Origin of the sequence: Escherichia sp. WS2035 (genome assembly GCF_046487065.1) — a bacterium.
GTDB classification, from domain to species: Bacteria; Pseudomonadota; Gammaproteobacteria; order Enterobacterales; family Enterobacteriaceae; genus Escherichia; species Escherichia coli.
In genome coordinates, this window is record NZ_JBJQKD010000008.1 from 1 (window position 1) to 57671 (window position 57671).

The following is a 57671-nucleotide window of genomic DNA, read 5'->3' on the forward strand; positions in this document are numbered from 1 at the left end:
GATGTCGGTAGGAAGTACTCATCATTTGGAAATGGTTTTTGTGTGGAAACAAAATTATATTCTAGTTGATGAGTACTTCTTTTTTTGTTGCACTTGGATTGTAAATTCAGCGAGTAATAATGCTCACAAACAGAACGTGGCTCTTCACTTTCACTGGCTAAATCAGCAATGACTAATCCGGAACGACGTAATTGTAATAAGGTAAGGTCCTCCGCAGAGGCGCTGGATATTATTTCATATTCAGGGAAGTGAGTCCTCATGACCTCTTTTAACCCTGCTTGCATAACAGGTATTTTACTGATAACAATTCCATTTTTGCAGCATCCTGGCAACATATTTCCTCCACATCCACTGTCTAAAAATCATGATGGCTTATTCAAGGTATTCATTCCTTAAATATTTCCAGCAAATTAATAGATTAAGCGAATAAATTATCCTTAGCATTCACTTTCATATCAGCATACTCCTGCTGCACAACAACTCCACTGCATGTGTCAGAAGGTTAGCATCAAATGATAACCTGGTGAAATAGCCTGGAGACATTTAAAATATCTACATTAAGTTGTTAGAAATACTTAATGAAAAACAGAAATCTCATTCATTTAATTTATAATTAAATGATATCTCTTCCCGCAGAGTGCGGGAATCACACAATCAATATTTATTCAATAAAATCTGATGGTTTTAACTTGTTAACATTAAAAAACGCGCCCAGCTATCTATTATCCTGACTCGTAAAGGCCAAATAACAAATTCATTATAGTGATAATATTCATGCGATAGTTTGTTTACGGCGAGAGATAATTCGCTTTTTATCACCGAGCATCTCCCGATAACCAGGATTAATCAGCGCAATTTTGATCTTAACCTACCGCAAAACAACCGTGCTTCATGATACAAATGGATTCTCATTATCTGAACAATACGCAGCACGTCTATGACAAAGGGCGAGTTATGCAAACTGAGCAACAGCGAGCCGTAACACGGCTTTGTATCCAGTGTGGATTATTTCTTTTGCAACATGGTGCGGAAAGCGCGTTGGTTGATGAGCTTTCCTCACGACTGGGTCGGGCGTTGGGAATGGACAGCGTCGAAAGTTCTATCTCTTCGAACGCCATAGTGCTGACAACCATTAAAGATGGGCAATGCCTGACATCGACACGTAAAAATCACGATCGCGGCATTAATATGCATGTGGTGACTGAAGTCCAGCACATTGTAATTCTGGCGGAGCATCATCTGCTGGATTACAAAGGCGTAGAGAAACGATTTAGCCAAATTCAGCCATTACGTTACCCAAGATGGCTGGTAGCCTTAATGGTTGGCCTTTCCTGCGCCTGTTTCTGTAAACTCAATAAAGGTGGCTGGGATGGTGCCGTCATCACCTTCCTGGCCAGTACGGCCGCGATGTATATCCGCCAGCTACTGGCACAACGTCATCTTCATCCACAGATCAACTTTTGCCTCACCGCTTTCGCCGCCACCACCATTTCCGGATTGCTTTTGCAACTTCCCACTTTCAGCAATACCCCCACCATTGCGATGGCCGCCAGCGTTCTGCTGCTGGTGCCGGGCTTTCCGTTGATAAATGCTGTCGCCGATATGTTTAAAGGCCACATCAATACCGGACTGGCACGCTGGGCAATCGCCAGTCTGCTGACACTGGCTACCTGTGTCGGCGTAGTAATGGCACTGACGATTTGGGGGCTACGCGGATGGGTGTGATCGAATTTCTGTTAGCGTTGGCGCAGGATATGATCCTCGCCGCCATTCCTGCGGTCGGCTTTGCGATGGTGTTCAACGTTCCCGTTCGAGCGTTACGCTGGTGTGCGCTGCTTGGTGCGATAGGTCATGGTTCCCGAATGATCTTAATGACCAGCGGGCTGAATATTGAATGGTCAACCTTTATGGCCTCTATGCTGGTCGGCACCATTGGTATTCAATGGTCGCGCTGGTATCTGGCGCATCCGAAAGTGTTTACCGTGGCGGCTGTTATCCCTATGTTCCCTGGCATATCAGCTTATACCGCAATGATTTCGGCGGTAAAAATCAGCCAGCTAGGTTACAGCGAACCGTTGATGATTACCCTGTTAACCAACTTTCTTACAGCTTCATCGATTGTTGGTGCGTTATCCATCGGTCTTTCCATTCCTGGATTATGGTTGTACCGCAAGCGCCCTCGCGTATAAAATTGCCTCACTTAAAGCACGCGGATGAGAGACAGCCTCCTCTCCTCCGTGTGTTACTATAAAAGTTATCTCCCTTCTCGTTCATCGTTCCATATTTGAGAAACAGTATGTCTTCCAGAGTTTTGACCCCGGACGTCGTTGGTATTGACGCCCTGGTACACGATCACCAAACCGTTCTGGCAAAAGCTGAAGGCGGTGTGGTTGCCGTATTTGCTAACAATGCCCCGGCGTTTTATGCCATCACTCCTGCACGCCTGGCTGAACTGCTGGCGCTGGAAGAAAAGCTGGCGCGTCCGGGAAGTGACGTGGCCCTGGACGATCAACTCTATCAGGAACCGCAAACCGCTCCCGTTGCCGTACCCATGGGGAAATTTGCCATGTATCCGGACTGGCAACCCGATGCCGACTTTATCCGCCTGGCGGCGCTATGGGGCGTGGCACTAAGAGAGCCGGTGACCGCCGAAGAACTGGCGTCATTCATTGCCTACTGGCAGGCGGAAGGCAAAGTCTTTCACCATGTGCAGTGGCAACAAAAACTGGCGCGCAGCCTGCAAATCGGTCGTGCCAGCAACGGCGGACTGCCGAAACGAGATGTGAATACGGTCAGTGAACCTGACAGCCAAATTCCACCAGGATTCAGAGGGTAACGATGAAAAACGTTGGCGACCTGATGCAACGCCTGCAAAAAATGATGCCTGCCCATATCAAACCTGCTTTCAAAACGGGTGAAGAACTACTGGCCTGGCAGAAAGAACAAGGGGCGATCCGCTCCGCCGCTCTCGAACGTGAAAATCGGGCGATGAAAATGCAGCGCACCTTTAACCGCTCCGGTATTCGTCCACTGCATCAGAACTGCTCCTTTGAGAACTATCGCGTTGAGTGTGAAGGGCAAATGAATGCGTTAAGCAAAGCGCGCCAGTATGTCGAAGAGTTTGACGGCAACATCGCCAGCTTCATCTTTTCTGGTAAGCCAGGAACCGGCAAAAACCATCTGGCGGCGGCAATCTGCAACGAGCTGCTGCTACGCGGTAAATCCGTATTGATCATCACCGTGGCCGATATTATGTCGGCGATGAAAGATACCTTCAGGAATAGCGGTACCAGCGAAGAACAACTGCTTAACGATCTGAGTAACGTTGATCTGCTGGTGATCGATGAGATTGGCGTGCAGACCGAATCGAAATACGAAAAAGTGATCATCAACCAGATCGTCGATCGCCGCTCTTCTTCCAAACGCCCAACCGGGATGCTGACCAACAGTAATATGGAAGAGATGACCAAGTTGCTGGGCGAACGCGTGATGGACCGTATGCGCCTGGGTAACAGTTTGTGGGTGATCTTCAACTGGGATAGCTACCGTAGCCGTGTAACAGGTAAAGAGTATTAATCCCCGTTTCTGGCGGTATACTGCGACACAATTCAACCTTGAGTAATGATGATGAAAACTATTAAACATCTTCTGTGCTGTGCCATTGCCGCCAGCGCATTAATTTCCACCGGGGTGCATGCTGCGTCCTGGAAAGATGCGCTCTCCAGCGCCGCCAGCGAACTTGGCAACCAAAACAACACGACACAGGAAGGCGGTTGGTCGCTCGCGTCATTAACTAACTTGCTTAGCAGCGGGAACCAGGCCTTAAGCGCAGATAACATGAACAACGCCGCAGGCATTCTGCAATACTGCGCGAAGCAAAAGCTGGCTTCGGTAACCGATGCCGAAAACATCAAGAATCAGGTACTGGAAAAACTGGGCCTGAACAGTGAAGAGCAAAAAGAAGACACCAACTATCTGGATGGCATTCAGGGTTTGCTGAAAACCAAAGATGGTCAGCAACTCAATCTGGATAATATTGGAACGACTCCGCTGGCAGAAAAGGTGAAAACCAAAGCCTGCGATCTGGTGTTAAAGCAGGGGCTGAACTTCATTTCCTGAACCGCGAAACGCCGCGTTTTAGCTGTTACCCGGCTGACGCGGCTCTCTCCTGCCCTTTTCCCTGCTCCTGGACGGTTTTACCCCTGTTACACGGGAAGCGATCGCGATCAAAAAAGTCTGTTTATAAACTAATTCCTAACAACATCGCATTTTTTTGACACTAGAATTGCAGCAATATGGCGACGCCATTACATTGTGCTTCTCAAAAAGCTTAAACGTTGGCTAAACGGCCCGGTTTAGTGAGGATCGCCCGTTGTCAGAACTACTCTCTTTCGCCCTTTTTCTCGCCTCTGTGCTGATTTACGCATGGAAAGCGGGACGTAACACCTGGTGGTTTGCAGCCACGTTAACGGTGCTGGGGCTATTTGTCGTTTTAAATATCACCCTGTTTGCCAGCGACTATTTTACTGGCGATGGTATTAACGACGCGGTTCTCTATACCTTAACCAACAGCCTGACCGGTGCTGGTGTCAGCAAATACATCCTGCCTGGTATCGGCATTGTGCTGGGGCTGACGGCGGTGTTCGTTGCGCTGGGCTGGATCCTGCGCCGTCGTCGTCATCATCCGCACCATTTTGGTTACAGCCTGCTGGCACTCTTACTGGCGCTGGGTTCAGTGGATGCCAGCCCGGCATTTCGTCAGATAACGGAACTGGTGAAATCCCAGTCACGCGACGGCGACCCGGACTTTGCGGCTTATTATAAAGAGCCGTCGAGAACTATCCCTGACCCGAAACTCAACCTGGTTTATATCTACGGCGAAAGTCTCGAGCGGACCTATTTTGATAACGAGGCTTTCCCGGATCTCACGCCTGAACTGGGCGCGTTGAAAAATGAAGGCCTGGATTTCAGCCACACGCAGCAGTTGCCGGGAACGGATTACACGATTGCGGGCATGGTGGCTTCTCAGTGCGGCATACCGCTGTTTGCCCCATTTGAAGGCAACGCCTCCGCTTCTGTTTCCAGCTTCTTCCCGCAGAACATCTGTCTGGGCGATATTCTGAAAAACTCGGGTTATCAGAACTATTTCGTGCAGGGCGCGAATCTGCGTTTTGCCGGTAAAGATGTGTTCCTGAAATCGCACGGCTTCGACCACTTATACGGCTCAGAAGAGCTGAAAAGCGTGGTGGCCGACCCGCACTATCGCAACGACTGGGGATTCTACGACGATACCGTTCTCGATGAAGCGTGGAAAAAATTTGAAGAGCTTTCCCGCTCAGGTCAGCGATTCTCACTGTTTACCCTGACAGTCGATACCCATCACCCGGATGGTTTTATCTCGCGCACCTGTAACCGCAAAAAATATGATTTTGACGGTAAGCCGAATCAGTCATTCAGCGCGGTAAGTTGCAGCCAGGAGAATATCGCGACGTTTATCAACAAAATCAAAGCGTCACCGTGGTTTAAAGATACCGTCATCGTCGTCTCTTCTGACCATTTAGCGATGAACAATACGGCGTGGAAATACCTTAATAAGCAGGATCGCAATAACCTGTTTTTTGTCATCCGTGGCGACAAGCCGCAGCAAGAGACGCTGGCAGTGAAGCGTAATACGATGGATAACGGCGCGACGGTGCTGGACATTCTCGGTGGCGATAACTATCTCGGACTTGGCCGTAGCAGTTTATCCGGGCAGTCGATGTCGGAAATCTTCCTCAATATCAAAGAGAAAACATTGGCGTGGAAGCCGGATATCATCCGCCTGTGGAAATTCCCTAAAGAGATGAAAGAGTTCACCATCGACCAGCAGAAAAACATGATTGCCTTCTCAGGTAGCCATTTCCGTTTGCCGCTGCTGTTGCGGGTTTCAGACAAACGCGTGGAACCGCTGCCGGAAAGCGAATACTCAGCACCGCTGCGTTTCCAGCTGGCAGATTTCGCTCCACGCGACAATTTCGTCTGGGTTGACCGTTGCTACAAGATGGCACAACTCTGGGCTCCGGAACTGGCACTCTCCACCGACTGGTGTGTCTCGCAAGGGCAGCTTGGCGGTCAGCAAATTGTTCAGCATGTTGACAAAGCAATATGGAAGGGCAAAACGGCATTTAAAGATACGGTCATCGACATGGCGCGTTACAAAGGCAATGTCGATACGCTAAAGATTGTTGATAACGATATTCGCTACAAAGCCGACAGTTTCATCTTTAACGTCGCTGGTGCGCCAGAAGAGGTGAAACAGTTTAGCGGGATTTCTCGTCCAGAGTCGTGGGGCCGCTGGTCCAACGCACAGCTGGGCGCTGAAGTAAAAATCGAGTACAAGCATCCGCTGCCGAAGAAATTTGACCTTGTGATTACCGCCAAAGCATACGGCAATAACGCCAGCCGTCCTATTCCGGTACGCATAGGCAATGAAGAACAAACCCTTGTGCTGGGCAATGAAGTGACCACCACCACACTGCATTTCGATAACCCAACCGATGCCGACACACTGGTAATTGTGCCGCCGGAACCTGTCTCAACCAACGAAGGGAATATCCTCGGACACTCACCGCGTAAGCTCGGGATCGGCATGGTGGAAATTAAAGTGGTAGAACGTGAAGGGTAATTCCTGACTGATGTGTAGGTCGCATAAGGTGCGACCTACACGCCTTCTCCGGCTTACAACACATTATTAAGAAACAAAAAAACAGCGCCCAACACTTCCCTGGACGCTACATGGCAACTTGAATAATCTCGCCTTATCAGAAAGTAATTACGCCCTTAATCAACTCACGATTGTTAATCACATCGCGCTCGTAGGTTTCTGCCAGTGTGGCGAACGGATAGCGGTGGGTTAACATCATGTCGGCAGTGATTTTCCCTTCCGCCATCAATAGACCGACTTTAGCGAAATCTTCCGGCGTGGCGTTGCGGCTGCCCATCATCGTCGTTTCTTTTTTATGGAATTCCGGATCGGAGAACTGCAACTCACCTTTAAACAGGCCGACAAATACCACCGTGCCACCGTGACGAATCAGATTTACGGTGTTATTCATCGCATGTTGATTACCTGTCGCGTCGATCACTTTCTGCGCCAGCGAACCACCAAACTGCGCCCGCAGCTGCGCGTCAAAATCTTCGGCTGACGGGTCCAGAACAGGTAATTCCAGACGCGTTGCCACATGTTCACGGCGCGCCGGACTGGTATCCGCCACCACCACCTGCGCGCCATCGGCTTTAGCGATTGCCGCCGCGCCCAGACCGATTGGCCCCGCCCCGACCACCAGCACCTGCTCGCCGGGAGCAATGGCTGCGCGACGCACCGCATGAGCGCTAATAGCGAAAGGTTCAATCAATGCTGCCGCCTGCGGGTCAATACCGTCTGCGGGCAAAATGTTCGCCACCGGCACGCTCAAATACTCACTAAAACCGCCATCCTGATGCACGCCAATGACTGAAATTTTTTCACAGCAATTGGTACGACCGCTTTTACACGCCGGGCATTGCTGACAAGAAATATACGGAATTACCGCAACTTGCTGTCCGATATTAAAATTGTGAATGTTTTTTCCTGATTCAATAATCTCCCCACATATTTCATGGCCTAAAACGCGTGGATAACTAAAAAATGGCTGATTACCCGCCCAGGCATGAATATCTGTACCGCAAATCCCGACAGTTTTAATTTTAATTAATACTTCATTATCGCCTGGCACCGGTCTTTCCCGGACTTCCCATACTAAATTCTTTATTTCCTGACAAATTAATACTTTCATTGTGGACATGATTCACCGCTCCTTTTATTTTATGACTTTCAGATATCGTCGAATTTATAAGAGCGCCTGAATTTACCCATAAAATATGCGGATGATCGCGCATAAAAATGTTTTAAATCGGCTTTTAATGCCGGACTGGAGGGAAGAATGAGTCGTTCGCAGAATTTACGTCATAGCGTCATAAATCAGGTGATTGAAGATATGGCGAGGGGCAATATTCCTTCTCCGCTGCCTTCACAAAGCGGACTGGCAGAAATGTATAACATCAGTCGCACTACGGTACGCCACATACTCCAGCATTTAAGCGCATGTGGCGTGCTCACCCTGGTGGGGAAAAATTATGTTATCGCCCGCAAACCCGAACAGAACGATGGATTTGATTGCATCACGGCCTCGCTGAAAGAGCAAAACCGTCTTTTCGAGCAGGCATTTTTCACCATGATTAACCTGCGCCAGTTACGCGCCGGAGAAAGCTTTTCCGAACTTCAGCTGGCGCGAGCGGCAAGCGTCAGTCCGGTAGTGGTACGAGAATATCTTTTGAAATTCGGTCGTTATAATCTTATTCAAAGCGAAAAGCGCGGCCAATGGAGCATGAAGCAGTTCGATCAATCCTACGCCGAGCAGCTGTTTGAGCTACGCGAAATGCTCGAAACACATTCCCTGCAACACTTTCTCAACCTTCCCGATGATGACCCTCGCTGGCTGCAAGCAAAAACCATGCTCGAACGCCACCGGACGCTGCGCGACAGCATTGGCAGCAACTTTCGAATGTTTTCTCAATTAGACCGTGATTTTCATGCCATGCTGTTATCCGCTGCTGACAACATCTTTTTTAATCAATCACTTGAAATTATATCGGTGATCTTTCATTTTCACTATCAATGGGATGAAAGCGATCTCAAACAGCGCAATATCATTGCTGTTGATGAACATATGACCATTCTCAGCGCCCTGATTTGCCGTAGCGATTTAGATGCAATAACGGCGTTGCGAAACCATCTGGATACCGCCAAACAATCAATGATTCGTTCCATCAGGCAACATCACCGATAAATTAAGTACAGATTAAAAACATTGATTCTTGGTTTATATCACTATGTTGTATTAATGCAGTATTAATCCAGGCGATTGTTCTGCCCATAAGGAAATACATAGGGAATAAACGATGCTGAAAGTATTACTCTCAGCCATCATTTAATTCCCTATTACTGGCAGCGATAAAATTATCGGCTATCCATGATTAACGTTTCCAGCACATCTAATTCACTGACTATTTTTGCCAGTGTTTCATCACTGACTTCTTGCCTTGCGCGCATCTGGTAAATAGCCGCGCGTTTGGCATTTAACGCCGCCAGATTAAATGTTCTTTCCAGCTTCGCACGCTGCATATGCAGGGAATTATCATTAGGCGACATATCCTCTTCACTATGTCGCATATAACCGATAACTCTGGCCCCCGTTTCCATAATCAACTCGTTATCGAGGTTTTCTGTTCTGGCGCGCAGCAAACGTTGCTCGGTCTTTTGCACACTCAGTATGGCCATTTTAGCCATAAACAGATCGGCAGCTTCCTCTTCTTTTTGTCGGTTATCGCTGAAAATCCCCACATTTTTCCCTAGTAATAACGGCAGAATAATAATGCCGCAAACCAGCGAAAAGAGGATCACACCTGTAGCGAGAAATACCAGCAAGTAACGCCCGGGAAAAGGTGTGCCATCCGGCAGCAATAACGGGATAGAAAGCACCCCCGCAAGCGTGATAGCTCCGCGCACCCCCGCAAAGGTCGCCAGCAGCATATGACGCGTTTTATATCCAGCAAACAGCATCGGATGTTTGCCGGGTCGTTTACGGCTATACAGACGCATCAGCCAAAGCCAGCCCAGGCGCACAACCATTAACGCCAGGTAGATCCAAATGACATCAAGGAGCAGCGATCCGGTGTCCACCAGTGGATCGTTTTCTGCACGGATCAGTGATTCCGAAATAATGCCCGGCAGTTCTAAGCCTAAAATCAGAAACACCATGCCGTTAAAGACATATTCAAGCATCGACCAGCTACTTTTAGCTTTAATTCTCAGGCGAATAGGCGCGTGGTGGACTACGCCAATGCGACTGGTTGTTAACCCCGCGGCGACAGCGGCAAGAATGCCCGATAAGCCAAAATGTTCCGCAACCAGATAAACAATAAACGGCAACAGAAGCATCAATACAATCTGAATGGAAGGTTCATCGTGAGCATATCGGCTGATCAACAGCAGCCCTTTACCATATAACCAGGTAACAGCGATCCCCACGGCAATACCGCCCAACGCAACGACAAAAAACGCAATGGTTGCGCCATGAACGCTGAATTCCATCGTTCCCATCGTCACTGCAACAGCAAATTTCAACGCCACCAGGCCGGAAGCATCATTCATCAACGCTTCGCCTTCGAGCACTTCCTGGATGTTTTTGCTGATACGCCCTTTCCCGACAATCCCCAGCAACGCCACGGCATCGGTAGGCGACAACACGGCGGCTAATGCGAAAGCAGCGATGAGCGGCACATTCGGTAAGAGTAAATGAATCACATAGCCGACACCAAAAATAGTGATTAGTACCAACACAAGTGCCAGGCTGATAATTTCCCGGCTGTGCTTGATCAATTCTTTAGGTTGTATTTTTGAACTTTCAGCAAACAACAGGGGTGGTATAAACAATAAGAGAAAAAGTTCAGGATTGAATTCCACATGCAGACCAAATATAGGCTGGGCCAGTACTGCGCCAGCGGCAATCTGGATTAAAGGAAGTGGTATCTGGACAGGAGACAGACGTGTAAGCACGCTGGTTAATGATACTACCAACGTAAGAATTAAAATTGTTAAAAGTATTTCCATATAATAAACAGGCTTCCTCATTCATAAATAATGGATATTATTAATTTAATTTCATAAAAAGCGCTCTGGTTAGCACTTAACGTTAATCATTAATCACTGCGTTCACTCACATGATCAGAAGGAACCCAGTAAAATGAGTTTTCAAGTTGATAACAAATTCACCATGTGAATATTTACTACCTTTCCCCGTTGTAACGAATCATCCGTTACTCTCTGATTTCCTTGCCGAACAAGTTATTTAGTGAATGACGGCTTTCTTTTAATATCAGCATGAATCATACGTTCAGCAAATGTATTAAATCAGCACTAAATAAATTTAATGGATACCACCATTCTGCGTCAACACTTAGTTTTTATCTGTATTGACAATTTAAAATGGCCGCAGCCAAATTAATGATTTTATTTTTAATAAATCATCAACAGAATAAGAGATCTTATCAGCGGTAACTAAACTCATCAGAGGGTGTTCCTTGTAACGTCATGCATTACATAACTTTAAGATATACAATCAAAAAATGCATTAAAAACCGATTAAAAGCAGCAAAGTATTACCCGGTGCACGAATTTATGATACATCTGCAGCCATTCTGCTATTCGCTGACTACTTTTCAGTAATGACTGCTTTTTCATAAGGTTTCACTCCCGACAACAATGTTGGAGTTTTATTTCCTTAGCATGGAGTAAGTAAAGATGAGCAAAATAATAGCGATGCTAATTACTGTCAGTACCCTTTTTTTACCGTCAATAATCCAGGCAAAACCTATTTCAATAAAAGTTGCCTATGAAAATAACCCTGGAGAACCCCTGGATGTGGTCATGCGTTACTGGGCAGACCTATTAAATAAAAAAAGTAATGGCGAAATAACACTTGCGCTCTATCCCAGCTCCCAATTGGGATCAAAACAGGATGTCACCGAGCAAGCCATGATGGGCATGAATGTCATAACCTTGAGTGATGTGGCTTTTCTTGCCGATTATGAACCCGATTTGGGGATTTTGTTTGGACCGTATCTGACTGACGATCCGCAAAAACTGTTCAAAATATATGAAAGCGACTGGTTTAAACAAAAAAATGAAAGTCTGAAGAAAAAGGGAATTCATGTGGTAATGAATAATTATCTCTATGGCACTCGACAGATTATTTCGAAAAAACCCATTCGCACCGTTGACGATCTCGCAGGTTTAAAAATTCGCGTTCCTAATAACGTCATGCAAATAAAAGCCATTCAGGCGATGGGGGCAACACCAACTCCCATGCCATTAGGCGAAGTTTATCCCGCATTAACCCAGGGCGTTATCGACGGCGTAGAAAACCCAATTTCAGTGCTGCAAGGGCAAAAACTGTATGAGCAGGCAAGATATCTGACAATGGTTAACTACCTGACAAATACCTCAGTGTGGATAGGTGGTGAAGCCTTCTTTGGCCCCCTTTCACCAGAACAACTGGAGATGATCCACCAGACCGGCTATGAAGCGGGTGTCTATAGCCAGAAACTCACTCTTGAGCGTGATGCCGAAATGTTGAAAACCATGCAGGCAGCCGGCGTCGAAGTGATCTATCCCGATACTGGACCATTCCAGAAGAAAGCACGCGAAGTTTACTCTCAATTCCCGGAATGGACACCAGGTCTGTACGAAACCATTCAACAGCAACTGCAATAAGCATTAATGCTCAGCGTCCTGCCTCATCTCTCTTAGGCAGGACACGCACTAACAGGAGGTTTCATGCGTCTTTTTGGCAAAGTGGCAGAATTTAGTGCTGCCTTTGCGCTATTCGTTCTGGTTGTGGTGACAATTGGAGCGGTATTTATGCGTTATTTCATCGGCCAACCGCTTCAATGGACAGAAGAAATGTCGGGAATGCTGATGATTTGGGTGGTGATGTTAGGTGGAGTGGTGGCGGAACGTGACAGGGCGCACCTGACCATTCCCTTCCTGATGGAGATGCTTCCAGGCAAACTCAGGCGTGTTATTGCAGTACTGGTCGCCGTTCTCTCCATCGCACTGCTGCTTTATATGGCCTGGCTGGGCTACCGACTAGCCGAAATGGCGCAGTTTAAAGTGACACAAATTCTGAAGGTTTCATGGTTCTGGATCGATCTGGCGGTCCCTGTCGGCGCACTGGCAACGGCTATTTATACCCTCTACTGGTTAATAAACGATACAAAACAATCCGATAGCGGAGACAAAATGCAATGAGTTGGTTATTGATTATTCCGCTAATGATCGTCTGTTTGTTTCTCAACATTCGGGTCTATCTGGCGATGTTTATTGGTATCATCGCTTACTTTTTATTCTTCTCCAGCGTACCGATTGAAATTGCCGTGCAAAGACTAATCGCGCCAACGCAAAGCCCATCATTGCTGGCAATTCCGTTTTTTATCTTGCTAGGCACACTAATGAGCTACACCGGCATTGCCGAACGCATCCTGCACATTGCCAACGTTCTGGTGGGGAAAATGCGCGGCGGACTGGGCGTGGCAAACATTCTCGTCAGCACCATGATGGGCGGCGTCAGCGCCTCTAACCTTGCTGACGCGGCGATGCTGTCGCGCATGATGGTGCCGGAGATGGAGCGTAAAGGCTACAATCGCGCGTTTGCCGCCGCCATTACCGCTGGTGGCTCGTTAGTCACCCCGATCATACCGCCTGGAATAGCTCTGATTATTTACGGTCTGGTTGCCGACGTCTCTATCGGAAAAATGTTTATCGCCGGACTGGTACCTGGTTTGCTATGCGCAGTCGTACTGATGTTTACCGTCTACCTTGTCGCCCGCAAAACTAACGCTAAACCCTCGCGTGAAAGCTGGCCTACGGGCAAAGAGGTGGTGTTCTCGCTGGGACAGGCCTGGCCTGCGCTGTTCCTCATTTTTGCTGTGGTGGGTGGTATTCGCGCTAACATTTTCACCCCAACAGAAGCAGGTGCAGTAGCGGTGCTAATCGTGCTGGCGATTGGCTTTTTTATCTATCGTGAAATGCGGATTTCTCATGTCGTCAAAGCATTGGGCGAAACGGCACGCGCAACCGCATCGGTGATGCTGGTAATCATGGCCAGCGCCGCATTGGGATGGATTTTCTCAATGGAACATGCTGGTGTCGCAGTGGCGAATTTTGTGACTTCGCTGACCGAAAACAAATACATGTTCCTGTTGATTATCAACATATTGCTACTGACGCTGGGGATGTTTCTGGAAGGAAACGCCATTTTGCTGATCCTGGTACCACTATTAAAACCGGTGGTCGAACACTTTGGCATCGATCCGGTGCATTTTGGCATCATCATGATCTTCAACCTGTCGATTGGCGCATTCACGCCACCGGTAGGTACCGTGATGCTGCTGGTATGTAATATCACGCAAGTTTCGGTGGGAAATTTCTTTAAACAATCCCTGCCCCTACTGGCGGCTCTACTGTTAATGCTAATGCTGGTGACATATATCCCGGCGATTTCACTGTTCCTGGTTTAATAATAAAAACGCCGGATGAAATACTCATCCGGCATCATTACGTTAAAACGTTTCCCAGTTCTCCTCGCTATCTGCCACGGCCATTTTGCGCGGCGTAGCTGGCGTCACGGTATTTACCACAGCCGATGCTTCACGCTGCTGTTGCTGCTGTTGCTGAATCCGGAACACTGCCACTGCTTCGGTCAGGCGACTGGCCTGCTCTTCCAGCGCGGCGGCGGCGGCGGCAGATTCTTCCACCAGCGCGGCGTTCTGTTGAGTTACCCGGTCCATCTCAGCAACCGCTAAGCCAACCTGATCGATACCACGGCTCTGCTCATCAGAAGCAGAAGCAATTTCGCCCATAATGTCCGTCACGCGGGTCACGGCACTGACAATCTCCGCCATTGTTTCCCCGGCGCTTTCGACCAGCGTAGAGCCAACATCCACTTTCCCCACCGAGTCTTCAATCAGGCTTTTAATTTCACGAGCCGCCTGAGCGCTACGCTGGGCCAGATTACGCACTTCTCCCGCGACCACCGCAAAACCGCGTCCTTGCTCACCCGCACGCGCAGCCTCAACCGCCGCGTTCAAAGCCAGAATATTGGTCTGGAAGGCAATGCCGTCAATTACGCTGATAATATCGGCGATTTTCTGCGAACTGGTGGAGATATCGCGCATAGTCTGCACCACGTTATCCACCACTTTGCCGCCGCGTTGCGCCGTTTCGGAAGCACTTAACGCCAGATGGCTGGCCTGGCGCGCATTTTCGGCGTTCTGTTTCACCGTTGCGGTCAGTTGCTCCATGCTGGCTGCCGTCTCTTCCAGCGAAGCGGCCTGTTGCTCGGTGCGCGAAGAGAGATCGTTATTGCCGGTGGCGATTTCGCTGGCACCGCTATAAATGGCATTGGCCCCGTTGCGCACATCACCGACGGTACGCATCAGCTCTCCCTGCATATGGCGCAAACTCTCTGCCAGTTGCCCCATCTCATTAGAGCCATCCACCTCAATCGGTTTCACCAGATCGCCGCCTGCAATATGACGAATGCTGTCAATCAGGCGATTCATTGGCGCGACCAACGAGGCTTTAATACCGAACCAGACGGCGAAGATGACCGCCAGTACGACGATCATCACGCCTACCAGAATCCACATCGCCTGGCTGTAGGAGGCATTGTTATCGCTGACGGCGATATCATAGAGCCGATCGTTTTGCTCCATGTAAGCCACATACTGCTTCTCGAAACCGTCCTGATATCCCTGGGTCGGCTGATCAAAGAACTCGTTGATTTTGCCTGCACCTAACAGTTGTATCAGCTCCGCCAGCGCATTGTGATAAATATCGTAATTACGTTTGATCTCTGCCGCTGCGGCGGTGCTCTGACGCGGGTCACGCGGCAACGCTTCGTAATCCGCCCAGTTTTTTTCCGCCTGTTTCAGCGAAATACTGGCACTCTGCATCAGCTCAGCAACGGTTGAACCGCTACCAATATTGTTCTGATCCATCATGTAGCGGATACCCGCGCGGTTGAGGGTGTTACGCGTCTGCAACAACGCGACCCAGCTGCCATTCAGCGTGGATTGCTGCTGGCGAATGGTTTGTAAAACAGTGAAATTTTCTTTGTCGTTCTTTAAGGCATTAAAGAACAGACCGCCTGACGTCAGTTGTAAAAGGCCAAAAACGGCCAAAACCAGCAGTAGGCTGGTCACAATTTTGATACGTTTTAACATGGTTTCTCTTTCCTGTGGACCGATGCAAGATTTTCGGCCAGGAAAGGAAAAACTTTATGAATATCCCGCGGAGATGACGCCGAGTAATTTTATTCACCCCCTGAATTTAAAAAGCCATTATTTACATAAATTATTCGCAATATAAATATGTGATATAAATCACATATTTATGGTCACTTAAACGACGCCTTTGCCACTCACCGCCATTCCTGACCGCTTACATCCCTAAAATAACCACTCAGTTATTTACCTTACTTTACGCGCGCGTAACTCTGGCAACATCACTGCAGGATAGCGGTCAATTTACCTCCTCAAACGCAACGCAAACCTAGAACGGCTTCGGCCAACTATTAATCAATACATGCCAGGTTTTACTATGGATACTAAAAAGATATTCAAGCACATACCCTGGGTGATTCTCGGAATCATCGGTGCATTCTGCCTCGCGGTAGTTGCATTACGTCGGGGGGAGCACGTCAGCGCCCTGTGGATCGTGGTCGCCTCTGTGTCGGTGTATCTGGTGGCTTATCGCTACTACAGTCTGTACATCGCCCAGAAGGTGATGAAACTCGACCCCACGCGCGCGACGCCTGCGGTTATTAACAACGACGGTCTGAACTACGTTCCGACCAACCGTTACGTGTTGTTTGGTCACCACTTCGCCGCTATCGCCGGTGCCGGTCCGCTGGTGGGTCCGGTTCTCGCCGCGCAGATGGGTTACCTGCCTGGCACACTGTGGCTGCTGGCGGGGGTAGTGCTGGCCGGTGCGGTACAGGACTTTATGGTGCTGTTTATCTCCTCTCGCCGTAACGGTGCATCTCTCGGTGAGATGATCAAAGAAGAGATGGGGCCAGTACCGGGGACTATCGCGCTGTTTGGCTGTTTCTTAATCATGATCATCATCCTCGCCGTTCTGGCGCTGATTGTGGTTAAAGCCCTGGCCGAAAGTCCGTGGGGTGTCTTCACCGTTTGCTCAACCGTACCGATTGCGCTGTTTATGGGTATCTACATGCGCTTTATTCGTCCGGGGCGTGTGGGTGAAGTCTCTGTCATTGGTATCGTGCTGCTGGTTGCCTCTATCTACTTCGGTGGCGTGATTGCTCACGATCCGTACTGGGGTCCGGCACTGACCTTTAAAGACACCACCATTACTTTCGCGCTGATTGGCTATGCGTTTATTTCCGCACTGCTGCCAGTGTGGCTGATCCTCGCACCGCGCGACTATCTGGCAACCTTCCTGAAAATCGGCGTTATCGTCGGCCTGGCGCTGGGTATCGTGGTGCTGAACCCGGAACTGAAAATGCCTGCGATGACCCAGTACATTGACGGTACTGGCCCGCTGTGGAAAGGCGCTCTGTTCCCGTTCCTGTTCATCACCATCGCCTGTGGTGCGGTATCCGGCTTCCACGCGCTGATCTCTTCCGGTACGACGCCGAAACTGCTGGCTAACGAAACCGACGCGCGTTTCATCGGCTACGGCGCAATGCTGATGGAGTCCTTCGTGGCGATTATGGCGCTGGTTGCTGCGTCCATCATCGAACCGGGTCTTTACTTCGCGATGAACACCCCGCCTGCTGGCCTCGGCATCACCATGCCTAACCTGCATGAAATGGGTGGCGAGAACGCGCCGATCATCATGGCACAGCTGAAAGACGTTACCGCACACGCGGCAGCGACCGTCAGCTCCTGGGGCTTCGTGATTTCGCCAGAGCAGATCCTGCAAACCGCGAAAGACATTGGTGAGCCTTCTGTCCTGAACCGTGCAGGTGGTGCACCAACGCTGGCGGTAGGTATCGCTCACGTGTTCCACAAAGTGCTGCCGATGGCTGACATGGGCTTCTGGTATCACTTCGGTATTCTGTTCGAAGCCCTGTTCATCCTGACCGCGCTGGATGCGGGTACCCGTTCTGGCCGCTTTATGCTGCAAGACCTGCTGGGTAACTTCATCCCGTTCCTGAAAAAAACCGACTCTCTGGTTGCCGGTATCATCGGTACTGCGGGCTGTGTGGGTCTGTGGGGCTACCTGCTGTATCAGGGCGTGGTCGATCCGCTGGGCGGCGTTAAGAGCCTGTGGCCGCTGTTCGGTATCTCCAACCAGATGCTGGCAGCCGTAGCGCTGGTACTGGGCACCGTTGTGCTGATTAAGATGAAGCGCACCCAATACATCTGGGTAACTGTTGTTCCGGCTGTATGGCTGCTTATCTGCACCACCTGGGCGCTGGGCCTGAAACTGTTCAGCACCAACCCGCAGATGGAAGGCTTCTTCTACATGGCAAGCCAGTACAAAGAGAAGATTGCTAACGGTACTGACCTGACGGCGCAGCAGATTGCCAACATGAACCACATCGTTGTGAACAACTACACCAACGCAGGCCTGAGTATTCTGTTCCTGATTGTGGTGTACAGCATCATCTTCTACGGTTTCAAAACCTGGCTGAAGGTGCGTAACAGCGACAAACGTACTGACAAAGAAACACCGTACGTTCCAATCCCGGAAGGCGGCGTGAAGATCTCTTCGCACCACTAACCGGTTGCCTTATCCGGCTTACAAAATGTCTATCGTAGGCCGGATAAGGCGTTTACGCCGCATCCGGCAAATCCCCAGCCCGGACCTTCCGGGCTTTACGCATATCTGGAAGGCAAAATGTTTGGTAACTTAGGACAGGCAAAAAAATATCTCGGCCAGGCGGCGAAGATGTTGATTGGCATTCCAGACTACGACAACTACGTCGAGCATATGAAGACCAACCATCCCGACAAGCCGTACATGAGCTATGAAGAATTCTTCCGCGAACGCCAGAACGCGCGCTACGGCGGCGATGGTAAAGGCGGTATGCGCTGTTGTTAATGGAGAGAGCATGAACCCGATTGCAGTTACCCTACTCACCGGTTTTTTAGGCGCAGGAAAAACCACCCTGCTGCGCCATATTCTTAACGAACAACACGGCTACAAGATTGCCGTGATTGAAAACGAATTCGGCGAAGTCTCCGTTGATGATCAATTGATTGGCGATCGCGCCACGCAGATCAAAACGCTGACCAACGGCTGCATCTGCTGTTCGCGCTCCAACGAGCTGGAAGACGCCCTACTCGACCTGCTGGATAATCTCGACAAGGGCAATATTCAGTTCGACCGTCTGGTGATTGAATGCACCGGCATGGCCGATCCCGGCCCGATTATTCAGACCTTTTTCTCCCATGAGATTTTATGCCAGCGTTACCTGCTGGACGGCGTGATTGCGCTGGTGGATGCGGTACATGCCGATGAGCAGATGAACCAGTTCACCATCGCCCAGTCACAGGTTGGCTACGCCGACCGTATTCTGCTGACGAAAACCGACGTCGCAGGCGAAGCAGAAAAACTGCGTGAACGCCTGGCGCGCATCAACGCCCGTGCACCGGTCTACACCGTCACCCACGGCGACATCGACCTGGGCCTGCTGTTCAACACCAACGGTTTTATGCTGGAAGAAAACGTCGTCAGCACCAAACCGCGTTTCCATTTTATCGCGGATAAACAAAACGATATTTCGTCGATTGTGGTGGAACTGGATTACCCGGTAGATATCAGCGAAGTTTCCCGCGTGATGGAAAACCTGCTGCTGGAGTCGGCGGATAAACTACTGCGTTACAAAGGGATGCTATGGATTGACGGCGAACCTAACCGCCTGCTGTTCCAGGGCGTCCAACGCCTCTACAGCGCCGACTGGGACCGCCCGTGGGGCGATGAAAAACCGCATAGTACGATGGTGTTTATCGGGATTCAGTTGCCGGAAGATGAGATTCGGGCAGCGTTTGCGGGGTTGAGGAAGTAATTTTGGATGATGGCCGCCATGTGGCGGCCTGAATTATTTTTTGTTCTGATCGCGCAGCATCGCTTCACGTAAAATTGCGTTCAGGCGAGTTTGATAACCTTTACCTGGTCGCTTCAGCCATTCCATCACATCAGCATCAATACGCACCGAAGCCTGAGTTTTCAATGGCCGATAAAACTTACCGCGTTCTGCGTTAGACCATTGCTCATCGCTGGAAGGTGGGATGTCGCTGTAATCAATATCCTCGTCGGATTTGTTCGCCAGCGCCTTCAGTTCGGCCTCATGCTGCACATCGAGTGTAGAGGGTGTCCCTCGTTTATGTTTAACCATGCTCATAGCGGCTCCTCTCTTTACGATCTGCTTTTCGTGCACTGATGATTCGAATGTTGGAAATAGCATCACGTTTTAGGAAAAGATAGGGAAGTTGATATGAAGGGGCTGGATGGCAGCATTGGGACACCATCCAGCACTTATTCAAACCTGATAGCAATCCACCAAAAATGCCATCATTTCACTGGCATCTTTGCTGTGATAAAAGCGCACCATTTTGCTGTTGAACTCCAGCGCACGAGCTGCGGGTACACTAATGGGATTGTAACCGTGGCGCATTAACCAGCCGTTCATCATATGGCGACTGGTACGCTTGTTGCCATCAAAGAAAAACTGAAAATAAGCACCAAATAAAAACATTGCCAGCGCCCCTTCGAACGGTGGCATCTCTTTTATTTGTGCCACACCTGCGGCGAATATTCGATTCAGTTCAGGTGCACCTGCTTCAGTGGCTGGTGGAAAATGAGTGCCCAGTTCACCGAGATGAACGCGCGCATTGTAATGTAACTCTTCACCTTCGCCGCGAAAAACGCCCCACTCCAGCGCCTCATTACGCGCAATAATGCCGTTAAGTAACGTGAACGTTTTCTTATCAAGGTCGAAACGCCCGAATTGCACAAGTTCAATCAGTTTTTTTGCGCTATCTGCCAGGTTCAACACCTGCTCAGTATCACTGACCTTATGCCCGCCAACAGTGACACCATCAAGCAACGTTTTAACTTCAACAAAGGTATAGGGGTTATTTTCCAGTTGCGCGGCATCCCAGACAAACCCTGCCATATGCGTTTTGAAGGTAAACAAGGCTGCGCGCGTACCGACAATTTGCATCGCCGGGATGGCATTTGCATTCCAGCTCAGGTCCAGTAGTTTGGTTGTCATTAGAGGATCCTTGATTGCATGGTAAAGAGGATATTATTCCATATTAAGCCATCGCGTTATCCATCTGCTTTTCAAATGCCTGACGAATTAATCCCATCACATAAGGAAGCTCAGAAAGATCGCTGAAACCTACTTCAACATCGCCATTGCCCCAACGGCCTATATCTGTGACATCTTTAGCCATACATTTTGGGTCAACCAGTTCATAGAATGGCATATTTAGTGATAAACGTAAGCGACTTTTTTGCGGCACCACATCAACAAAATTCGTCTCCGCTTTGAAGGCAACATAGAGCTTCAATATTTCTCGCGTAACCCCAGCGTCCAGCGTCATAACGGCATCAGAAAGGCTGTCAAAAAGTACGCGGATGTGCGTACCTTCTTCAAGTTGCGGGAAATCAGTAAGGACATATCCCGTTCCTCGTTCAACGACGGTGCGATAACGAGCCAACACGTCTTCCGAAAGTTTGGGGATCGCCCAGACGTCTATTGCCAGCTCGGCCAGACGTTCCGCTCTCTTTTGTATCGCTGCACGATCCCATATTTCACATTGCCCTAACCCCGTGTTCAGGCGTAATGGACTTTCCTTAAAGCCACCTTTTATATCTCGCTTCTTCGCAAATGGACGGTCGCTGTAGCTTGAGTTATAGCCAGTTAACGTTAAATTACCCAACGTATGGAGCCACTTTTTATGGATACGCTTCCATTCCGGACCAAGGTCATCGCGCCACTTCGCCGATAAATTAGGGTTCTGCGGCATGATATGTTCAATCGTATAAGTGTCAACATAGACCCGTTCTTTACGATCGTGGTTTTCAAATCTGCGTAGCCAATAGCTGCGATTACGGAAGTTGTAGAGATCGCGAGTTTTCAGTTCACGTTGAAATTCATCATCATCCGGGAAACGACGGTAGGAAGGCAGTTCCAGCAAATGCGCCGCAATGCTCTCCAGATAACGCTCTTTATCCAGCACTTTGTAAAACGTGGCGAAAGTTTTAGTAAATGAGTTGGTGGGAATGGCACAGACTGCGCGCCGGAAGATATACGACTCAATTAAACGCGTGGCACTTAAAAAATCCGCGGCAGAAAGAATTCCTTGTTTATAGTCGTGATAAAGCACCAACAGGAACGGCCAGGCGGCATCGACTTTCAGCTCACGTAGATCCTGAAACGCCATCTTTAATATTTTGTCTTTTTCGCTATCCAGCGCCATCGCACAAAAATAATCCGCATAGGTACGAATATCCGCAACCAGCGCCTCCATCCCGCTATCCATCACTCCTGGTTTTCGCGCATAGCGTTTAAAGGCTTCATAGACATCACCAATTCGCGGAATCTCACCTGTTTTTACCGTCAGGTAATTACGCATAAAACTGTCGAAATAGTCAGTGTATCCCTTCTGACCAAATGCCAGCTCCATGGGCCGCCAGTAATCATCGTACAGTTGGCTTTGATGTTCTGGCTCCAGCCCCATCAGAACATAGTTGCGAACCAGATCCGCCTGACTCAGCGCTTTTCCTGTTGAGTTCATGCTTTCAAAGATTAGTTGCGGATTATCCTGACCGCGATTCAAGGCGACATCCACAATCAGCAGTTTGGAAAGGCCCTGACATAACGCGGTGAAATTGCCGTGGAGTTTGCCTATTTGCTCATGGAAAAACTCAAAATTCTCTTTCACGCGTAGAGAGCAATTTTCTGCCAGCGGTTTTTGTCTAATCAATGCCAGCAGGCTCTCTCTGTCCGTTTGCGTAAGCAGTAACTTAAAACCACGCTCGCCCGATTCATACGGATTGAGCAGATAATAGTTTCGTAATTTCATGGCGGAGAAACCATCCATCACCTCGTCATCGTCAAGGTGTCTGGACAACGCTTCCAGCAATAACATCGCCGTTGTCAGGCGTTGCTGACCGTCAATCACCAGTAAGGGAGAGATCCCCGAAACCTGATATAGGCCCTGTTCGATATACACCACCGAGCCGATAAAATGCGCCGGGATATCATCACGCTGCCCGGCACGTATTACATCGTCCCAGAGCTGGCGGCACTGTTCCTCTGACCATGAATAAGTACGCTGATAAATGGGAATAACGAATTGCTGAGAGCGTTTTAGAAAATCGAGTAATCGGGCTTCGGTGGCTTTCATGAATGACTCCTGTCAAATTGTGCTGGCAAACGACGTCATTATGCTGCGAATAAAAAATAAAAGTTAGCGTCTTTGTTTCTGCAAAAATACCATTCCAGGATAAATCAAAATATATTAAGAAACACCTCAGAACGCATTCATTAGAACAATTAACACTTCCAATGTATATTTATAACGCATTGAAAATGATCATGTTTTTGATCATCACAACGATAGTTTGATATAACAAAGCATTCACTTCACATTGAATATCTCCCTCTTTTTCAGGGCAAGGAATGCTTTTTATGTCATCAACTAATTTCAGTCAGATCGCTGCCTTCCTGTGGTCTGTCGCCGACCTGTTACGCGGCGATTTTAAACAATCACAATATGGACGAATTATTCTTCCTTTTACCCTTTTGCGTCGTCTGGAATGCGTACTCGAAACAACGAAAGACGCGGTGATTACCGAGGCGAAAAAAGTAAAAGCCATGAAACTGCCGGAGGAAGCCCAGGAGAAAATGATCCTGCGGGCGACTAATGGCCTCACGTTCTTCAATGCCTCAGCGATGGATCTCAGCAAAATGGGGCAAAATGGCATACAGGACAACCTGGAAAACTACATCCAGTCGTTCTCTTCGGATGCCCGCGAAATTTTCGAACACTTCAAGTTCAGCGAGTTTGTCGGGCAACTGGCTGATGCGAACTTGCTGTTCAAAGTGGTGCAAATATTCGCTAAAGCAGATTTATACCCAGAGCACGTTACCAACCACGATATGGGGCTGGTATTTGAGGAGCTGATCCGACGTTTTGCCGAGAGTTCTAACGAAACCGCCGGGGAGCACTTTACCCCGCGTGATATCGTCAATCTGACCACCTCGCTGGTGTTTTTCGATGATGATGACGCGCTCAATAAAGACGGCATCATCCGCACCATTTACGACCCAACAGCGGGAACCGGCGGCTTTCTCTCCTCCGGCATGGAGTTCGTCCACCAACAAAACCCCAATGCCGTGATGCGCGCGTTTGGTCAGGAGTTAAACCCGGAATCCTACGCCATCTGCAAAGCCGACATGCTGATTAAGGGCCAGGATGTCAGCCTTATCAAACTCGGGAACACCCTGTCCAACGATCAGCTCCCCGCAGAAAAATTCGATTACATGCTTTCTAATCCACCTTTCGGCGTGGACTGGAAAAAGATAGAAACCGACATCAACGACGAGCACAAACTCAAAGGTGCTGATGGTCGCTTTGGCCCCGGCCTACCCCGCGTCTCCGACGGCTCGTTGCTGTTTCTGCTGCACCTGATCAGCAAAATGCGCGATGCCAAAAGCGGTGGCGGGCGGATCGGCATCATTCTTAATGGTTCGCCGTTATTCACCGGCGGTGCAGGAAGCGGTGAAAGCGAGATCCGCCGCTACATTCTGGAAGCGGATTTGCTGGAAGGCATCATCGCCCTGCCCACCGACATGTTTTACAACACCGGTATCGCTACCTATGTGTGGATTTTGTCGAATAAAAAAGCGCCAGAACGCAAAGGCAAAGTCCAGCTTATCGACGGCAGCAACCTGTGCGGCAAGATGCGTAAATCGCTGGGGTCAAAACGTAATATTCTCGGGGAGGAGGATATTGGTTTAATCACCCGCACGTTTGGCGATTTCGAACCCGTTGCCACCACTACGCTTGCGGCGTTAGGCCTGGAGAAAGCACCCGAACAAAAATCCAGCCGGGGACGCCAGCCCGCAACAACCAAAACCGAGGCGGCAAAAACTTTTGCCAGCAAAGTCTTCCACAGCACCGACTTTGGCTATCGTCGCATCACCGTTGAGCGCCCGTTGCGCCTGTCGGCTCAGATAAGTGATGACGCCATTGCCACATTGCGCTTTGCGCCGAAGCCGTTTAACGCTCCGATGGCGCAACTATATGACGCCTTTGCTTTCCAGTGGCAGGACGGTAATTACGGCGACTTAACAGCGGTAGAAAGTGAAGCCCGCGCCATTCTTAAAGCCGATTTTAGCGAGCTGAAAGAGAAGCAAATTAAAGATCTGCTCGACAGCAAATTATGGCTGGCCCAGCGCGGGTTAATGGAAAAAGCGCGGCGTATTCAGGCGGCGATGGGTATGCAGGCGGGCGGCAAAGACACCGTTAGCAATGACTTTAATCAGTTCCAGTTGACGCTGAAAGAAGCGCTCAGAACCGCAGGCGTGAAGCTGGATGCGAAAGAGAACAAGCAATTTATTGATGCCATTACCCGCAAAAACCCGGACGCCGAGCCGGTAGTCAGCAAGGTCCTGAAAGAGGCGGCCCAACCGCTGTATGGCGCGTGTGAGTACAACGGAAAGGTTGTGGAGTTTGAGCCGGATGGCGACCTGCGTGATAACGAGAATGTGCCGTTAAATCCGGCGGTATCTACCAGCGAGTTGATCGAGGGTTACTTCAAAGCAGAAGTATTGCCGCATGTTGCGGATGCGTGGATTAACGCCGATAAGCGCGATGCGAAAGATGGGGATATCGGGATTGTGGGGTATGAAATTCCGTTTAATCGTCATTTTTATGTTTATCAGCCGCCAAGGCCGCTGGAAGAAATTGATGCGGACCTGGATGCGGTAAGCGCTGAGATTATGAAACTGTTGCAGGAGGTACATTCCTGATGGCAGGGTTAAATAAATATCAGGCGTATCCGGAGTATAGGGATTCTGGGATGGAGTGGTGTAATGAATTACCACTAAACTGGAAAAAAACTAAGCTGAGGTGGCTATCCAATATTTTTGCAGGAGGAACTCCCTCCAAAAATGTTATTGATTATTGGGAGAATGGTACAGTTCCCTGGATTAGTTCTGGAGCAGTAAATCAAGGTTATATAGTCGAGCCATCCACATATATATCTAACGCTGCACTTGAAAATAGTAGTGCCAAGTGGATACCAAAAGGGGCACTTGTTGTCGCTTTAGCTGGGCAGGGAAAAACCAAAGGTATGGTTGCACAACTTGGTATTAATACCACTTGTAACCAATCCATGGCGGCCATTGTATTGTATAAAAAGAATCAATCTCGCTATATATTTTGGTGGCTCATTTCTAATTATCAGAATATACGTAACATGGCTGGCGGTGATTTACGAGACGGTTTAAACCTTGAACTTTTAGGCGATATACAATGCCCAAAACCTCGTAATGATGAATCTTCTAAGATTGCACTTTTCCTTGATCATGAAACCGCAAAAATCGATAACCTAATCGAGAAACAACAACAACTTATTGAACTACTGAAAGAAAAACGTCAGGCCGTGATTAGCCATGCAGTGACCAAAGGGCTAAATCCTGATGTGCCGATGAAAGATTCTGGGGTTGAGTGGTTGGGTGAAGTTCCGAAACACTGGCACATATGCAAGTTAAAATGGTTTGCTAATTTGAAAAGTGGTGATTTTATAACCAGCAATTCAATAGAACCAGAAGGAAACTATCCTGTATATGGTGGAAATGGATTAAGAGGATATTATTCTTATTTTACACACAATGGTGAATATGTTCTTATTGGTAGACAAGGTGCTCTTTGCGGAAATATAAATTACGCAATTGGAAAGTTTTGGGCTTCAGAACATGCTGTTGTTGTCACCCCAAACGAAAGAGCTGTTACAATATGGTTAGGAGAATTATTAAGAATAATGAACTTAAACCAATATTCAGTTTCTGCTGCACAACCGGGGCTTGCGGTTGAAAGAATTACTGATTTATATATTCCAATCCCACCATATCAAGAGCAAGTAAATATCGGAACTTATATATCTAAATATATTTCTCTAGATAAAAAATTGATTGAGCATAGTACAGATAATATCGAACTCCTTAAAGAACGCCGCACCGCCCTTATCTCCGCCGCCGTCACCGGCAAAATCGACCTGCGCAACTGGACCGCCCCCATCTCCGAAGCGGAAACACCCACGGAGGCCAGCGCATGAGCCACGACATCACAAAAGAGGTCAACCTACAAAACGATATCATCGCACAGATGGTGGAAAAAGGCTGGATTGTCGGCAAAGGTGACGCCTACGACAGAGAGCGTGCACTATACGCACAAGACACCTTAAACTTCGTACAAACCACCCAACCGCAGGAGTGGGAGAAATTTTCCCGCGTCTACCCCAACGACACCGAGCGCCATTTCCTCGACGCGCTGGTCGCGCAGCTTAAAAAAGCCGACAGCAACGCAACCGATATCCAGTCGCGCACCTGGGGTACGCTCGGCGTACTTCGTCACGGCCTGAAAATCCGCAATGCCCGTTTTTCGCTGTGTCAGTTTAAACCGGAACATAATCTCAACCCGGAAACGCTGGCGCGCTATCAGCAGAATATCTGCCGTATTGTGCCGGAACTGGTCTACAGCCCGTATGCCTCAAATAGCGTCTTTGCAGAAACGGGCGTGAAAGCCAAAAAATGGCGCATCGACCTGGTGCTGTTTATCAACGGCCTGCCAATTGCCACGCTGGAGCTGAAATCCGAATTCAAACAGGCGGTGCAGAACGCCATTGCGCAGTACAAAAAGACCCGCCTGCCGAAAGATCCCGCCACCAATAAACCGGAACCGCTGCTGACCTTTAAGCGCGGCGCGCTGGTGCATTTTGCCGTCAGCCAGTATGACGTATTTATGACCACCAAACTCGCGGGTGACAGCACCTTCTTCCTGCCGTTTAACAAAGGCACCAAAGACGGAGGCGCAGGCAACGAGATCCCCGAAGATACCCACCGCTACGCCACCGATTATCTGTGGAATGAAGTGCTGCTGCCGGACAACTTATTAAAAATCCTCGCCAGTTTTGTCCATTTGCAGATTGAAGAAAAAGAGGAGTGGAACGGGATGAAAGCGAAGAAAGAGAGCCTGATTTTCCCGCGTTATCATCAGTGGGATGTGGTCAATAAACTGCTGGAGGCCGCGACGATTGAAGGAACCGGCCATAAATACCTGATCCAGCACAGCGCCGGTTCCGGAAAGTCGAACTCTATTGCCTGGACCGCCCACCAGCTTTCTCGTCTGTACGACGTGAACGGGGAAAAACAGTTCCACTCCGTTATCGTGGTGACGGACCGCACGGTGCTGGACGACCAGCTTCAGGACACCATCTGGCAGTTCGAGCACGCCGACGGCGTGGTCGGGCGCATCAATAACAGAGAGGGCGACGGCTCCAAATCGGAAAAGCTCGCCAACGCGCTGGAAAAATCGCAGCCGATTATTATCGTCACCATCCAGACGTTCCCGTTCGTATTGAAAGCAATCGAAAACAGCGTCAGCCTGAAACAGCGTAAATACGCGGTAATCGCCGACGAAGCGCACTCCTCGCAGAGCGGTTCTACCGCCCGTCAGCTTAAAGAAGTGCTGATGAGCGAAGAAATGGATGATGACTTGGTACTGTCGTCAGAAGATATCCTGGATGCGACCATTGCCGCCAGGAAAGGCAGCAGTAACCTGAACTACTACGCCTTTACCGCCACGCCAAAATCCAAAACCCTGGAACTCTTTGGTCGCTGTCCGCGTCCCGATGAACCGGCCTCAAAAACCAATAAACCTGAGGCCTTCCACGTCTACTCCATGCGCCAGGCAATCGAAGAAGGCTTTATCCTCGACGTGCTGAAAAACTACACCAACTACAAAGTGGCGTATCAGTTGCTGCAAAAGTTGGAAGATAAAGACCGCGAAGTCGATAGCAAACGGGCGAAGGTAAAACTCAATCAGTGGGTGACGCTGCACGACCACAATATCTCGCAGAAGGTGAAGGTGATTGTGGAGCACTTCCGCAAACATGTGATGCACCTGCTTGGCGGCCAGGCCAAAGCGATGGTGGTCACCAGTTCACGCAAAGCCGCTGTGCGCTACAAGCTGGCGTTTGATAAATACATTAGCGAGAACAATTACCAGAAAATCAGCGCGATGGTGGCGTTTTCCGGGGAAGTTGAATTCCAGGAAGGCGACCCTAACAGCCTGGCATTGTTAAACCAGAAATTTACTGAAATAAACATGAACCCCGGCCTGAAAGGGCGGGATATGCGCAAAGCCTTCGACAGCGATGATTATCAGGTCATGCTGGTTGCCAATAAATTCCAGACCGGTTTTGACCAGCCGAAGCTGTGCGCGATGTACGTGGATAAAGCCCTTGGCGGCGTCGAGTGCGTGCAGACGCTCTCCCGCCTGAATCGCACCTATCCGGGCAAAGCGGAATCAGGCACTTTTGTCCTCGATTTTTATAACGATCCAGACGAGATCCTCGGCGCATTCCAGCCCTATTTCCAGACGGCGGAACTGACCGATGTCAGCGATCCGCAGCAGGTATTCGATCTGTTTGAAAAACTGCGCGCCACGCAGATTTTTCAGTGGCATGAAGTCGAGCAGTTCTGCGAGGCGTACTTCATCAAAAATAAATCGAATGCGGCGATCAGTAATATCTGTAAACCGGCGGTCGAACGCTGGAAAAAGCGTTATCTGATGGCAATAGACGCCTATTTGACCGCCAAAGAGATGTTCGAGCGCACTAAAAAAACGGGCGATACGGTGTTAATCACCAATGCGGAAAACAGTTTTAAAGCCTGTAAGCAGGAGAAAGATCGTCTGGAGATTTTCAAGAAAGATCTCGGCAGCTTTGTTCGCTTTTATGAGTTTATGTCGCAAATCGTTGAGTACGATGACAAGGATCTGGAAAAGCTAAGCCTGTTTGCGCGCCATTTACGCCCACTGCTGCATGAGCAACGTCTGGAAGAGGATGAAATTGATCTCAGTAATGTGGAGATGAGTCACTATCGTTTATCGAAAATCCATGAGCAAGATTTACGCTTACAGGAAGAAACGCCTGACTATACGCTGGATGCAAGTAATAATATTGGTACGGCAAAAGCGAAAGATAAAAAAGAGGAGTTTTTATCTCAGGTTCTTTCTCGGATGAATGAATTATTCATTAGTGACCATTTGACCGACAAAGATATGATCAGCAATGCTTTTGCGGTGTATAACAAAATAACTGAAAATGAAAATGTTATGACACAAATTAAAAACAATCCGCCAGAACAAGCGATTCTTGGTGATTTCCTCCAGGCAGTTGATAATGCTGTAATGGACAGTAATGACGCTCGGCAAGAATTTATGTTGCAATATTTATCCGATCCAGCTCGGGCAAAGGGCTTTGCTTATCTGATGTTTGATATGCTCACGGGGAAAATTGCTTTGCCAACATAAAAATATGTTAATAGCCGGGGTCGCACCTTCTACCCCGGACATATTATTTACAATAAGGAATAGCTATGCTGAAGATGATTAAAGATTTTAAATTCAAAAAATACATTAAAAAATTACGTGAAGAAGGTTTGTTATTTTATGTTTCTTTCGGGTTTATATTTACATTGTTAATGGAAGTTGATGATCGATTACCGTACTATCTTCAACAAGACTTCTTCTTTTATACACTTATAGGATTTATGCCAATCAATATATTCTTTGTTTTGATTTGCACAAATGTATTTTTCAATGCCGTACACACACTTATTTCACCTTATAAAAGTCAAAGAGTTGGTGAGAAATTTCTCTCTGAACTTGATAAAAGAACGCAACAAATTGGCTTTATTATTTCATTTTTATGTTTTGGTATGACATTGTTTTGTGCACTGGCGTGGTTACTTTTTTTTGAAATGAATACTGAAAGTTACTACGCAAAATATACATTAGATTTTTTGGCTGTTTTTATCATTATGATTATGTTTTCTTCAGCAGTTAATCCAGTCATGAGCAGAATATTCCAAAAAATGAAGGAATCGGACTCACATGGAAATTCAAAAATAATTCTTATAATTATTATATTATTGCTATTAATACCAATTGCGTGCATTATCAATAAAAATAAAACAATTGAAATCAATATTAAGAAAGAAACTTATCAGCAAATAAAAGAAAAAACAAAGATGAAACCAGAAGATTATATCAAAAAATTGATTACTGATATTAAATTTAACTGATATCTATATGTACTCAGGTTTCTTCCAGGGTACATATAAAAAGTTAATATCCTGATTTATTCTCAACATCCTCTATCACTGCACATCCTCCCTGCGTAACCCAATATCCCTCAACCGTTCATCACTCATTTGCTGTAACACTCGTCGGGTCTGCATTTGCCGCCGCCAACGCCTCACCGCCTGCCAGAGTTGCACAAGTCTGATAAACGGCGTTTTGGCTTTTTTTTCGTGAAATTCCATCTGCTGCCTCCTCATCTTTCAGAGGCTTCATCATCCGTCTTCTGGCAGTTCACAATACAGATGCAAATATTAGTTTTATTTAACATACAGACAGGTTAAAACAGCATCTGCATCCGGTTTTTTAGCCTCATCTGTACTGGTTTTTCTCTCTGTATGGTCCAAATAAGGAATACAGCATGACGCGTTATCAACATCTGGCAACTCTGCTTGCCGAGCGGATTGAGCAAGGGCTGTATCGTCACAGGGAGAAATTGCCGTCGGTGCGTAGCTTGAGTCAGGAGCACGGCGTCAGCACCGTGCAGCAGGCGTATCAGACGCTGGAGACGATGAACCTCATCACTCCGTAGCCGCGTTCGGGTTATTTTGTCGCGCAACGTAAAGCCCAGCCGCCAGTACCGTCGATGACGCGTCCGGTGGAAATTACCCAGTGGGATCAGGTGCTGGATATGCTGGAGGCACATAGCGATAGTTCCATATTAGCTCTCGAGCCATGAATCGTGCTCACGGTCAGGCAAGGGCTGCTCTAATGCCTGCATTTGCTCTGCCGAAAGTCCGGTAATCTTTTGTATCCATTCAGGATCTGCCCCATTCTGCAAAAACAATCGAAGAATGCGCTGTTCCCCTTTTATATATCCATCATTATGAATTCGCTCTGCAATCGTCATTATTCGCTCCCTTTGTTGTGGCAGTCGACGGGTAATTTCACTGATAAACTCATTAAAACGCGCTTCATCACCAGTCAGTAAAATGTAATTTAACAGCGCAGTTATCTGGCTGTCATTAGCACACTCTGTAACCAGTAATACTACCAGTTGGTCAATAAGCCCCATCAGATCGCGCTGGCGAATATACTTTTGGATCAACTCCAACAGGGCGACTCTGCGATGCTGCACAATCTCGTCGTCTGGCACGACAGTGATATCCACCAGCGGGAACGCGGCGGTATAAAGCTTCCGTGCGGTAGTCGGGTCGGCAAATTCGTCCAGCCAGCACAAAGACCAGGGATAAGGACTACGGCTACCGTGATAAAACAGCATCGGGATGACCAGCGGTAGCTGCCGGCGTTTATCATGTTCGATATGGCGCTGCATCACCGCCATGGAATATCGCATCAGACGAAAGGCCATATGAATATCCTCACGGCTCTGATGTTCAATCACTACATAAATATAGCCATCGCCTTCACGGGTCTTTACCGACCACAGAATATCGGAATGTAGCGCCCGCAATTTTTCATCGACAAAGCTGGCGGATTCCAGTTTTAAGCTATCGAGATCGCACAGTTCACGTAAATCTTTGGGTAAGTGGATCTCCATAAAATCCCGCGCGGTGTCAGAGTGTGTGAGAAAGGATTTAAATAATGTGTCATGCGGCGTGCTGGTCGTAAAGTTTGTCATGGCGATCCGTCACCTGTAGATAAGATGGCCCAACTTTAGCGACTAACAAAGCCATTCACACCTGGCTATTTCCTATTCCCCGAGGCGGTTTCCAGGCTATTTTTATTCTTCTGCAAACGATACATTTTTATGGAAGATATCTCGCTTTTTGCGTTTTCTTACCGTCAGGCTCTATTCTTATGATATGAATAAACTCATTGAACTCAGACGCGCCAAAATGTTGGCGCTCTCTTTACTGCTTATCGCCGCTGCTACCTTTGTCGTTACGCTGTTTTTGCCGCCCAATTTTTGGGTGAGCGGCGTGAAGGCGATTGCTGAAGCGGCGATGGTCGGCGCACTGGCGGACTGGTTTGCGGTGGTGGCGCTGTTTCGCCGCGTGCCGATTCCGATCATTTCTCGTCATACGGCGATTATCCCACGTAATAAAGACCGAATTGGCGAAAATCTCGGTCAGTTCGTGCAGGAAAAATTTCTCGATACCCAGTCGCTGGTGGCATTGATTCGACGTCACGAACCGGCGTTGTTGATTGGCAACTGGTTTAGTCAGCCGGAGAACGCCCGCCGCGTTGGTCAGCATCTGTTGCAGATCATGAGCGGTTTTCTCGAACTGACCGATGATGCGCGTATTCAGCGCCTGCTTAAGCGCGCGGTCCACCGGGCGATTGATAAAGCCGATCTTTCTGGCACCAGTGCGTTGATGCTGGAGAGTATGACCAAAAACGATCGTCATCAGGTGCTGCTGGATACGCTGATCGCACAGTTGATCGCCCTTCTCCAGCGCGATAAATCGCGCAAGTTTATCGCCCAGCAAATTGTTCGCTGGCTGGAGAGCGAGCATCCACTGAAAGCCAAAATTTTGCCCACTGAATGGCTGGGCGAACATAGCGCGGAGTTGGTTTCTGACGCGGTGAATTCTTTGCTTGATGATATCAGCCGCGATCGTGCGCATCAGATTCGCCATGCGTTTGATCGCGCCACTTTTGCCCTGATCGACAAGCTGAAAAACGATCCGGAAATGGCAGCGCGAGCCGATGCCGTAAAAAGCTATCTGAAAGAAGATGAAGCTTTTAACCGCTATCTCAGTGAATTGTGGGGGGATTTACGGGAATGGCTGAAAGCGGATATCAACAGTGAAGATTCTCGAGTGAAAGAGCGTATCGCGCGGGCGGGTCAATGGTTTGGCGAAACATTAATTGCCGATGATGCCTTGCGGGCGTCGTTAAATGGTCATCTGGAACAAGCCGCACACCGCGTTGCGCCTGAGTTTTCCGCATTCCTGACGCGCCATATCAGCGACACGGTAAAAAGCTGGGATGCGCGGGATATGTCGCGGCAAATCGAGTTAAATATCGGCAAAGATCTGCAGTTTATCCGTGTCAACGGTACGCTGGTTGGCGGTTGTATTGGACTTATTTTGTATTTGCTGTCCCAGCTCCCGGCCTTGTTCCTCCTCGGCAATTTTTAGAAATCGATGATAAAAGCTAAATGGCTAACCGCGAGAGAGATCAAATAAACCACACTAAAAGAATGGTAATAATGTGGCCTCTTTTCATTATCTCCCGTGGTACGGGGAAGGAAAATCATGTCACTTGTCACCGATCTACCCGCCATTTTCGATCAGTTCTCTGAAGCTCGCCAGAAAGGCTTTCTCACCGTCATGGATCTCAAGGAACGCGGCATTCCGCTGGTTGGCACCTACTGCACCTTTATGCCGCAAGAGATCCCGATGGCAGCCGGTGCGGTTGTGGTTTCGCTCTGTTCCACCTCTGATGAAACCATTGAAGAAGCCGAGAAAGATCTGCCGCGCAACCTCTGCCCGCTGATTAAAAGCAGCTACGGCTTCGGCAAAACCGATAAATGCCCCTACTTCTACTTTTCTGATCTGGTGGTCGGTGAAACCACCTGCGACGGCAAAAAGAAAATGTATGAATACATGGCGGAGTTTAAGCCCGTTCATGTGATGCAACTGCCAAACAGCGTTAAGGACGATGCCTCACGCGCGTTATGGAAAGCCGAGATGCTGCGCTTGCAAAAAACGGTAGAAGAACGTTTTGGGCACGAGATTAGCGAAGATGCTCTGCGCGATGCCATTGCGCTGAAAAACCGCGAACGTCGCGCACTGGCCAACTTTTATCATTTGGGGCAGTTAAATCCTCCGGCGCTTAGCGGCAGCGACATTCTGAAAGTAGTCTACGGCGCAACCTTCCGGTTCGATAAAGAGGCGTTGATCAATGAACTGGATGCAATGACCGCCCGCGTTCGTCAGCAGTGGGAAGAAGGCCAGCGACTGGACCCGCGCCCACGCATTTTAATCACCGGCTGCCCAATTGGCGGCGCAGCAGAGAAAGTGGTGCGCGCGATTGAAGAGAATGGCGGCTGGGTTGTCGGTTATGAAAACTGCACCGGGGCGAAAGCCACCGAGCAATGCGTGGCGGAAACGGGTGATGTGTACGACGCGCTGGCGGATAAATATCTGGCGATTGGCTGCTCCTGTGTTTCGCCGAACGATCAGCGCCTGCAAATGCTCAGCCAGATGGTTGAAGAATATCAGGTCGATGGCGTAGTTGATGTGATTTTGCAGGCGTGCCATACCTACGCGGTGGAATCGCTGGCGATTAAACGTCATGTGCGCCAGCAGCACAACATTCCTTATATCGCTATTGAAACAGACTACTCCACCTCGGATGTCGGGCAGCTCAGCACCCGTGTCGCGGCCTTTATTGAGATGCTGTAAGGAGTGGCAGTGACATATTCGATTGGCATTGATTCCGGCTCAACCGCCACCAAAGGGATCTTACTGGCAGACGGCGTGATTACGCGCCGTTTCCTCGTTCCAACACCCTTTCGCCCGGCAACAGCAATTACTGAAGCCTGGGAAACTCTGCGCGAAGGGTTAGAGACAACGCCGTTTCTGACGCTCACCGGCTACGGACGGCAACTGGTGGATTTTGCCGATAAACAAGTGACGGAAATCTCCTGTCACGGGCTGGGCGCACGGTTTCTTGAGCCAGCAACGCGCGCGGTAATCGACATCGGTGGTCAGGACAGCAAAGTGATTCAGCTTGATGATGACGGTAACCTGTGCGACTTCCTGATGAATGACAAATGCGCGGCGGGCACCGGGCGTTTCCTGGAGGTAATCTCGCGCACGCTTGGCACCAGCGTCGAGCAACTCGACAGCATTACCGAAAATGTCATACCGCACGCCATCACGAGTATGTGCACAGTGTTTGCCGAATCAGAAGTGATCAGCCTGCGCTCAGCGGGCGTCGCGCCAGAAGCGATTCTCGCCGGAGTGATTAACGCCATGGCGCGGCGGAGTGCCAATTTCATTGCTCGTCTCTCCTGTGAAGCGCCGATTCTGTTTACTGGTGGCGTTAGTCACTGTCAAAGGTTTACCCACATGCTGGAAAGCCATCTGGGAATGCCGGTACAAACTCACCCTGATGCGCAATTCGCTGGTGCAATTGGCGCGGCGGTGATCGGTCAGCGGCAGAGAAAACGCGCATGAAAGAGTATCTGTTTTTATTTCACTCCACGGTCGGCGTCATACAAACCCGCAAGGCGTTGCAGGCAGCGGGCATGACTTTTCGCGTCAGCGATATTCCCCGTGATTTACGTGGCGGCTGCGGGTTATGCATTTGGCTGACCTGTCCCCCCGGCGAGGAAATTCAATGGGTGATCCCTGGGCATACGGAATCAGTTTATTGTCAGCAGGATGGTGGCTGGCGCTGCATTGCACATTACGGGATTTCTCCGCGTTAAGGATTCATTAAGATCGCTACGTATACTTCTCGATATCTTATTGATTTGCCTTAAAGGGATTACCGTGACAAAAAGTATTTCGTTAAGTAAACGCATCTTCGTTATTGTGATTCTTTTTGTCATTGTGGCAGTGTGTACTTTCTTCGTGCAATCTTGCGCCCGTAAAAGCAATCATGCAGCATCATTTCAGAATTACCACGCCACCATTGACGGCAAAGAAATTGCAGGCATAACGAATAATATCTCTTCGCTGACCTGGTCGGCACAAAGCAATACTCTTTTTAGCACTATCAACAAACCTGCCGCCATTGTTGAAATGACCATCAATGGCGATTTGATCCGCACAATTCCTCTGGATTTTGTTAAGGATCTCGAGACGATCGAATACATTGGCGATAATCAGTTTGTCATTAGCGATGAGCGCGATTATGCCATTTATGTGATTTCACTGACCCCAAACTCGGAAGTAAAAATCCTCAAAAAAATAAAAATCCCGCTGCAGGAATCCCCAACCAATTGCGGTTTCGAAGGATTGGCTTATTCTCGCCAGGATCACACTTTCTGGTTTTTTAAAGAGAAAAACCCGATTGAGGTCTACAAAGTTAAAGGGCTGTTAAGTAGCAATGAATTGCACATCAGCAAAGACAAGGCACTACAACGGCAATTTACTTTAGATGATGTGTCCGGCGCAGAATTTAACCAACAAAAAAATACGCTTCTGGTGCTGTCTCATGAATCTCGCGCACTCCAGGAAGTAACGCTGGCTGGCGAGGTTATCGGTGAAATGTCACTAACCAAAGGCAGTCGAGGTTTGTCGCATAACATCAAACAGGCCGAAGGGGTTGCGATGGATGCCTCAGGTAATATTTATATCGTTAGCGAACCAAATCGTTTTTATCGCTTTACCCCTCAATCATCGCATTAACAGGCTGGCATGTTTCACCTTTTTGTTATTAACTTGTTAACAATAAAAAATGACAAACAAGGTTAAACATGCCTTCGCCCTCGCATCCCGTAGAACGCTTTTCTTTCAGCACCGCGCTTTTCGGGATGCTGGTTCTGACCTTAGGTATGGGTTTAGGCCGCTTCCTTTATACGCCTATGTTGCCCGTCATGATGGCGGAAGGATCGTTTTCATTTAGCCAGCTCTCGTGGATTGCCAGCGGCAACTATGCGGGGTATCTGGCTGGCAGTCTGCTATTTTCGTTTGGCGCATTTCACCAACCTTCGCGCCTGCGCCCATTTCTGTTGGCTTCTGCCCTGGCTAGCGGGTTGTTGATCCTCGCCATGGCATGGTTGCCGCCATTTATTCTGGTGTTATTGATTCGCGTCCTGGCGGGTGTCGCCAGCGCCGGTATGCTGATTTTTGGTTCGACGCTGATTATGCAGCACACGCGCCATCCTTTTGTGCTGGCAGCTTTGTTTTCTGGCGTTGGCATTGGCATCGCACTGGGCAATGAATATGTTCTGGCAGGCCTGCATTTTGACCTCTCCTCGCAAACGTTATGGCAAGGCGCCGGGGCGCTTTCTGGCATGATGCTGATTGCACTTACGCTTTTAATGCCCTCGAAAAAACACGCCATCACACCAATGCCATTGGCAAAAACGGAGCAACAGATAATGAGCTGGTGGTTACTGGCTATTCTGTACGGCCTGGCGGGATTTGGTTATATCATCGTCGCGACTTACCTGCCGCTCATGGCGAAAGATGCAGGCTCACCATTGTTAACCGCCCATCTCTGGACGTTAGTCGGCTTATCAATTGTGCCTGGTTGCTTTGGCTGGCTATGGGCAGCAAAACGTTGGGGGGCTTTGCCCTGCCTGACGGCGAATTTGCTGGTGCAGGCTATCTGTGTGCTGCTTACTCTCGCCAGCGACTCGCCTCTCTTGCTTATCATCAGCAGTCTTGGTTTTGGCGGTACCTTTATGGGCACGACATCTCTGGTGATGACTATCGCCCGCCAACTGAGCGTACCGGGAAATCTCAATCTTTTAGGCTTTGTGACGCTCATTTACGGCATTGGGCAAATTCTTGGCCCGGCGCTGACCAGTATGCTTGGCAATGGAACATCGGCGCTTGCCAGCGCCACTCTCTGCGGCGCGGCGGCGTTGTTTATTGCTGCGCTTATCAGCACAGCGCAATTATTTAAGCTGCAAGTAGTCACTTCATGAGGGAAGTTTCCCTTACCACTCAAGAAACTCAACCGCAACCGTTGATGTCAGCCAGACCCCGTTTTCCGCTTGCCAAAAAGGGATGCCTCGTTTCGCCATTTCCTGTGCTTTGACGGTTAAAATAACTGGCGATCCGTGTCTTGCTCCCACTTTGCGTGCCGTTGCTTCATCAGCAGAGAGATGCACGTAATGGCGCTCCCCTGCAATCAGCCCCTGTTTTTTTATCTCGTCAAGGAAACGGCTTGCCGTACCGTGGTAGAGAAACTGTGGCGGTGTTTTTACGGTGAAGGCAATGGCGACCTGCGAAGTCGAATGCCCCTGAACGGCGCGAATACACGTACCATCACTGGAATAACTAAAGCGCTTTTTATCGCTGGTGGCGACAACGGTATCCAGTAATGCGCGGGTTAACCGCTTGCCCGCTTTTTGGGCACAGAGTATGAGCTTATCGATATCCGCCCATCCTTCACCGTCCAGCACGATGCCAATCGCCTCTGGTTTATGTCGGAGGACAAAACTTAAAAACTTGCTCGTCTCTGCCAGCTCTTTGTCGTTGTATTTTGCCATCGCGTTTTCGTCCCTGGATTTTCTGTTTTTATTTACTGATGTCATTGTCACTGGGTTTATGAATTTTCTGCAACTCAATCCTGCGCAGAACCTTTGCCACACAGAGTCATTTTTCCGCTATGCAAAAAACGCATAGCAAGAAACATACTTGCATTTTCCCCATACCCACATGGCTGATAAGGTTTTTCAGCTCCAGGAATTTTCCTGGCTCAAGCAACACACATACACAGAAAAACAATGGGGATTGTTATGACACAACAAGGGGATGCTGTAGCTGGGGAGCTGGCGACAGAAAAAGTGGGTGTTAAAGGGTATCTGGCCTTTTTTCTCACGATTATCTTTTTTTCCGGAGTTTTTTCCGGGACAGACAGTTGGTGGCGCGTTTTTGACTTTTCCGTTCTGAACGGATCGTTTGGGCAACTGCCTGGTGCGAATGGCGCTACCACCTCGTTTCGCGGCGCAGGTGGCACAGGAGCTAAAGATGGCTTTCTCTTCGCGCTGGAACTGGCTCCGTCAGTGATTCTCTCTCTGGGAATTATCTCGATTACCGATGGTCTTGGCGGATTGCGCGCCGCGCAGCAGTTAATGACGCCCGTGCTAAAACCGTTGTTGGGCATTCCAGGCATCTGTTCACTGGCGCTGATTGCTAACCTGCAAAACACCGATGCCGCCGCGGGTATGACCAAAGAACTGGCGCAGGAAGGGGAAATTACCGAACGTGATAAAGTGATTTTTGCCGCCTATCAAACCAGCGGTAGCGCCATCATCACCAACTACTTCTCTTCCGGCGTCGCAGTGTTTGCCTTTCTGGGCACGTCCGTAATCGTACCTTTAGCCGTCATCCTGGTGTTTAAATTTGTCGGAGCCAACATTTTGCGCGTCTGGCTTAACTTCGAAGAACGTCGCAACCCAACGCAAGGAGCGCAAGCATGACAACTCAGGTCCGCAAAAACGTCATGGATATGTTTATTGATGGCGCGCGCCGTGGCTTTACTATCGCTACCACCAACCTGCTGCCAAACGTGGTGATGGCCTTTGTCATCATCCAGGCGCTGAAAATTACTGGCCTGCTCGACTGGGTGGGACATATCTGTGAACCCGTAATGGCGCTGTGGGGATTGCCCGGTGAAGCGGCAACCGTCCTTTTAGCCGCATTAATGAGTATGGGCGGCGCAGTCGGTGTTGCCGCCAGTCTGGCAACCGCTGGCGCATTAACCGGTCACGATGTCACCGTTTTACTGCCCGCGATGTATTTAATGGGCAACCCGGTGCAAAATGTCGGTCGCTGCCTGGGGACAGCCGAAGTGAATGCCAAATATTACCCGCATATCATTACGGTCTGCGTGATTAACGCATTGCTGTCGATCTGGGTTATGCAGCTTATTGTTTAACAAGGAGTTACCATGATTGATTATTCCGCAGCCGGTTTTACCCTGCTGCAGGGAGCGCATTTGTATGCGCCGGAAGATCGGGGAATTTGCGATGTCCTCGTCGCTAACGGCAAGATTATTGCCGTTGCCAGCAACATCCCTTCTGACATTGTACCGGACTGCACGGTTGTCGATCTCAGCGGGCAGATCCTCTGCCCAGGTTTTATTGATCAACACGTCCATTTGATTGGTGGTGGCGGCGAAGCAGGTCCCACGACACGCACGCCAGAAGTGGCGTTAAGTCGTCTGACGGAAGCGGGCGTCACGTCAGTGGTTGGCCTGCTGGGCACCGACTCTATCTCTCGCCACCCGGAATCCCTGCTCGCCAAGACCCGTGCGCTCAATGAAGAAGGCATCAGCGCCTGGATGCTGACCGGCGCTTATCATGTCCCTTCCCGCACTATTACGGGTTCCGTGGAAAAAGACGTGGCGATTATCGATCGCGTGATTGGTGTGAAATGCGCCATCTCTGATCACCGTTCTGCCGCACCGGACGTTTATCACCTGGCTAATATGGCGGCGGAATCCCGCGTTGGCGGTTTGCTCGGCGGTAAACCTGGCGTCACCGTGTTCCACATGGGTGACAGCAAAAAGGCGTTACAGCCTGTCTATGACCTGCTGGAAAACTGCGATGTGCCGATCAGCAAGCTGCTGCCGACCCACGTTAACCGCAACGTTCCGTTGTTTGAGCAGGCGCTGGAGTTCGCGCGCAAAGGCGGCACCATCGATATCACCAGCAGCATTGACGAACCGGTCGCCCCTGCCGAAGGTATTGCCCGCGCCGTTCAGGCGGGTATTCCGCTGGCACGCGTCACCCTCAGCTCCGACGGCAACGGTAGCCAGCCGTTCTTCGATGACGAAGGAAATTTAACCCATATCGGTGTTGCAGGTTTTGAAACATTGCTGGAAACCGTGCAGGTGCTGGTCAAAGACTATGATTTCAGTATCAGCGATGCCCTGCGCCCGCTCACCAGTAGCGTAGCCGGTTTCCTTAACCTGACCGGGAAAGGCGAAATTCTGCCAGGCAATGACGCAGACTTACTGGTCATGACGCCTGAATTACGCATTGAGCAGGTATACGCTCGCGGCAAACTGATGGTCAAAGACGGCAAAGCCTGCGTGAAAGGAACGTTTGAAACGGCATAAACGGTTGTCAGCCGCCCGAATGGACGTAGAATGCCCGCAAGGGCGGCTAACAGAGTATAACGTAATGGATGACTGTGGTGCGATTTTGCATAACATTGAAACCAAATGGCTTTATGATTTTCTGACCCTGGAAAAATGTCGCAATTTTTCCCAGGCGGCAGTCAGTCGCAACATCTCGCAACCAGCATTCAGCCGCCGCATCCGTGCACTGGAACAGGCGATTGGTGTTGAATTGTTTAACCGCCAGGTAACGCCGCTGCAACTCTCGGAACAAGGGAAAATCTTCCATTCGCAGATCCGCCATCTGTTGCAACAGTTAGAAAGTAATCTGGCAGAGCTGCGTGGCGGCAGCGATTACGCGCAACGTAAAATCAAGATAGCCGCTGCACACTCTCTTTCCCTCGGTCTGTTACCGTCCATTATCAGCCAGATGCCGCCGCTCTTTACCTGGGCAATTGAAGCCATTGATGTCGATGAAGCGGTCGATAAACTGCGTGAAGGGCAAAGTGATTGTATTTTTTCCTTTCACGACGAAGATTTGCTGGAAGCGCCGTTTGACCACATTCTCTTATTTGAATCTCAATTGTTCCCCGTCTGCGCCAGTGACGAACATGGAGAAGCACTTTTTAACCTCGCTCAGCCACACTTTCCGTTACTGAATTACAGCCGCAACTCCTACATGGGGCGATTGATTAACCGCACCCTGACGCGCCACGGTGAGTTAAGTTTCAGCACCTTTTTCGTGTCTTCAATGAGCGAGTTATTAAAGCAGGTTGCCCTCGACGGCTGTGGGATTGCCTGGCTACCGGAGTACGCCATACAACAAGAAATTCGCAGCGGGCAGCTCGTTGTACTGAATCGGGACGAATTAGTTATCCCGATTCAGGCCTATGCATACCGGATGAATACCCGCATGAATCCAGTTGCCGAACGCTTCTGGCGTGAACTGCGCGAGCTGGAGATTGTGCTTAGCTGACATTATTCTGCAAAACATGCAATTTTGACATTAACGCCGGATGGAGATTAATCCATCCGGCAAACGCATTTATTATCTTGAATAACTCAGGCCTTTGCTTCGTTGAAGCGCAGTAAACGGAAACCTGTAGAAGCATAGATCAACGCAAATATCATCGAGCAGAAACAGAATACACAGTACGGCAAGTAACTAAACGTCGGCACGCCTAGTGTTGTCGCCATATACAATCCGGCAGCTGACCACGGAATAATTGGCGCGCTCATGGTGCCAAAATCTTCCAGCGTTCGGGCTAAGACTAACGGTGATAAATTAAGATCTTCGAATTTCTTCATCATCAATTCGGAAATAACAATCTTATTCAAACCATCAGAACCGGTAAGTAAGTTAATGATGATCGCTAAAACACCGCTTGCCAGAATAGCGCCAAAGGCACTTTTTATTTTGTTTGCCGCACTTTGTAATGTGACATCCATCATTCCTGTTCCCGTCAGGATGCCAGCAAACATCATGGCGCAGATAATAAATGACAGGAATCCGCCCTGGTTATTAAGACCACCTTGTTCAAGCAGTTCTTTCACAGAAGGTAACAGCGTCGTTGAATCAGTGATCATCGTCAGACGGAAACCACTCATTGTGGCCTTAATACCTTCGGCCAGCGGGAAACCTTGATACAGCCATCCAACCAATACGGCCACGAACGCACTGCTTAATAATGCCGGTACTGTAGGCAAACGCAAAAAGGTAAAGCACAGAACAATAAGCATAGGCAGTAGCGGTAACAGACCAAACTTATATAACTCTTTGAGCTGTACCAGCATCTGCATGCTTTCTGGTGAAATAGAACCCGTAGAAGTATGAATCATTCCCAGCCAGGTAAAAAACAGCAGGCTAATAATCGTTGATGGGATGGTCGTCCAGAGTAAATATTTAATCAGATCATAAAGTTTAGTTTTGGTTACCGCTGAAGTCAGGTTGGTGGTATCACTTAACGGTGAAAGTTTGTCACCAAAATAAGCCCCGGTAACAATGGCTGCCGCCAGAATTGGAAGATCGGCATGTAAGCCGGAACCGATGCCCATTAATGCAACACCAATAGAAGCGACAGATCCCCATGATGCCCCGGAAACATAGGACAATACTGCGTTCAGAAAAAACGCTATGGCATAAAGCCATGCGGGCGCAACCAGTAACATACCGTAATAAACCAGCATCGGCAGTGTACCTGCATAGCTCCATGTCGCGACCATAAAGCCAACGAAAATAACGATAAGTACCGGTGCCATCACCGCCGAAATCTTATCGATAATAAACCCCTGGATTTCATCCCAGGTATATTTCAGCTTAGCCATTGCAATAATGCAGGAAAACGCCGCTGAAATTAATAAACAGACGCTGGCAGGCCAGCCCATAACACCGATGCCAACAACCAACACGATCATCATAAAAATGATCGGTGTAAGCGCGACATAAAAACTGGGTTTTTCTCTCATAACTTTATTCCCTGTTAAAAGACTTTTACGCCATTTTGCTGTAAGCGTTCCTGTACCGTCTGAATATCTACCTGTGAAACGGTAGTGTTATTTTTAATGGCAATAGCAGCGGCAGTCCCTGCACCTTCTCCAGTGACAATACAACACCCCATATTACGGATTGTCGCATAGGCGAAATTATCTGCATCGATTGCCCGTCCGCAAACCAACAGGTTTTCAACTTGCTGCGGAATCATTACGCCATAAGGGATTTGAAAATAGTTCGCTTCAAGAGGTAATTTAAGATGACCATTTCCATCTATAAACTCAGGGAATACCCCTATTGAATCCGCATGACGTCCCTCATTACAAATATCATTTTCCGTAAGCTGAGCTCTACCAATAATATGTCTTGATTCTCTTGTTCCCACCGTCATACCGAAATTTTTTAATTGTGCCTGTTCAAATCCTGGCTGGAATTGACGCAACGCTTCTATCGCCTGCATGGCTTGTTTGCGGCCCTCTATTTCGGCACGCGTCAGGTCAAAAACATCTGTACAATCAACGGCAGGGATGCTGACAACGTTCAAGTAATTCGCATCACCATACTCGGTGACCGTACTCCAGGAACCACCTAACGTCACATCTTCAGGAATAATCCCTGCCGATTTTCCTTTCGCAAAGACTTTGCCCAGATAAGGGCTAAACATATCGCGACAAGATTCATGAACATCATAAGACCAATTTTTATTTTCTTCATCCGCCCCCCAGTCTCCATATTTAGGTTGCGTGCTCTTAATATTTTGCATGAACGCGTTTTTATTTATATTTGCGCAACTAAAAACGGTTGTCATACACATTAGCTCTTCGCGTTCACGCTTAATAAATGGTGCTCCGGCAAACCATGCAATATCAGCATCGCCAGTACAGTCAATAATGACATTTGCCAAAATAGCCTGACGACCAGATTTACTCTCTGTTATTACGCCGAGTAAATTATTGCCCTGCTTGATAACATCAACGGCGGTAATGTGTAGTACGCGGCGCACACCTGCCTGTTCAAGCATTGCATCCGCAACCAGTTTGAAACGCTCGGCGTTAATAGCCTGACTATTCGATTGCGGCTCAGGGCTGGACGCCCCCATTGATTTTGCCGTTTCTTCTATTTCGCGTGCCAGTCCACCTGACTCTACCGTATTTTCATGACGCCACCAGGCAATTGACTCGACGCCAGCCGTTGTCATCATTCCGCCAAAACAACCGAAACGTTCAATCAGCATAGTAGCTGCGCCTTCACGAGCGGCACTCATTGCTGCGGCAATACCCGATGGACCACCACCAACAACTAACACTTCCGTGGTTGCCAGTACAGGTATATTACGAGCGGGTTCCAGATAAAATTCCATACTTTATCTCCGTATTCAATAATTGAGTAAAACAATCCCCCGCGCTTATATAAGCGCGTTGATATTTTTAATTATTAACAAGCAACATCATGCTAATACAGACATACAAGGAGATCATCTCTCTTTGCCTGTTTTTTATTATTTCAGGAGTGTAAACACATTTTCCGTCTCCCTGGCTAATCACCACATTGGCATTTATGGAGCACATCACAATATTTCAATACCATTAAAGCACTGCACCAAAATGAAACACTGCGACATTAAAATTATTTCAATTTGAAAAGCATCAATCTGCATGCTCAACATTTGGATAGAGATTATAGATTTTAAGCTTGCGCCATAATGTTGTACGACCAATTTTTAATACTTCAGCTGCTTTAGTTAGATTCCATTCGCAGACACGACATGTATGCTCAATAGCTTGCATCTCCAATTCTGCCAGTGAAGTAAGATGAGGGATATCATCGTCGCCACTACTGTTATTTTGTCGGATATCCAGAGGAATATTCTCTAACCCGAGGACAAGCCGATTGCAGTTAATAAATACCTTCTCCATTCGATTTTTGAACTCGGAGATGTTCCCAGGCCAACGGTACTCAAGCAGAACTGAATTTGCGTCAGGCGTGATTGTCATTTTTTTTCGAGTGCGCTCCTGATACTTATCAATAATATCGTCAATCATTTGCTTGAGATCTTCACGACGTTTGCGCAATGGCGGAATTTCAATTTCATTCATGGAGATCTCATAATATAGCTGTCGGCTAAAAGCCCCTTGTTGCACGTACTCACGTAAAGAACTACTGGTACATGTAATCAGGCGAAAGCGTACGGGGATCAAACGATGGCTGTCTGAGCGAGTAACAAGCCCCGTTTTCAATACTTTCAATAAAACACTCTGAACTTCCCCTGATAGATATTCGACTTTATCCAGATATAAGGTGCCATTATGAGCCAGTTCAAATTTCGATGGCGAAGGGCCAACATCAGAGCCAAGAAGTTCGTGTAAGATATTTTCTGGTGATAGCATCTGACAATCTACAGAAATAAATGGCCCATCACGTTGCTCGCTCTCATTATGTATTGCCATCGCCAAACTCAATTTTCCCACACCTTCTTCGCCATTGATCAAAATCGGAGAGATGGATTTAATTGCCCGGCGAGCGATAAGTAATACCTGCTTCATACCACCTGAAGCCGCATGTAAACTGTCAAAGGTAAAATTTGCATTAGTGCTTATTTGCTGTTGGGCTATTTTCCTGATTTTGTCTAATGGATGAAGAAAAAGCAAAAATGAACCATCGCTTAACGGGCGAAGGGTAACCATAAGTTCAATAAATTCGCCACGGCATTCGAGGACAATTTGCTTTTGCGATAGTTTGTTTCGTTGTGTAATTGCCTCATTCAAAATCGGCGGAAATACGAATCCTTTTCGGATGTTCTGACCAATTAAACTTTCTTTATCAATATTCAATAGTGTTTGTGCTTGAGAATTAACCATCGTAATTAAAGAATGACTATTCCAACAAATAAAACCGTCATCCATACATTCAATCACAGCATTATGCTGGCAAAGTACTTTGTTTATTAACTTTTGTTCATTCTCAATATAGATATAATTAGCGATTTCTGTTGCACATGAATATGATGTTTTTAATTTAACAAGCTCGGCGGTGGTTTCAATTATACATACAATGTATCCATGGATATTACCATAATAATCAATGACCGGAGCAGCGCTCATCGCATAACAATGTAGCTGTTCACTAAAATGTTCTGCTCCTTCCAGTTGTGTATATAAATTTGTTTCCCGACAAAGACTATATACATTGGTTCCAATGCCATCTTCGGCCCATGACATACCAGATTCAATTCCTAACTCTCGCAATTGACTGGAATAATCGCCTGCTGCATTCAACGATAGAACCCAGCCGTGTGGATCAATGATCAAAAATGCCAACCGGTCGTCACCAGCTAGGGTGAAATGGTCTTCAACAACTCTTTGTGAAATTCTAATAAACTCTTCGTTACGAGAAAAAATCGTCTGCAATGTTTGCCCGGAAGCTTTGACAGGCGTGTTCCAGTGGCGAGGGTCACAATGCTTGAGACATTTTTGCCATGACCTCAGCATCACATGATTAGTCGAATTTGTCGCGACCCAACCATGCTTAACAAACATTTTCCATTTATTTTTTAGATCATTATGATACGACTCTTTATTCATTATAATAATATCCATTCAAGTCATTTTCAGAACTTGTATCAGAATGCTATGCCAGTAAGCTTGATCAAACGCAATAATATCTAGCCTGGATCATTACAAAAACAGACCTTATCAACAATGTAATCACACATACATTAGAAATAATAACCGTTAAAGCAATAAAAAACGAATGATACATTAGATAAATTTTAAAACTGCCAACAACATCTGAAATCTTTGCGTTTGATATTTATAATTATTCAAACTGAAACAACACAGGCATACGAGTTGTTTCACTGTGAAACAGTGCAGCGAAATTTGTTCTGCCCTTTTATTTCCTCAAAGATATTTCATCGTTAAATTCCAAAATTGACTGACTATTCAACTCAGCGTAAATATCAGGAGAAATAATGTATGGCGAGGATGCGTGCAATCGAAGCTGCAGTAGAAATACTGAAAAAAGAAGGCATTAGCGTTGCTTTTGGTGTACCCGGCGCAGCAATAAACCCACTCTATGCCGCGATGAAAAAATCAGGCGGTATTGATCATATTCTGGCCCGTCATGTTGAGGGCGCCTCGCATATGGCTGAAGGTTACACCCGCAGTCAGAATGGCAATATTGGCGTGTGTATTGGCACATCAGGCCCTGCGGGCACTGATATGATTACCGGGCTGTATTCTGCCTCTGCGGATTCCATTCCTATTCTCTGCATTACTGGTCAAGCTCCCGTAGGAAAACTTCATAAAGAAGATTTCCAGGCCGTTGATATTGAGGCTATCGCCACGCCAGTAACCAAAATGGCTCGCACAATTCTCGAAGCGGGTCAGTTGCCGGGGATATTCCAGAAAGCCTTCTGGGAAATGCGTTCAGGCCGCCCTGGCCCGGTTCTTTTAGATCTCCCTTTTGATGTTCAGATGACCGAAATTGAGTTTGATATCGATCTCTATCAGCCACTAACCCCCTGGCAACCTCAGGCAACACGGGCCCAGGCAGTACGCGCATTAGAAATGCTAAATGACGCCGAAAAGCCCGTCATCATCGCTGGCGGTGGCATTATTAACGCCGAAGCGAGTGAATTGTTGCGTGAGTTTGTCGAGTTAACTGGCGTTCCCGTCATTCAAACCTTACGCGGTTGGGGCGCTTTATCAGACGATCACCCCCTAATGATTGGTCGCATGGGATGTCAGGCGGGTCATCGCTATGGTAACGCCAGTTATCTGGCCTCAGATTTTGTTTTTGGTATCGGTAACCGTTGGGCAAACCGCCATACCGGAGCCATTGAGACCTACACCGAAGGCCGCAAATTCATTCATGTTGATATCGAACCTGCACAAATTGGCCGGATATTTGCGCCGGATCTGGGCATTGTTTCTGATGCTGAAAGCGCCTTAACACTATTTATTCAGGTCGCCCGTGATATGAAGTCACGTGGAGAACTGAAAGACCGCAGTCGCTGGATTGCCGAATGTGCCGAGCGTAAACGCACAATGCTTCGTCGTTCAGACTTTGACTGCAATCCAATTAAACCGCAGCGCGTGTATCACGAAATGAATAAGGTTTTCGGACCGGAGACACGCTATATTTCGACAATTGGTCTGGCGCAAATCGCCGCAAACCAATTTTTACATGTTTACCGCCCACGCCACTGGATTAATGCCTGTCAGGCTGGGCCGCTAGGCTGGACAATGCCCGCAGCACTGGGCGCGGTAAAAGCTGATCCATCTGTTCCCGTTGTGGCAATATCCGGTGATTACGATTTTCAATTCTTGATTGAAGAATTAGCCGTCGGCGCACAATTTAATCTTCCGTATATCCATATTTTACTTAACAACGCTTATCTTGGTTTGATTCGTCAATCACAACGTGCATTTGATATTGATTATTGCGTTCAACTGTCATTTGAAAATATTAATGCTCCAGAAATTAATGGTTATGGCGTTGATCATAAAGCTGTGGTTGAAGGATTAGGATGTAAAGCGATTCGCGTATTCGCATCACAGGATATTGCGCCTGCACTGCAAGAAGCCCAGCGTTTGCGTGACGAATTTCACGTACCTGTTGTTGTGGAAATTATTACTGAACGCGTGACTAATATCGCTATGGGACCTGACATTAATAAAGTCACAGAATTTGAAGAAATTCTCGATTTATAAGGAAACAGGATTATGGCAAAGTTTGCAGCAAATTTATCTATGCTCTTTACCGAGTATCCATTTATTGAACGTTTTGCACAGGCAAGTCACGCAGGATTCCACGGCGTTGAGTATCTTTTCCCCTATGACTTTTCCGCAGATGAGTTGGTTTCGCAACTACATCAACATAATCTGACGCAGGTTCTGTTTAATCTTCCTGCGGGTAACTGGCAAGAGGGTGAACGGGGTATTGCATGTCATCCTGGTCGGGCAAAAGAATTTCAGAAGGGCGTTTCCAGGGCAATAGAGTATGCATTGGCCCTTAATTGTTCACAAGTTAATTGCCTTGCAGGAAAACATCCAGGTGGTTATTCGCATGAACAATGTCATGAAACACTGGTCGAAAATTTGCGCTATGCAGTAGATAAATTGGCTTCTCATGGCATAAAGTTAGTTCTGGAAGCCATTAATACAAAAGATATTCCCGGTTTTTTTGTTAACAACACCAGACAAGCTCTCAATATTATTCATGATGTAAATCATCCTGATTTTCGCTATCAATACGATATTTATCATATGCAAATCATGGAAGGGAATATTGCTACAACAATCAAAAACAACCTGAATAACATTGGACATATTCAATTAGCCGATAACCCTGGGCGTCATGAACCAGGGACGGGAGAAATCAATTACCCGTGGTTGTTAAATTATATAGACCAGATTGGTTATCAGGGATGGATTGGTTGCGAATATATTCCATCTACGACAACGACTGAAAGTCTACGCTGGCTAAAAAACGAGACTCAATTTTAATCCCTGAGGTATTTATCATGAATATTGGATTTATCGGCACCGGCATAATGGGTAAGCCGATGGCTTATAATTTACAACAAGCCGGACATACTCTTTATTTTTCAGCGCATTTTGAACCTGCACCGCAAGAGCTTATTGGTGAACGTGGCATTGTTTGCTCTACACCGCGTGAAGTCGCGCAGGAGTGTGAGGTCATCATCACCATGCTCCCTGATACCCCACATGTTGAGGATGTTCTTTTCCATCCCAACTATGGCGTAATACACGGTTTAAGCCACGGGAAAATTGTGATTGATATGAGTTCAATTTCCCCGGTTGCCACCAAAGCATTCGCACAACGTATTATCGCGGGAGGCGCGGAATATATCGATGCGCCCGTCTCTGGCGGTGAAGTTGGCGCGAAAGCCGGGACGCTTTCCATTATGGTTGGCGGATGTGAAGAGGTTTATTTACAGATCAAACCGATTCTGGAATTGATGGGTAAAAATATCACTCTGGTCGGTAACGTCGGTGATGGTCAAACGTGCAAAGTCGCTAACCAAATTATTGTTGCACTGAATATTGAAGCAGTGGCTGAAGCCCTGCTCTTTGCCAGTAAATCAGGTGCCGATCCCGCCCGCGTACGTGAAGCGCTGATGGGAGGGTTTGCCTCCTCTCGCGTGCTGGAAGTTCATGGCGAACGGATGATTAAAGGAACATTCGAACCCGGTTTTCGTATTAGTCTGCATCAAAAAGATCTGAATCTGGCACTGGAGAATGCTCGCCTGTTGAATACCCCTCTTCCTAACACGGCTATGACGCAACAATTATTTAGCGCCTGCGCCGCGCTCGGTGGTCAAGAGTGGGATCATTCTGCGTTAATTCGGGCGCTTGAAACACAAGCCAATTTCACTATCCGTAAATAATGAATTAAGGGAACCACCGGTTCCCTTCGTTCACTCGTTGCCCTGCCCCATTCCCCTATTTTGAGAGACCTGCTATGAAGATAGTTATCTCCCCCGACTCCTTTAAAGAATGCCTTCCTGCATGGAAAGTCGCCGAAGCGCTGGCAATCGGCTGGCGCAAGGTCCTGCCTGGCAGCCAACTGGTGTGTTTGCCCGTGGCTGACGGCGGCGAAGGCACGCTCGAAACACTCATTCATGCGACTGACGGTACGTTTTACACTAAAACAGTCACCGGACCGCTTGGCGAATCAATACTTGCGCAATACGGTATTTTAGGCAACCAAACCACCGCAGTGATAGAACTGGCACAAGCTTCAGGGCTGGAACTGGTTTCTCCTGTCCAGCGTTCTCCCCTTTATACGACGTCGTTTGGCACTGGCGAACTTATTCTCGCCGCCCTGGAACACAATATTGATACCGTTATTCTATGCCTGGGTGGCAGTGCTACAAATGATGGCGGTATTGGGTTGATGTCGGCACTTGGCGCATCGTTTACAGACGCCGAAGGGCTATCAGTCTCCGTTAATGGGATGGGGCTGGCGGCAATTCACCACATTGACTTACAGCACCTCGATCCACGATTGAAAAATGTGAAATTTATTGCAGCCTGTGATGTCACCAACCCACTAACCGGCGATAACGGCGCGACCCGGGTTTTTGCTCAACAAAAAGGGGCCAGTGCTGACGACCTTGAGCAACTGGAACAGGGAATGAAAAACTATGCCCGTTGCATCTACCGTTGTTGTGGTAAAGACGTCGATACGATACCCGGTTCCGGGGCGGCTGGCGGCGTTGGCGCGGCCTTGATGGCTTTTCTCGATGCTCGCTTACAACCGGGTATTTCGCTCGTGCTGGAAGCGATTCAATATACCCAACATTTAAAATACGCAGCATTGGCCATTGTCGGTGAAGGGAAATTAGATAGTCAGAGCCTGAATGGCAAAGCGCCCGTAGGCGCAGCCAAAGTTGCCCAGATGATGGGCGTTCCGGTTATCGCAATTGCCGGGTATATCGATGATCAACTTGATCTGAATGAGTTACGCCAGTGTGGAATAGAAGCCTGTTTTTCTGTCGTCAACGGCCCTTGCAATTTACCGACCGCGCTGAGTCAGGGAGAAAATAATTTAATTCGTCTTGGAGAAAATCTGGCGGGATATTTTCGTGCGATCCTGAGTTAATTCCCGTTCGGTAAAATGCCCGATAATGCAAATTACCGGGCATTCCTGAACATCATTATTCATCTCTCGCGTTTTTCTCTTCAGCCGCAAGCTGTGTCAAAAAACTCTTCAATAAAATAAACACTACGCCGCAAAGCGGTAGTCCGGCCAGGATAGAGACCGTTTGTAGCGGCTGCAAACTCTGCGCATCAAGAAGATAGAGTGTGATGGCGACGATTCCAGTCATAATCAACCAAAATGCCACGTTCCAGAATGCCGGTTCACTCTCACTATCTGCCCGTTTTTGCGTCGCAAAACCGAGGGCATAACCCACAGTACAGTGTCCGGTAATATATGAAATTAATGCTATAGCCCCAAAAGCAACCAAAAACACCTGACTTGCGGGTAGCTGCTCCAGTAAACGAGAAACGACAACGCCTCGCCCTTGTTCGTTAAGTATGGGAACAAAATCGATGACATGAGTTGTCTGCAACGATAAGCCGAAATTAGCCAGTACCATGTAAAAAACCATGCATCCCAATGAACCTGCCAGAGTTCCACATACAATCAATTGCCGGATCGTCCTTCCTTTTGAAATACGGGCGATAAATAAACCGAATGGGATGGCATACACGACCCACCATGAAAAATAAAATACGGTCCACATCTGTGGAAATCCGCTACGACCAATAGCATCGGTACTTAAACTCATCGCTACAAAATTTTGCAGCATCAGGCCGAGACCATCAATTGATTGATTAAGTATAAATGCCGTTGGTCCACAAATCAGTATTGCCAGTAGCATCAAAATGTCAGCACGAATATTCCAGTTACTGGCCCATGCCACACCTTTTTTAAGTCCAAAAAAGAGAATGAATAATGGTACTAGCGTCCAGATAAAAATAACCATGACATTGATAAACTGCCCGGCAGGATCCAGATGGAACACATGGCAAAATACGGCAGAAATCATCGGCGTTCCCAGCGCCAGCGACGTTACCGCGCCGCCGAGCAAACCAAACATATAGAAAAAGTTTACACAATGTCCGCAAAAACCATCAGCATGCGTCCCCAGGCATCCACGACATAAATCACTGACCTTTAATGAGTTCGTTTTCTTAACATGCATAAACCAACCAATAGGAACGGCGCAAATCAAATACCATGCCCATGCGGACGGCCCCCAATGGAACATGCCATAAGCAGAGGCCCAACGAGCAGCCTGAGCGCTTCCTGCTGTTGCGCCAAAAGGCGGTTGCTGAATGATCCAAATCCACTCTACAGAGGCCAGATATAACAAGCTGCCCCCCTTTCCAGAAGTAAAAATAAGTCCAAGCCAGGTTAACAAGCTGAAGTCAGGTTTTTCTCCCGACTGACCTAACAAGATATCGCCATAACGTGAGAAGGCCAGCCACAGACAACAAAGTACAACCAGAAAAGTCATGACCAGAAAAATTCCACCCATTTCCCAGGTCAAAAAATGATGTATTTTATTTATATACTGACTGGTATCTTGCGGATATATCGTCAAGCACAGAATGATTACCGCAATAAATAATATTGCTGGGATAAACACATTCAGTTCAATCAAAGAAAAGCGTTTTTTTAAATATTGCATTTCAGTCTCCTGAATGTTTTCATTCAATGAGGACGAATATTTCGCCGTTCCTTTTTCATGTGTTGCAATTGTCGGGAAAGGCGTAAAGAAAAAAAGGCGCAAATAAGTGAAAGTGCCGCAATACAATACAGCGCTAAACCACGCTGATGCTGTTGCAGCATGAACAGGAATATCCCCAAAAAGAGGCCGCAGAGAACTGTGGTTATCCAGTAATTGGCACTTAAGTGCTCAAGGTCATCGTCCCTCATGGTCTTTCTCCTGCAAGGCGCAGACAGGCTTTCAGCTCTCTGCGCCTTGTTGTTATGCCAGACGTACGCCCTGCTGTTGCAGCGTGTTTTGCAAATCAGGGATAGCAACCTGACGCACGGTGCAATTTTGCTGTAGCGAAACCACGGCGGCAGTACCTGCGGCCTCACCGGTAACGGCACAACACATCATGTTACGCATAGAAGTATGTGCAACTACGCCTGCGGAAATACAGCGACCGGCGACCAAAAGGTTCTCCACTTTTTGCGGCACCAGACAACCATAAGGGATCTGAAAGAAACGCCCGGTCGTTGGCAAAATGAGATAACCGGAACCATCAATAAATTCCGGGAAAATCCCTACACTGTCCGAACAACGCCCCTGGTTAAGGACGTAATCATCAGCAATACGTATTTCCCCCTCAATAAGCCGTGATTCACGCGTCCCCAGCGTGGCACCAAAATTGCGTAACCGTACATTTTCAAAGCCCGGAACATAGTGGCGTAGTGCGTCAATTGCCCATAATGCTTGCTGCCTTCCGGCAATCTCAGCTTTGGTTAAATCGAAGACATCGGTACAGTCAAAACCAAAGGCGTACACCATATTCATCTGGAAAGCCTCACCGCTTTCAGAAAAGGTCGACCAGGTTCCGGCAATCGCCTGGGCGTCACCTGGAATCACACCATCCTGTTGCGCGCGGGTAAAAATATCCTCCATATACGGGCTAAACATCGGGTCTTCTTTACCCGTGGTTTGAATCGTCCAGTTTTTGCCCCAATCCGCGTAGGTCGGCTTAAGTTCTTCCGCAACAAAACGGTTAAAGCGTGCCACATCAACACCTGCGCAACTGAACATCACGGTGACGCCCATCAGTTGGTCCTTGCTCCGTTTCGTCCAGGGCGCGCCTGCACGAGCGGCAATATCAGCATCCCCCGTGCAATCGACGATTCTTTTCGCCAGAATTGCCCCTCGACCTGATTTATTCTCGACGATAACACCGCATAACGTATCCCCGTCCTTGATCACGTCCACAACCCAGGAGTGATATAACGGCTCAACGCCAGATTCCGTAATCATCTGATCGGCGACAACTTTAAATCCTTCAGTATCTATAACTTCGCTAATTGACTGAGGTTCTGGTCGTGTGAAACCCAGCGCTCGTGCGCGGCCTTCATACTCACGACAGATCCCTTCACAATCTTCCGTCCCCGGATGGCGATACCAGGCAAAACTTTCCACACCAACCTGCGTCAATACGCCGCCTAGTGAGCCGTAACGCTCAACAATCATGGTTCTGGCACCTAACCGCCCTGCCGCAATGGCAGCGGATAATCCTGCCGGACCGCCCCCGATAACCAGAACGTCCGTTTGTGCAATGACTGGCGTTTGCCGTGCACTTTCATTAATCATGTCCACCATTGGTTCCCCCGTCAGATTCAGGATGCGCAATCCGCATTGTTTTCAGTGATTTCATTGACTTGATTTTTACTTTTACGATTCACACGCTGGAGGACCAGTGCGGCGATAAGGCCGATGAATGCGCAAACCAACATGAACAGGAAAACATCCTGATAACCGGCAATACCCGGTTTGCGGTCGACCATATTGCCCACCATCGTGTAGCAGTAGATTTCCGGGAAATAGGTCAGTAAAGAGATCAGACCCGCAGCAGTCCCTGTGACTTTTGCCGGGATCCGAACCTCATCAATAATTGAGAAGAACACGGCATTCGCAGAGTAAATAAACACGCCCAACGCAACCATATTCGCCAGCGCAATCGTGACGTAGCGCGACTCACCGGGCAGGAAGAAATAAACGGTAGTAAAGACAATCATGCCGATAAAGGCGTAAATCATAAAACGCGTGCGTGACGCACAGCGGTCGGCCAGTTGTCCGCCAATTAATCCCCCCATCGCAAATAACACATAGGCGCGAAGAATACTGGCAACTGCCACTTCCGATTCGCCCATATGCAGGATCTGCGTGAGATACGGCGTGACCATGCCAAAGCCGATATAAATTGACCACATACAAAAGGTCACAACACCTGCCAGCCAAACCGTCGGCATTTTCAGCACGAATGCCATATCTGCCAGACGGAAATTCGCTTTATCTTCGCTGTGTGTTTCATCCTGACAAACAAACCAGGCTAAAACACCGGCCAGAATAGTCACTACGGAATAAAAAATAATTGTCGCCCGTAAACCATCAACACCTTCGCCAAATTTGGCAAATACCGGCACGGAAAGAAATCCCAGTACAATGGAGGTTAATCCCTTACCCAGAAACCAGTAACCGTATAAGCGACCTTGTTCTTCGCTGGTTCCCAGGGTACGAATAATTCGCACACACACGGCCCAAAACGTAAATACGGTTGTAACAGCCCAAAGTGCATGTAACAAACAGATCATGGTATACGAGGGGAAGGTCGCATAATAAAAACCGCTTATCCCGGTGGAAATTAATGAAAAGGTCATTAATTTACGTGCAGAAAATCTATCGGCAGCCCAACCGCCAGGTAGATATAATAAAAAGTTCACCAATCCATAGGCTGTCATTAGAAAACCAAGTTCAGCATTAGTCGCTCCTGTAGCCTGCTGCATCGCGTCGTAATAGGTTTCCCGTAAATAAGGCAATTTATATATTGCACTTCCGGCAATACCACATAACGCCAGCGTGATCCAACGTTTCCAGTTACTGGTCATATTTATTCCCGAATGAAGTATTTAAAATGACACCAACGGCCTGCTTTGCACAGGCCGTATTATTTTTTAAAGTCCCAAATGATGTGCAGTTAAAATTGTGCAAAGAACGTCCTGCGCTGTTACTACGAATGGCATATTATGGATAGTTTCCCCTTCAGCAGTCGCGGCTTCAGCCACTGCCCGTAATTTATCTTTATTAATTTCCTTCACGCCTAACATATGAAGATTTGTCGGCAAGCCAACGCTATGGCAGAAATTGAGTACGGTTTCAATTTCCTCCTGT

Annotated in this window: 47 protein-coding genes and 2 pseudogenes (1 of these 49 running past the window's edge); 32 read left to right on the top strand and 17 right to left on the bottom strand. The window is 48.1% G+C overall.

Going from position 1 to position 57671, the window contains the following annotated elements; translation table 11 throughout:
• A pseudogene (locus ACJHX4_RS14390) lies at positions 1–335 on the bottom strand (hypothetical protein); the annotation flags it as partial.
• A gap of 619 nt (positions 336–954) precedes the next feature.
• Between ACJHX4_RS14390 and ACJHX4_RS14395 the strand changes: the two are divergent.
• The 6 genes from ACJHX4_RS14395 to opgB all read left to right on the top strand — a co-directional run bounded on the left by ACJHX4_RS14395 (position 955) and on the right by opgB (position 6664).
• A complete protein-coding gene (locus ACJHX4_RS14395) occupies positions 955–1725 on the top strand; it encodes a threonine/serine exporter ThrE family protein (protein WP_001314410.1) in 771 nt (256 codons plus the stop codon).
• A complete protein-coding gene (locus ACJHX4_RS14400) occupies positions 1716–2189 on the top strand; it encodes a threonine/serine exporter (protein ID WP_000538188.1) in 474 nt (157 codons plus the stop codon). The genes ACJHX4_RS14395 and ACJHX4_RS14400 overlap by 10 nt, the downstream gene beginning before the upstream one ends.
• Positions 2190–2296: 107 nt before the next feature.
• Positions 2297–2836 (top strand): primosomal protein DnaT, encoded by a 540-nt coding sequence (gene dnaT, locus ACJHX4_RS14405; RefSeq protein WP_001298056.1) that lies wholly within the window; start codon positions 2297–2299, stop codon positions 2834–2836.
• Between the two features lie 2 nt (positions 2837–2838).
• Positions 2839–3576 carry a DNA replication protein DnaC gene (gene dnaC, locus ACJHX4_RS14410; protein ID WP_000799911.1) on the top strand — a complete coding sequence of 246 codons (738 nt, stop codon included), beginning with the start codon at positions 2839–2841 and terminating at the stop codon, positions 3574–3576.
• A 48-nt stretch (positions 3577–3624) separates the two neighbouring features.
• Positions 3625–4119, top strand: coding sequence for a DUF2501 domain-containing protein YjjA (gene yjjA, locus ACJHX4_RS14415; RefSeq protein WP_001385190.1), 495 nt, complete (start codon positions 3625–3627; stop codon positions 4117–4119).
• A gap of 253 nt (positions 4120–4372) precedes the next feature.
• Positions 4373–6664 (top strand): phosphatidylglycerol--membrane-oligosaccharide glycerophosphotransferase, encoded by a 2292-nt coding sequence (opgB, locus tag ACJHX4_RS14420; protein ID WP_001531306.1) that lies wholly within the window; start codon positions 4373–4375, stop codon positions 6662–6664.
• Between the two features lie 136 nt (positions 6665–6800).
• On the opposite strand, the gene ACJHX4_RS14425 is transcribed toward opgB, so the two are convergent.
• Positions 6801–7823, bottom strand: a complete 1023-nt coding sequence (locus ACJHX4_RS14425; protein WP_001531305.1) for a zinc-binding alcohol dehydrogenase family protein — start codon at positions 7821–7823, stop codon at positions 6801–6803.
• 138 nt (positions 7824–7961) lie between these two features.
• Here ACJHX4_RS14425 and ACJHX4_RS14430 point away from each other — a divergent pair, with 138 nt between their 5' ends.
• Positions 7962–8867, top strand: coding sequence for a GntR family transcriptional regulator (locus ACJHX4_RS14430; RefSeq protein ID WP_000091596.1), 906 nt, complete (start codon positions 7962–7964; stop codon positions 8865–8867).
• A gap of 170 nt (positions 8868–9037) precedes the next feature.
• Here ACJHX4_RS14430 and ACJHX4_RS14435 read toward each other — a convergent pair whose 3' ends face one another.
• Positions 9038–10690, bottom strand: coding sequence for a Na+/H+ antiporter (locus ACJHX4_RS14435; RefSeq protein ID WP_001531304.1), 1653 nt, complete (start codon positions 10688–10690; stop codon positions 9038–9040).
• Between the two features lie 690 nt (positions 10691–11380).
• Between ACJHX4_RS14435 and ACJHX4_RS14440 the strand changes: the two genes are divergently transcribed.
• From ACJHX4_RS14440 to ACJHX4_RS14450, 3 genes are all read left to right on the top strand, one after another.
• The gene (locus tag ACJHX4_RS14440) at positions 11381–12352 is read left to right on the top strand and encodes a C4-dicarboxylate TRAP transporter substrate-binding protein (protein WP_001531303.1); all 972 of its coding nucleotides are present in this window, start codon (positions 11381–11383) and stop codon (positions 12350–12352) included.
• Positions 12353–12415: 63 nt separating this feature from the next.
• Complete coding sequence (locus ACJHX4_RS14445) at positions 12416–12889, top strand: TRAP transporter small permease (protein WP_001531302.1); 474 nt, start codon at positions 12416–12418, stop codon at positions 12887–12889.
• Positions 12886–14157 (top strand): TRAP transporter large permease, encoded by a 1272-nt coding sequence (locus ACJHX4_RS14450; RefSeq protein WP_000118642.1) that lies wholly within the window; start codon positions 12886–12888, stop codon positions 14155–14157. The genes ACJHX4_RS14445 and ACJHX4_RS14450 overlap by 4 nt, the downstream gene beginning before the upstream one ends.
• Before the next feature lie 42 nt (positions 14158–14199).
• Here the strand turns inward: ACJHX4_RS14450 and tsr are convergent, their stop codons facing one another.
• The gene (gene tsr / locus ACJHX4_RS14455; protein ID WP_001531300.1) at positions 14200–15864 is read right to left on the bottom strand and encodes a methyl-accepting chemotaxis protein; all 1665 of its coding nucleotides are present in this window, start codon (positions 15862–15864) and stop codon (positions 14200–14202) included.
• 376 nt (positions 15865–16240) lie between these two features.
• Between tsr and btsT the strand changes: the two genes are divergently transcribed.
• The 3 genes from btsT (at position 16241) to yjiA (ending at position 19679) form a co-directional block, all read left to right on the top strand.
• Positions 16241–18391, top strand: coding sequence for a pyruvate/proton symporter BtsT (gene btsT, locus ACJHX4_RS14460; RefSeq protein WP_001531299.1), 2151 nt, complete (start codon positions 16241–16243; stop codon positions 18389–18391).
• Positions 18392–18508: 117 nt separating this feature from the next.
• Positions 18509–18712 carry a YbdD/YjiX family protein gene (locus ACJHX4_RS14465; RefSeq protein WP_000467859.1) on the top strand — a complete coding sequence of 68 codons (204 nt, stop codon included), beginning with the start codon at positions 18509–18511 and terminating at the stop codon, positions 18710–18712.
• 10 nt (positions 18713–18722) lie between these two features.
• A complete protein-coding gene (gene yjiA / locus ACJHX4_RS14470) occupies positions 18723–19679 on the top strand; it encodes a GTPase (RefSeq protein WP_001295525.1) in 957 nt (318 codons plus the stop codon).
• Positions 19680–19712: 33 nt separating this feature from the next.
• On the opposite strand, the gene ACJHX4_RS14475 is transcribed toward yjiA, so the two are convergent.
• The 3 genes from ACJHX4_RS14475 to ACJHX4_RS14485 form a co-directional block, all read right to left on the bottom strand.
• Positions 19713–20015 (bottom strand): BrnA antitoxin family protein, encoded by a 303-nt coding sequence (locus ACJHX4_RS14475; RefSeq protein ID WP_000063150.1) that lies wholly within the window; start codon positions 20013–20015, stop codon positions 19713–19715.
• Between the two features lie 138 nt (positions 20016–20153).
• Positions 20154–20888, bottom strand: coding sequence for a Fic family protein (locus ACJHX4_RS14480; protein ID WP_000208597.1), 735 nt, complete (start codon positions 20886–20888; stop codon positions 20154–20156).
• Positions 20889–20931: 43 nt separating this feature from the next.
• The gene (locus ACJHX4_RS14485) at positions 20932–23031 is read right to left on the bottom strand and encodes a DUF262 domain-containing protein (RefSeq protein WP_001531297.1); all 2100 of its coding nucleotides are present in this window, start codon (positions 23029–23031) and stop codon (positions 20932–20934) included.
• A 284-nt stretch (positions 23032–23315) separates the two neighbouring features.
• Here ACJHX4_RS14485 and ACJHX4_RS14490 point away from each other — a divergent pair, with 284 nt between their 5' ends.
• From ACJHX4_RS14490 to ACJHX4_RS14505, 4 genes are all read left to right on the top strand, one after another.
• Positions 23316–25661 carry a class I SAM-dependent DNA methyltransferase gene (locus tag ACJHX4_RS14490; protein WP_001531296.1) on the top strand — a complete coding sequence of 782 codons (2346 nt, stop codon included), beginning with the start codon at positions 23316–23318 and terminating at the stop codon, positions 25659–25661.
• A complete protein-coding gene (locus tag ACJHX4_RS14495) occupies positions 25661–26968 on the top strand; it encodes a restriction endonuclease subunit S (protein WP_000907913.1) in 1308 nt (435 codons plus the stop codon). The genes ACJHX4_RS14490 and ACJHX4_RS14495 overlap by 1 nt, the downstream gene beginning before the upstream one ends.
• Complete coding sequence (locus ACJHX4_RS14500; RefSeq protein ID WP_001531295.1) at positions 26965–30228, top strand: type I restriction endonuclease subunit R; 3264 nt, start codon at positions 26965–26967, stop codon at positions 30226–30228. The genes ACJHX4_RS14495 and ACJHX4_RS14500 overlap by 4 nt, the downstream gene beginning before the upstream one ends.
• 65 nt (positions 30229–30293) lie before the next feature.
• A complete protein-coding gene (locus ACJHX4_RS14505) occupies positions 30294–31001 on the top strand; it encodes a hypothetical protein (RefSeq protein WP_042343560.1) in 708 nt (235 codons plus the stop codon).
• Positions 31002–31076: 75 nt separating this feature from the next.
• Here the strand turns inward: ACJHX4_RS14505 and ACJHX4_RS14510 are convergent, their stop codons facing one another.
• Positions 31077–31241 carry a DUF1127 domain-containing protein gene (locus ACJHX4_RS14510; RefSeq protein ID WP_000394259.1) on the bottom strand — a complete coding sequence of 55 codons (165 nt, stop codon included), beginning with the start codon at positions 31239–31241 and terminating at the stop codon, positions 31077–31079.
• A gap of 176 nt (positions 31242–31417) precedes the next feature.
• Here ACJHX4_RS14510 and ACJHX4_RS14515 point away from each other — a divergent pair.
• Positions 31418–31726, top strand: a pseudogene (locus tag ACJHX4_RS14515) (GntR family transcriptional regulator); the annotation flags it as partial.
• Here the strand turns inward: ACJHX4_RS14515 and ACJHX4_RS14520 are convergent.
• Positions 31718–32638, bottom strand: a complete 921-nt coding sequence (locus tag ACJHX4_RS14520; RefSeq protein WP_001531294.1) for an Rpn family recombination-promoting nuclease/putative transposase — start codon at positions 32636–32638, stop codon at positions 31718–31720. The pseudogene ACJHX4_RS14515 and the gene ACJHX4_RS14520 sit on opposite strands and share 9 nt — an antisense overlap.
• Positions 32639–32822: 184 nt before the next feature.
• Between ACJHX4_RS14520 and ACJHX4_RS14525 the strand changes: the two genes are divergently transcribed.
• The 6 genes from ACJHX4_RS14525 to ACJHX4_RS14550 all read left to right on the top strand — a co-directional run bounded on the left by ACJHX4_RS14525 (position 32823) and on the right by ACJHX4_RS14550 (position 38575).
• Positions 32823–34103, top strand: a complete 1281-nt coding sequence (locus ACJHX4_RS14525) for a DUF445 domain-containing protein (RefSeq protein ID WP_001531293.1) — start codon at positions 32823–32825, stop codon at positions 34101–34103.
• Positions 34104–34220: 117 nt separating this feature from the next.
• A complete protein-coding gene (locus ACJHX4_RS14530) occupies positions 34221–35372 on the top strand; it encodes a double-cubane-cluster-containing anaerobic reductase (RefSeq protein WP_001298064.1) in 1152 nt (383 codons plus the stop codon).
• A gap of 9 nt (positions 35373–35381) precedes the next feature.
• A complete protein-coding gene (gene yjiL / locus ACJHX4_RS14535) occupies positions 35382–36149 on the top strand; it encodes a putative 2-hydroxyacyl-CoA dehydratase activator YjiL (RefSeq protein ID WP_001297641.1) in 768 nt (255 codons plus the stop codon).
• Positions 36146–36403 carry a DUF3343 domain-containing protein gene (locus ACJHX4_RS14540; protein ID WP_000666413.1) on the top strand — a complete coding sequence of 86 codons (258 nt, stop codon included), beginning with the start codon at positions 36146–36148 and terminating at the stop codon, positions 36401–36403. Before yjiL ends, ACJHX4_RS14540 begins: the two co-directional genes overlap by 4 nt.
• A 64-nt stretch (positions 36404–36467) precedes the next feature.
• Positions 36468–37328, top strand: coding sequence for an SdiA-regulated domain-containing protein (locus ACJHX4_RS14545; protein ID WP_001385184.1), 861 nt, complete (start codon positions 36468–36470; stop codon positions 37326–37328).
• A gap of 68 nt (positions 37329–37396) precedes the next feature.
• Positions 37397–38575, top strand: a complete 1179-nt coding sequence (locus ACJHX4_RS14550) for an MFS transporter (RefSeq protein ID WP_001576502.1) — start codon at positions 37397–37399, stop codon at positions 38573–38575.
• A 12-nt stretch (positions 38576–38587) separates the two neighbouring features.
• On the opposite strand, the gene kptA is transcribed toward ACJHX4_RS14550, so the two are convergent.
• Positions 38588–39142: an RNA 2'-phosphotransferase gene (kptA, locus tag ACJHX4_RS14555; RefSeq protein ID WP_001531291.1), complete on the bottom strand. Its 555-nt coding sequence runs from the start codon at positions 39140–39142 to the stop codon at positions 38588–38590.
• A 249-nt stretch (positions 39143–39391) separates the two neighbouring features.
• Between kptA and ACJHX4_RS14560 the strand changes: the two genes are divergently transcribed.
• The 4 genes from ACJHX4_RS14560 (at position 39392) to hypT (ending at position 42694) form a co-directional block, all read left to right on the top strand.
• Positions 39392–40075, top strand: a complete 684-nt coding sequence (locus tag ACJHX4_RS14560; RefSeq protein WP_001298014.1) for a nucleoside recognition domain-containing protein — start codon at positions 39392–39394, stop codon at positions 40073–40075.
• The gene (locus tag ACJHX4_RS14565) at positions 40072–40533 is read left to right on the top strand and encodes a YjiG family protein (protein ID WP_000211971.1); all 462 of its coding nucleotides are present in this window, start codon (positions 40072–40074) and stop codon (positions 40531–40533) included. Before ACJHX4_RS14560 ends, ACJHX4_RS14565 begins: the two co-directional genes overlap by 4 nt.
• 12 nt (positions 40534–40545) lie before the next feature.
• The gene (gene iadA / locus ACJHX4_RS14570; RefSeq protein WP_001531290.1) at positions 40546–41718 is read left to right on the top strand and encodes a beta-aspartyl-peptidase; all 1173 of its coding nucleotides are present in this window, start codon (positions 40546–40548) and stop codon (positions 41716–41718) included.
• A gap of 64 nt (positions 41719–41782) precedes the next feature.
• Positions 41783–42694 carry a hypochlorite stress DNA-binding transcriptional regulator HypT gene (gene hypT, locus ACJHX4_RS14575; RefSeq protein WP_001385182.1) on the top strand — a complete coding sequence of 304 codons (912 nt, stop codon included), beginning with the start codon at positions 41783–41785 and terminating at the stop codon, positions 42692–42694.
• A gap of 86 nt (positions 42695–42780) precedes the next feature.
• Here hypT and nhaC read toward each other — a convergent pair whose 3' ends face one another.
• The 3 genes from nhaC to dhaR all read right to left on the bottom strand — a co-directional run bounded on the left by nhaC (position 42781) and on the right by dhaR (position 47790).
• Positions 42781–44184 carry a Na+/H+ antiporter NhaC gene (gene nhaC, locus ACJHX4_RS14580; RefSeq protein ID WP_001208425.1) on the bottom strand — a complete coding sequence of 468 codons (1404 nt, stop codon included), beginning with the start codon at positions 44182–44184 and terminating at the stop codon, positions 42781–42783.
• Between the two features lie 14 nt (positions 44185–44198).
• Entirely contained in the window at positions 44199–45569 is a 1371-nt protein-coding gene (gene ibeA / locus ACJHX4_RS14585; protein ID WP_000397939.1) for a putative intracellular survival FAD-dependent oxidoreductase IbeA, read from the bottom strand.
• Positions 45570–45855: 286 nt separating this feature from the next.
• Positions 45856–47790 (bottom strand): dihydroxyacetone kinase operon transcriptional regulator DhaR, encoded by a 1935-nt coding sequence (gene dhaR, locus ACJHX4_RS14590; protein WP_001312419.1) that lies wholly within the window; start codon positions 47788–47790, stop codon positions 45856–45858.
• Between the two features lie 393 nt (positions 47791–48183).
• Here dhaR and gcl point away from each other — a divergent pair, with 393 nt between their 5' ends.
• From gcl to ACJHX4_RS14610, 4 genes are all read left to right on the top strand, one after another.
• On the top strand, positions 48184–49923 hold the full coding sequence (gene gcl, locus ACJHX4_RS14595; RefSeq protein WP_001357513.1) for a glyoxylate carboligase: 1740 nt from the start codon (positions 48184–48186) through the stop codon (positions 49921–49923).
• Positions 49924–49935: 12 nt separating this feature from the next.
• Positions 49936–50718, top strand: a complete 783-nt coding sequence (hyi, locus tag ACJHX4_RS14600; RefSeq protein WP_001528254.1) for a hydroxypyruvate isomerase — start codon at positions 49936–49938, stop codon at positions 50716–50718.
• A gap of 17 nt (positions 50719–50735) precedes the next feature.
• Positions 50736–51623, top strand: a complete 888-nt coding sequence (locus ACJHX4_RS14605) for a 2-hydroxy-3-oxopropionate reductase (RefSeq protein WP_001523875.1) — start codon at positions 50736–50738, stop codon at positions 51621–51623.
• A gap of 74 nt (positions 51624–51697) precedes the next feature.
• Positions 51698–52840: a glycerate kinase gene (locus ACJHX4_RS14610; RefSeq protein WP_001531289.1), complete on the top strand. Its 1143-nt coding sequence runs from the start codon at positions 51698–51700 to the stop codon at positions 52838–52840.
• Positions 52841–52895: 55 nt separating this feature from the next.
• On the opposite strand, the gene ACJHX4_RS14615 is transcribed toward ACJHX4_RS14610, so the two are convergent.
• The 4 genes from ACJHX4_RS14615 to ACJHX4_RS14630 form a co-directional block, all read right to left on the bottom strand.
• Positions 52896–54437 (bottom strand): BCCT family transporter, encoded by a 1542-nt coding sequence (locus ACJHX4_RS14615; protein ID WP_001531288.1) that lies wholly within the window; start codon positions 54435–54437, stop codon positions 52896–52898.
• Between the two features lie 300 nt (positions 54438–54737).
• Positions 54738–56102, bottom strand: a complete 1365-nt coding sequence (locus tag ACJHX4_RS14620) for an FAD-dependent oxidoreductase (protein ID WP_000228115.1) — start codon at positions 56100–56102, stop codon at positions 54738–54740.
• Between the two features lie 17 nt (positions 56103–56119).
• A complete protein-coding gene (locus ACJHX4_RS14625) occupies positions 56120–57388 on the bottom strand; it encodes an MFS transporter (protein ID WP_000203402.1) in 1269 nt (422 codons plus the stop codon).
• 66 nt (positions 57389–57454) lie between these two features.
• Positions 57455–57671, bottom strand: partial view of a glycerol dehydrogenase gene (locus ACJHX4_RS14630; protein ID WP_001531284.1) — the 3' portion only. 866 nt of this gene lie beyond the right edge of the window; 217 of the gene's 1083 nt are visible here — the last part of the coding sequence; its start codon lies beyond the right edge, outside the window — the gene reads right to left on this strand; its stop codon occupies positions 57455–57457.

Excerpts from the sequence above, each read along its gene's own strand:
- ACJHX4_RS14395 (WP_001314410.1), top strand. The coding sequence starts at position 955 with ATGCAAACTGAGCAACAGCGAGCCGTAACACGGCTTTGTATCCAGTGT.
- ACJHX4_RS14400 (WP_000538188.1), top strand. The coding sequence starts at position 1,716 with ATGGGTGTGATCGAATTTCTGTTAGCGTTGGCGCAGGATATGATCCTC.
- dnaT (WP_001298056.1), top strand. The coding sequence starts at position 2,297 with ATGTCTTCCAGAGTTTTGACCCCGGACGTCGTTGGTATTGACGCCCTG.
- dnaC (WP_000799911.1), top strand. The coding sequence starts at position 2,839 with ATGAAAAACGTTGGCGACCTGATGCAACGCCTGCAAAAAATGATGCCT.
- yjjA (WP_001385190.1), top strand. The coding sequence starts at position 3,625 with ATGATGAAAACTATTAAACATCTTCTGTGCTGTGCCATTGCCGCCAGC.
- ACJHX4_RS14425 (WP_001531305.1), bottom strand. The coding sequence starts at position 7,823 with ATGTCCACAATGAAAGTATTAATTTGTCAGGAAATAAAGAATTTAGTA.
- ACJHX4_RS14430 (WP_000091596.1), top strand. The coding sequence starts at position 7,962 with ATGAGTCGTTCGCAGAATTTACGTCATAGCGTCATAAATCAGGTGATT.
- ACJHX4_RS14435 (WP_001531304.1), bottom strand. The coding sequence starts at position 10,690 with ATGGAAATACTTTTAACAATTTTAATTCTTACGTTGGTAGTATCATTA.
- ACJHX4_RS14440 (WP_001531303.1), top strand. The coding sequence starts at position 11,381 with ATGAGCAAAATAATAGCGATGCTAATTACTGTCAGTACCCTTTTTTTA.
- ACJHX4_RS14445 (WP_001531302.1), top strand. The coding sequence starts at position 12,416 with ATGCGTCTTTTTGGCAAAGTGGCAGAATTTAGTGCTGCCTTTGCGCTA.
- ACJHX4_RS14450 (WP_000118642.1), top strand. The coding sequence starts at position 12,886 with ATGAGTTGGTTATTGATTATTCCGCTAATGATCGTCTGTTTGTTTCTC.
- tsr (WP_001531300.1), bottom strand. The coding sequence starts at position 15,864 with ATGTTAAAACGTATCAAAATTGTGACCAGCCTACTGCTGGTTTTGGCC.
- btsT (WP_001531299.1), top strand. The coding sequence starts at position 16,241 with ATGGATACTAAAAAGATATTCAAGCACATACCCTGGGTGATTCTCGGA.
- ACJHX4_RS14465 (WP_000467859.1), top strand. The coding sequence starts at position 18,509 with ATGTTTGGTAACTTAGGACAGGCAAAAAAATATCTCGGCCAGGCGGCG.
- yjiA (WP_001295525.1), top strand. The coding sequence starts at position 18,723 with ATGAACCCGATTGCAGTTACCCTACTCACCGGTTTTTTAGGCGCAGGA.
- ACJHX4_RS14475 (WP_000063150.1), bottom strand. The coding sequence starts at position 20,015 with ATGAGCATGGTTAAACATAAACGAGGGACACCCTCTACACTCGATGTG.
- ACJHX4_RS14480 (WP_000208597.1), bottom strand. The coding sequence starts at position 20,888 with ATGACAACCAAACTACTGGACCTGAGCTGGAATGCAAATGCCATCCCG.
- ACJHX4_RS14485 (WP_001531297.1), bottom strand. The coding sequence starts at position 23,031 with ATGAAAGCCACCGAAGCCCGATTACTCGATTTTCTAAAACGCTCTCAG.
- ACJHX4_RS14490 (WP_001531296.1), top strand. The coding sequence starts at position 23,316 with ATGTCATCAACTAATTTCAGTCAGATCGCTGCCTTCCTGTGGTCTGTC.
- ACJHX4_RS14495 (WP_000907913.1), top strand. The coding sequence starts at position 25,661 with ATGGCAGGGTTAAATAAATATCAGGCGTATCCGGAGTATAGGGATTCT.
- ACJHX4_RS14500 (WP_001531295.1), top strand. The coding sequence starts at position 26,965 with ATGAGCCACGACATCACAAAAGAGGTCAACCTACAAAACGATATCATC.
- ACJHX4_RS14505 (WP_042343560.1), top strand. The coding sequence starts at position 30,294 with ATGCTGAAGATGATTAAAGATTTTAAATTCAAAAAATACATTAAAAAA.
- ACJHX4_RS14510 (WP_000394259.1), bottom strand. The coding sequence starts at position 31,241 with ATGGAATTTCACGAAAAAAAAGCCAAAACGCCGTTTATCAGACTTGTG.
- ACJHX4_RS14520 (WP_001531294.1), bottom strand. The coding sequence starts at position 32,638 with ATGACAAACTTTACGACCAGCACGCCGCATGACACATTATTTAAATCC.
- ACJHX4_RS14525 (WP_001531293.1), top strand. The coding sequence starts at position 32,823 with ATGAATAAACTCATTGAACTCAGACGCGCCAAAATGTTGGCGCTCTCT.
- ACJHX4_RS14530 (WP_001298064.1), top strand. The coding sequence starts at position 34,221 with ATGTCACTTGTCACCGATCTACCCGCCATTTTCGATCAGTTCTCTGAA.
- ACJHX4_RS14540 (WP_000666413.1), top strand. The coding sequence starts at position 36,146 with ATGAAAGAGTATCTGTTTTTATTTCACTCCACGGTCGGCGTCATACAA.
- ACJHX4_RS14550 (WP_001576502.1), top strand. The coding sequence starts at position 37,397 with ATGCCTTCGCCCTCGCATCCCGTAGAACGCTTTTCTTTCAGCACCGCG.
- kptA (WP_001531291.1), bottom strand. The coding sequence starts at position 39,142 with ATGGCAAAATACAACGACAAAGAGCTGGCAGAGACGAGCAAGTTTTTA.
- ACJHX4_RS14560 (WP_001298014.1), top strand. The coding sequence starts at position 39,392 with ATGACACAACAAGGGGATGCTGTAGCTGGGGAGCTGGCGACAGAAAAA.
- ACJHX4_RS14565 (WP_000211971.1), top strand. The coding sequence starts at position 40,072 with ATGACAACTCAGGTCCGCAAAAACGTCATGGATATGTTTATTGATGGC.
- iadA (WP_001531290.1), top strand. The coding sequence starts at position 40,546 with ATGATTGATTATTCCGCAGCCGGTTTTACCCTGCTGCAGGGAGCGCAT.
- hypT (WP_001385182.1), top strand. The coding sequence starts at position 41,783 with ATGGATGACTGTGGTGCGATTTTGCATAACATTGAAACCAAATGGCTT.
- nhaC (WP_001208425.1), bottom strand. The coding sequence starts at position 44,184 with ATGAGAGAAAAACCCAGTTTTTATGTCGCGCTTACACCGATCATTTTT.
- ibeA (WP_000397939.1), bottom strand. The coding sequence starts at position 45,569 with ATGGAATTTTATCTGGAACCCGCTCGTAATATACCTGTACTGGCAACC.
- dhaR (WP_001312419.1), bottom strand. The coding sequence starts at position 47,790 with ATGAATAAAGAGTCGTATCATAATGATCTAAAAAATAAATGGAAAATG.
- gcl (WP_001357513.1), top strand. The coding sequence starts at position 48,184 with ATGGCGAGGATGCGTGCAATCGAAGCTGCAGTAGAAATACTGAAAAAA.
- hyi (WP_001528254.1), top strand. The coding sequence starts at position 49,936 with ATGGCAAAGTTTGCAGCAAATTTATCTATGCTCTTTACCGAGTATCCA.
- ACJHX4_RS14605 (WP_001523875.1), top strand. The coding sequence starts at position 50,736 with ATGAATATTGGATTTATCGGCACCGGCATAATGGGTAAGCCGATGGCT.
- ACJHX4_RS14610 (WP_001531289.1), top strand. The coding sequence starts at position 51,698 with ATGAAGATAGTTATCTCCCCCGACTCCTTTAAAGAATGCCTTCCTGCA.
- ACJHX4_RS14615 (WP_001531288.1), bottom strand. The coding sequence starts at position 54,437 with ATGCAATATTTAAAAAAACGCTTTTCTTTGATTGAACTGAATGTGTTT.
- ACJHX4_RS14620 (WP_000228115.1), bottom strand. The coding sequence starts at position 56,102 with ATGGTGGACATGATTAATGAAAGTGCACGGCAAACGCCAGTCATTGCA.
- ACJHX4_RS14625 (WP_000203402.1), bottom strand. The coding sequence starts at position 57,388 with ATGACCAGTAACTGGAAACGTTGGATCACGCTGGCGTTATGTGGTATT.